The sequence below is a fragment of the Cupriavidus sp. C2SS-8b genome, assembly GCF_057073745.1.
The window spans coordinates 1190922-1247581 of record NZ_CP172717.1 but is presented as its reverse complement, the minus strand read 5'-3'; the positions used below and the strand labels follow the sequence as shown (position 1 = coordinate 1247581).

52 protein-coding genes and 1 pseudogene (2 of these 53 cut by a window edge) are annotated in these 56660 nt (G+C 65.7%); 31 read left to right on the top strand and 22 right to left on the bottom strand.

Going from position 1 to position 56660, the window contains the following annotated elements:
- The 13 genes in view from ACIGJB_RS22675 to ACIGJB_RS22615 are tightly spaced (at most 48 nt apart) and all read left to right on the top strand, a layout consistent with a single transcriptional unit that may run on beyond the window.
- A protein-coding gene (locus ACIGJB_RS22675; protein ID WP_483734521.1) for an acetate--CoA ligase family protein crosses the window boundary here: on the top strand, positions 1-1833 show its 3' portion. Its footprint begins 339 nt before the window's first position; 1833 of the gene's 2172 nt are visible here — the last part of the coding sequence; its start codon lies off the left edge, out of view; its stop codon occupies positions 1831-1833.
- A gap of 32 nt (positions 1834-1865) precedes the next feature.
- Positions 1866-3053 carry an acyl-CoA dehydrogenase family protein gene (locus tag ACIGJB_RS22670; protein ID WP_483734520.1) on the top strand — a complete coding sequence of 396 codons (1188 nt, stop codon included), beginning with the start codon at positions 1866-1868 and terminating at the stop codon, positions 3051-3053.
- A gap of 15 nt (positions 3054-3068) precedes the next feature.
- Positions 3069-4196, top strand: a complete 1128-nt coding sequence (locus ACIGJB_RS22665) for an acyl-CoA dehydrogenase family protein (RefSeq protein ID WP_483734519.1) — start codon at positions 3069-3071, stop codon at positions 4194-4196.
- Positions 4197-4243: 47 nt separating this feature from the next.
- Positions 4244-5230, top strand: coding sequence for a Bug family tripartite tricarboxylate transporter substrate binding protein (locus tag ACIGJB_RS22660; RefSeq protein ID WP_483734518.1), 987 nt, complete (start codon positions 4244-4246; stop codon positions 5228-5230).
- A gap of 48 nt (positions 5231-5278) precedes the next feature.
- Positions 5279-6442, top strand: coding sequence for a thiolase domain-containing protein (locus ACIGJB_RS22655; protein ID WP_483734517.1), 1164 nt, complete (start codon positions 5279-5281; stop codon positions 6440-6442).
- Complete coding sequence (locus ACIGJB_RS22650) at positions 6439-6900, top strand: Zn-ribbon domain-containing OB-fold protein (RefSeq protein ID WP_483734516.1); 462 nt, start codon at positions 6439-6441, stop codon at positions 6898-6900. Before ACIGJB_RS22655 ends, ACIGJB_RS22650 begins: the two co-directional genes overlap by 4 nt.
- A gap of 18 nt (positions 6901-6918) precedes the next feature.
- Positions 6919-8145, top strand: coding sequence for a CaiB/BaiF CoA transferase family protein (locus ACIGJB_RS22645; RefSeq protein WP_483734515.1), 1227 nt, complete (start codon positions 6919-6921; stop codon positions 8143-8145).
- A 25-nt stretch (positions 8146-8170) separates the two neighbouring features.
- The gene (locus ACIGJB_RS22640) at positions 8171-9169 is read left to right on the top strand and encodes a DODA-type extradiol aromatic ring-opening family dioxygenase (RefSeq protein WP_483734514.1); all 999 of its coding nucleotides are present in this window, start codon (positions 8171-8173) and stop codon (positions 9167-9169) included.
- A 29-nt stretch (positions 9170-9198) separates the two neighbouring features.
- Positions 9199-9861: an RraA family protein gene (locus tag ACIGJB_RS22635; RefSeq protein ID WP_483734513.1), complete on the top strand. Its 663-nt coding sequence runs from the start codon at positions 9199-9201 to the stop codon at positions 9859-9861.
- 5 nt (positions 9862-9866) lie between these two features.
- Positions 9867-10529 carry an RraA family protein gene (locus tag ACIGJB_RS22630; protein WP_011300896.1) on the top strand — a complete coding sequence of 221 codons (663 nt, stop codon included), beginning with the start codon at positions 9867-9869 and terminating at the stop codon, positions 10527-10529.
- Positions 10530-10531: 2 nt separating this feature from the next.
- The gene (locus tag ACIGJB_RS22625; RefSeq protein ID WP_483734512.1) at positions 10532-11194 is read left to right on the top strand and encodes a 4-carboxy-4-hydroxy-2-oxoadipate aldolase/oxaloacetate decarboxylase; all 663 of its coding nucleotides are present in this window, start codon (positions 10532-10534) and stop codon (positions 11192-11194) included.
- A 15-nt stretch (positions 11195-11209) separates the two neighbouring features.
- Positions 11210-11980 carry an enoyl-CoA hydratase/isomerase family protein gene (locus tag ACIGJB_RS22620; RefSeq protein WP_483734511.1) on the top strand — a complete coding sequence of 257 codons (771 nt, stop codon included), beginning with the start codon at positions 11210-11212 and terminating at the stop codon, positions 11978-11980.
- A 12-nt stretch (positions 11981-11992) separates the two neighbouring features.
- On the top strand, positions 11993-12415 hold the full coding sequence (locus ACIGJB_RS22615) for a PaaI family thioesterase (RefSeq protein WP_483734510.1): 423 nt from the start codon (positions 11993-11995) through the stop codon (positions 12413-12415).
- A gap of 89 nt (positions 12416-12504) precedes the next feature.
- On the opposite strand, the gene ACIGJB_RS22610 is transcribed toward ACIGJB_RS22615, so the two are convergent.
- On the bottom strand, positions 12505-13302 hold the full coding sequence (locus tag ACIGJB_RS22610) for a DNA-binding transcriptional regulator (protein WP_483734509.1): 798 nt from the start codon (positions 13300-13302) through the stop codon (positions 12505-12507).
- Between the two features lie 267 nt (positions 13303-13569).
- On the opposite strand from ACIGJB_RS22610, the gene ACIGJB_RS22605 reads away from it, so the two are divergent.
- From ACIGJB_RS22605 to ACIGJB_RS22580, 6 genes are all read left to right on the top strand, one after another.
- Positions 13570-15426, top strand: a complete 1857-nt coding sequence (locus ACIGJB_RS22605; protein ID WP_483734508.1) for a bifunctional 3-(3-hydroxy-phenyl)propionate/3-hydroxycinnamic acid hydroxylase — start codon at positions 13570-13572, stop codon at positions 15424-15426.
- A 2-nt stretch (positions 15427-15428) separates the two neighbouring features.
- Positions 15429-16388, top strand: a complete 960-nt coding sequence (locus ACIGJB_RS22600; RefSeq protein WP_483734507.1) for a 3-carboxyethylcatechol 2,3-dioxygenase — start codon at positions 15429-15431, stop codon at positions 16386-16388.
- Between the two features lie 19 nt (positions 16389-16407).
- Positions 16408-17196, top strand: a complete 789-nt coding sequence (mhpD, locus tag ACIGJB_RS22595; RefSeq protein WP_483734506.1) for a 2-keto-4-pentenoate hydratase — start codon at positions 16408-16410, stop codon at positions 17194-17196.
- A gap of 84 nt (positions 17197-17280) precedes the next feature.
- The gene (mhpT, locus tag ACIGJB_RS22590; RefSeq protein ID WP_483734505.1) at positions 17281-18552 is read left to right on the top strand and encodes a 3-(3-hydroxy-phenyl)propionate transporter MhpT; all 1272 of its coding nucleotides are present in this window, start codon (positions 17281-17283) and stop codon (positions 18550-18552) included.
- A 58-nt stretch (positions 18553-18610) separates the two neighbouring features.
- A complete protein-coding gene (locus ACIGJB_RS22585; protein ID WP_483734504.1) occupies positions 18611-19480 on the top strand; it encodes an alpha/beta fold hydrolase in 870 nt (289 codons plus the stop codon).
- 604 nt (positions 19481-20084) lie between these two features.
- Positions 20085-20498 (top strand): transposase, encoded by a 414-nt coding sequence (locus ACIGJB_RS22580; RefSeq protein WP_483734762.1) that lies wholly within the window; start codon positions 20085-20087, stop codon positions 20496-20498.
- A gap of 144 nt (positions 20499-20642) precedes the next feature.
- On the opposite strand, the gene ACIGJB_RS22575 is transcribed toward ACIGJB_RS22580, so the two are convergent.
- The 5 genes from ACIGJB_RS22575 to ACIGJB_RS22555 form a co-directional block, all read right to left on the bottom strand.
- Positions 20643-21437 (bottom strand): type IV pili methyl-accepting chemotaxis transducer N-terminal domain-containing protein, encoded by a 795-nt coding sequence (locus ACIGJB_RS22575; protein WP_483734503.1) that lies wholly within the window; start codon positions 21435-21437, stop codon positions 20643-20645.
- 10 nt (positions 21438-21447) lie between these two features.
- A complete protein-coding gene (locus ACIGJB_RS22570) occupies positions 21448-22131 on the bottom strand; it encodes a type IV pili methyl-accepting chemotaxis transducer N-terminal domain-containing protein (RefSeq protein WP_483734502.1) in 684 nt (227 codons plus the stop codon).
- Between the two features lie 425 nt (positions 22132-22556).
- Positions 22557-25286 (bottom strand): UPF0182 family membrane protein, encoded by a 2730-nt coding sequence (locus tag ACIGJB_RS22565; protein ID WP_483734501.1) that lies wholly within the window; start codon positions 25284-25286, stop codon positions 22557-22559.
- Positions 25287-25775: 489 nt separating this feature from the next.
- On the bottom strand, positions 25776-27017 hold the full coding sequence (locus tag ACIGJB_RS22560) for an NAD(P)/FAD-dependent oxidoreductase (RefSeq protein ID WP_483734500.1): 1242 nt from the start codon (positions 27015-27017) through the stop codon (positions 25776-25778).
- A 196-nt stretch (positions 27018-27213) separates the two neighbouring features.
- Positions 27214-28134 carry a LysR family transcriptional regulator gene (locus tag ACIGJB_RS22555; protein ID WP_483734499.1) on the bottom strand — a complete coding sequence of 307 codons (921 nt, stop codon included), beginning with the start codon at positions 28132-28134 and terminating at the stop codon, positions 27214-27216.
- 178 nt (positions 28135-28312) lie between these two features.
- On the opposite strand from ACIGJB_RS22555, the gene ACIGJB_RS22550 reads away from it, so the two are divergent.
- Both ACIGJB_RS22550 and ACIGJB_RS22545 read left to right on the top strand, forming a co-directional pair.
- Positions 28313-29308: a Bug family tripartite tricarboxylate transporter substrate binding protein gene (locus ACIGJB_RS22550; RefSeq protein WP_483734498.1), complete on the top strand. Its 996-nt coding sequence runs from the start codon at positions 28313-28315 to the stop codon at positions 29306-29308.
- 74 nt (positions 29309-29382) lie between these two features.
- On the top strand, positions 29383-30915 hold the full coding sequence (locus ACIGJB_RS22545) for an amidase (RefSeq protein ID WP_483734497.1): 1533 nt from the start codon (positions 29383-29385) through the stop codon (positions 30913-30915).
- A 91-nt stretch (positions 30916-31006) separates the two neighbouring features.
- Here ACIGJB_RS22545 and ACIGJB_RS22540 read toward each other — a convergent pair whose 3' ends face one another.
- Positions 31007-31516 (bottom strand): Lrp/AsnC family transcriptional regulator, encoded by a 510-nt coding sequence (locus ACIGJB_RS22540; RefSeq protein ID WP_483734496.1) that lies wholly within the window; start codon positions 31514-31516, stop codon positions 31007-31009.
- A 203-nt stretch (positions 31517-31719) separates the two neighbouring features.
- Between ACIGJB_RS22540 and ACIGJB_RS22535 the strand changes: the two genes are divergently transcribed.
- From ACIGJB_RS22535 to ACIGJB_RS22525, 3 genes and pseudogenes are all read left to right on the top strand, one after another.
- Positions 31720-32736: a 1-aminocyclopropane-1-carboxylate deaminase gene (locus tag ACIGJB_RS22535; RefSeq protein WP_483734761.1), complete on the top strand. Its 1017-nt coding sequence runs from the start codon at positions 31720-31722 to the stop codon at positions 32734-32736.
- A gap of 156 nt (positions 32737-32892) precedes the next feature.
- On the top strand, positions 32893-33882 hold the full coding sequence (locus tag ACIGJB_RS22530; protein WP_483734495.1) for a Bug family tripartite tricarboxylate transporter substrate binding protein: 990 nt from the start codon (positions 32893-32895) through the stop codon (positions 33880-33882).
- A 106-nt stretch (positions 33883-33988) separates the two neighbouring features.
- A pseudogene (locus tag ACIGJB_RS22525) lies at positions 33989-34474 on the top strand (pyruvate dehydrogenase (acetyl-transferring), homodimeric type); the annotation flags it as partial.
- A 174-nt stretch (positions 34475-34648) separates the two neighbouring features.
- On the opposite strand, the gene treF reads toward ACIGJB_RS22525, so the two are convergent.
- The 6 genes from treF to ACIGJB_RS22495 all read right to left on the bottom strand — a co-directional run bounded on the left by treF (position 34649) and on the right by ACIGJB_RS22495 (position 40235).
- Complete coding sequence (gene treF / locus ACIGJB_RS22520; RefSeq protein ID WP_483734494.1) at positions 34649-36457, bottom strand: alpha,alpha-trehalase TreF; 1809 nt, start codon at positions 36455-36457, stop codon at positions 34649-34651.
- Positions 36458-36470: 13 nt separating this feature from the next.
- The gene (locus ACIGJB_RS22515) at positions 36471-37238 is read right to left on the bottom strand and encodes an SDR family NAD(P)-dependent oxidoreductase (RefSeq protein ID WP_483734493.1); all 768 of its coding nucleotides are present in this window, start codon (positions 37236-37238) and stop codon (positions 36471-36473) included.
- Positions 37239-37470: 232 nt separating this feature from the next.
- On the bottom strand, positions 37471-38301 hold the full coding sequence (locus ACIGJB_RS22510) for a c-type cytochrome (RefSeq protein ID WP_483734492.1): 831 nt from the start codon (positions 38299-38301) through the stop codon (positions 37471-37473).
- Positions 38255-38887, bottom strand: a complete 633-nt coding sequence (locus ACIGJB_RS22505; RefSeq protein ID WP_483734491.1) for a HepT-like ribonuclease domain-containing protein — start codon at positions 38885-38887, stop codon at positions 38255-38257. The genes ACIGJB_RS22510 and ACIGJB_RS22505 overlap by 47 nt, the downstream gene beginning before the upstream one ends.
- Positions 38884-39174 (bottom strand): nucleotidyltransferase family protein, encoded by a 291-nt coding sequence (locus ACIGJB_RS22500; RefSeq protein ID WP_483734490.1) that lies wholly within the window; start codon positions 39172-39174, stop codon positions 38884-38886. Before ACIGJB_RS22500 ends, ACIGJB_RS22505 begins: the two co-directional genes overlap by 4 nt.
- Before the next feature lie 146 nt (positions 39175-39320).
- Positions 39321-40235 (bottom strand): LysR family transcriptional regulator, encoded by a 915-nt coding sequence (locus tag ACIGJB_RS22495; RefSeq protein WP_483734489.1) that lies wholly within the window; start codon positions 40233-40235, stop codon positions 39321-39323.
- Between the two features lie 150 nt (positions 40236-40385).
- On the opposite strand from ACIGJB_RS22495, the gene ACIGJB_RS22490 reads away from it, so the two are divergent.
- The 5 genes from ACIGJB_RS22490 (at position 40386) to ACIGJB_RS22470 (ending at position 46500) form a co-directional block, all read left to right on the top strand.
- Positions 40386-41834, top strand: a complete 1449-nt coding sequence (locus tag ACIGJB_RS22490) for an N-acyl-D-amino-acid deacylase family protein (protein ID WP_483734760.1) — start codon at positions 40386-40388, stop codon at positions 41832-41834.
- A 48-nt stretch (positions 41835-41882) separates the two neighbouring features.
- The gene (locus tag ACIGJB_RS22485; protein ID WP_483734488.1) at positions 41883-43274 is read left to right on the top strand and encodes an MFS transporter; all 1392 of its coding nucleotides are present in this window, start codon (positions 41883-41885) and stop codon (positions 43272-43274) included.
- Complete coding sequence (locus ACIGJB_RS22480; RefSeq protein WP_483734487.1) at positions 43274-44686, top strand: AtzE family amidohydrolase; 1413 nt, start codon at positions 43274-43276, stop codon at positions 44684-44686. The genes ACIGJB_RS22485 and ACIGJB_RS22480 overlap by 1 nt, the downstream gene beginning before the upstream one ends.
- 229 nt (positions 44687-44915) lie before the next feature.
- Positions 44916-45974 carry a beta-keto acid cleavage family enzyme gene (locus ACIGJB_RS22475; protein WP_483711645.1) on the top strand — a complete coding sequence of 353 codons (1059 nt, stop codon included), beginning with the start codon at positions 44916-44918 and terminating at the stop codon, positions 45972-45974.
- Between the two features lie 97 nt (positions 45975-46071).
- Positions 46072-46500, top strand: coding sequence for a nuclear transport factor 2 family protein (locus ACIGJB_RS22470; RefSeq protein WP_483734486.1), 429 nt, complete (start codon positions 46072-46074; stop codon positions 46498-46500).
- Between the two features lie 75 nt (positions 46501-46575).
- Here ACIGJB_RS22470 and ACIGJB_RS22465 read toward each other — a convergent pair whose 3' ends face one another.
- Both ACIGJB_RS22465 and ACIGJB_RS22460 read right to left on the bottom strand, forming a co-directional pair.
- Positions 46576-47946, bottom strand: coding sequence for an MFS transporter (locus ACIGJB_RS22465; protein ID WP_483734485.1), 1371 nt, complete (start codon positions 47944-47946; stop codon positions 46576-46578).
- Between the two features lie 492 nt (positions 47947-48438).
- Complete coding sequence (locus tag ACIGJB_RS22460) at positions 48439-49638, bottom strand: DUF445 domain-containing protein (RefSeq protein WP_483734484.1); 1200 nt, start codon at positions 49636-49638, stop codon at positions 48439-48441.
- 491 nt (positions 49639-50129) lie between these two features.
- On the opposite strand from ACIGJB_RS22460, the gene ACIGJB_RS22455 reads away from it, so the two are divergent.
- Positions 50130-50438, top strand: a complete 309-nt coding sequence (locus ACIGJB_RS22455) for a hypothetical protein (protein WP_483734483.1) — start codon at positions 50130-50132, stop codon at positions 50436-50438.
- Between the two features lie 306 nt (positions 50439-50744).
- Positions 50745-51050 carry a hypothetical protein gene (locus ACIGJB_RS22450; RefSeq protein ID WP_483734482.1) on the top strand — a complete coding sequence of 102 codons (306 nt, stop codon included), beginning with the start codon at positions 50745-50747 and terminating at the stop codon, positions 51048-51050.
- Here the strand turns inward: ACIGJB_RS22450 and ACIGJB_RS22445 are convergent.
- The 7 genes from ACIGJB_RS22445 to senB all read right to left on the bottom strand — a co-directional run.
- Complete coding sequence (locus ACIGJB_RS22445; RefSeq protein WP_483734481.1) at positions 51008-51436, bottom strand: PRC-barrel domain-containing protein; 429 nt, start codon at positions 51434-51436, stop codon at positions 51008-51010. The two genes, ACIGJB_RS22450 and ACIGJB_RS22445, sit on opposite strands and share 43 nt — an antisense overlap.
- Positions 51437-51517: 81 nt before the next feature.
- Positions 51518-52306, bottom strand: coding sequence for a phosphonate ABC transporter, permease protein PhnE (phnE, locus tag ACIGJB_RS22440; RefSeq protein WP_483734480.1), 789 nt, complete (start codon positions 52304-52306; stop codon positions 51518-51520).
- 3 nt (positions 52307-52309) lie between these two features.
- On the bottom strand, positions 52310-53131 hold the full coding sequence (locus tag ACIGJB_RS22435; RefSeq protein WP_483734479.1) for a PhnE/PtxC family ABC transporter permease: 822 nt from the start codon (positions 53129-53131) through the stop codon (positions 52310-52312).
- Complete coding sequence (locus ACIGJB_RS22430) at positions 53128-53961, bottom strand: phosphonate ABC transporter ATP-binding protein (protein ID WP_483734478.1); 834 nt, start codon at positions 53959-53961, stop codon at positions 53128-53130. Before ACIGJB_RS22430 ends, ACIGJB_RS22435 begins: the two co-directional genes overlap by 4 nt.
- A gap of 10 nt (positions 53962-53971) precedes the next feature.
- A complete protein-coding gene (locus ACIGJB_RS22425; protein WP_483734477.1) occupies positions 53972-54835 on the bottom strand; it encodes a putative selenate ABC transporter substrate-binding protein in 864 nt (287 codons plus the stop codon).
- A complete protein-coding gene (gene selD, locus ACIGJB_RS22420) occupies positions 54807-55862 on the bottom strand; it encodes a selenide, water dikinase SelD (RefSeq protein ID WP_483734476.1) in 1056 nt (351 codons plus the stop codon). Before selD ends, ACIGJB_RS22425 begins: the two co-directional genes overlap by 29 nt.
- Positions 55859-56660, bottom strand: partial view of a selenoneine biosynthesis selenosugar synthase SenB gene (senB, locus tag ACIGJB_RS22415; RefSeq protein ID WP_483734475.1) — the 3' portion only. Its footprint extends 212 nt past the window's final position; the window shows 802 of its 1014 coding nt (coding positions 213-1014); its start codon lies beyond the right edge, outside the window; it ends in the stop codon at positions 55859-55861. Before senB ends, selD begins: the two co-directional genes overlap by 4 nt.

The following is a 56660-nucleotide window of genomic DNA, read 5'->3' as shown; positions in this document are numbered from 1 at the left end:
CGCGCGGCGGTCCTGTTCGCATCCGGCTATGCCGAGACCGGTGAAGCCGGCCGCGATCGGCAGGACCAGCTGGCCGCCGCCGCGCGTGACGCCGGCATGCTCCTGCTCGGGCCGAACTGCATGGGCTTTACGAATTTCGAGGGTGACGTGCCCGTGACCTTCGAGGCCGTCCAGCCCTATCCGTGTGGCGGACGCCCCGGTATCGGCGTGGTGGCGCAAAGCGGGGCGATGGCCGCCAACATGCGCGATGCCTTTGTCGGGCGCGGCCTGCCGCTGACCGCCGTGGTGTCGACCGGGAATGAAGCGTCGCTCGGTGTCGAGGACTTCGTTGCCCATTACATCGACGACCCGCAGACTCGCGTGCTGGCCGTGTACGCCGAACAGGTACGGCGCCCGCGGACGTTCCTGGCACTGGCACGCAAGGCGCGCGAGGCCGGCAAGCCGATCGTGATGCTGATGCCGGGCCGCAGCGAACGGGCCCGCGAAGCGGCCCAGTCCCACACCGGCGCGCTGGCTGGCGATCACGCCACTGCTTGCGTGGCGCTGGCGCGCGAAGCGGTCGTGCTGGTCGATACCCCTGACGAACTTGTCGACGCTGCGGCGATTCTGCTGCGTTTTCCGGTGCCGCCTGCCGGCGGCCCGGCTTTTATGACCGGGTCCGGTGCGATGAAGAACGTCGCGCTGGACTTCTGCGACGGGCTGGGCCTGTCGTTGCCGGCTCTCGGAGACGAGACGACGGCACGCCTTAAGGCCATGCTGCCGGACTACGCGGTGGCCGAGAACCCGCTCGACTACACCACCATCGGCGTGCGCCAGCCCGGCCTGGTCGGCGAAGTGCTGCTGACCATGCTGTCCGACGCGGCAGTGGGCAGCATCGTGCTCAGCATTCCCGCGGGGCCCGAAGTGGCGCAGCGCGACAAGGCCGAGCACATCGTCCTGGCGCTGGCTCGTGCCGGCAAGCCGGCGGTACTGGTCGTCACCGGCGACAGCGGTCCCATCGAGACCTTCTTTGTCGATGCGATCCGCGCCAGCGGCGTGCCGTTCTTCCGCTCGCCCGACCGTGCGCTGCGCGCCCTGGCCCGGGTGTCGGCCTATGGCGAAGCCCTGCAGCGTGCCGGGCGGGCCAGCCAGTCCGTGCCCGCGGCGGTGCCGCTGCCCGGCGCCGTGCCGCCCTCGGGTGTGTTCGCGGAATACCAGGGCAAGTCGTGGCTGGCGGCTGCCGGCCTGCCAGTGCCTGAAGGCGCGCTGGCGACCAGTGTGGACCAGGCGGCGGCGATTGCCGCGCGCATCGGCTACCCGGTGGTGATCAAGGCGCAGGCAAGCGAGCTGCCGCACAAGAGCGATGTGGGCGGCGTGATCGTCAGCCTGGCCGATGAAGCCGCACTGCGTGCCGGGTGGAGCCGCTTGCAGGAGAACATCGTCACGCACCGCCCGGACCTGCGGCTCGACGGTGTGCTGGTCGAGGCGATGGGACCGCGCGGGCTGGAGCTGGTGGTCGGCGCACGACGCGATGAAGGCTGGGGGCCTGTGGTGCTGGTCGGCCTGGGCGGTGTGTGGATCGAAGCGTTGAAGGATGTGCGGCTGATCCCGGCCGATCTTGCCGAAGCCGATGTCGTACAGGAACTGGGCCGGCTCAAGGCGGCGTCCCTGCTGTGTGGTATCCGTGGCGCGGCCGCGGTCGACGTGGCCGCGATTGCACGCGCCGTGACGCTGATCGGCTGCCAGATGCGGGCCAACCCCGCCATCGCCGAGATCGATGTCAACCCGCTGGTGGCGTATCCCGACCGCGTGCTCGCGCTCGATGCGCTGGTCGTCTGCGCTGCGCAAGCCTGAATCCACGCCACACACTCCACCGCACAAACACTATGAAGCTGACTTTTTCCCCCGCCGATGAAGCCTTCCGACAGGAGGTGCGCGCCTTCGTCCAGGCGAAACTGCCCGCGGACATCCGGCGCAAGGTCGAACTCGGCCTGCGGCTCGAACATGCCGACTATGTGACCTGGTTCCGCATCCTCGAAGCGCGCGGCTGGCTCACGCCGGGCTGGCCCGTTGAACACGGCGGTCCGGGCTGGAACCACGTACAGCGCTATATCTTCGATGAGGAAACCATGCTGGGCGGCGCGCCGCGCATCATCGCCAGCGGTATCCAGATGCTGGGCCCCGTGCTGATTGCCTTCGGCACGCCCGAGCAGAAGGCGAAGTACCTGCCTGACATCCGCCAGAGCAACACATGGTGGGCGCAGGGCTTCTCCGAGCCGGGTGCCGGTTCCGACCTGGCTGCGGTGCGGACCACTGCGGTGCTGGAGCCGGACGGCAAGCATTTCGTGGTCAATGGCCACAAGGTGTGGACGTCGTACGCGCACTGGTGCTCGATGATGTTCGCGCTGGTGCGCACCGACCCGGAGGCCGCCAAGCCGCAAGAGGGCATTTCATTCCTGCTGATCGACATGAAAAGCCCCGGCGTGGAAGTCCGGCCCATCCGCATGCTCGAAGGCGGCACCGACCTGAACGAGTGCTACCTCGACAACGTGCGGGTGCCGGTGAGGAACCTTGTGGGCGAGCTGAACAAGGGCTGGTCCTACGGCAAGTATCTGCTTGGGCATGAACGCACCGGCATTGCGGGCATCGGCTCGTGCAAGCAGCAATTGCAACGCGCCCGGGCACTCGCGGCCAGCGAAGGGCTGGGCGACGACGCGGTGCTGCAGTCGCGCCTGGCACAGCTCGAGATCGAGCTGCTGGCGCTGGAATTCACCGCGCTGCGCCTGCTCAGCGCCAACCAGCAGAGCCGGGTGCCGGCGGTCGAAGCGTCGATGCTCAAGGTGCGCGGCACCGAGCTGCGCCAGGCCATTTACGAACTGCTAGTGGAAGTGGCTGGTCCGCACGCCGTGCCGTTCGAAGAGTCTGCGCTGCGCGGCGAACTGGACCAACCCGCCAGCCCGCTCGAACTGTCGGCGCTGGCCGCCAACTACCTCGACGCGCGCAAGCTGTCGATCTACGGCGGTGTCAACGAAGTGCAGCGCAACCTGATCAGCAAGGCCTTTCTCGCGGCCTGACACCTCACCAAGACCATGGATTTCTCCCTCAACGACGAACATATCGCGCTGCGCGATGCGGTGCGCCGCTTCTGCGACGGCGAGTACCCCGCGCATCGCCGTGGCGATGCCGAGACGGACGGCGAAGCCGCCGCGCGCTGGGCCGCCATGGCCGACCTTGGCCTGCTCGGGCTGCCGCTGCGCGCCGACGTGGGCGGCAGCGAGCAGGGCCCGACCGAAACGATGCTGGTGGCACAGGAGCTGGGCCGGGCGCTCGGCGGCGGCGCGTGGCTGTCCAGCGTAGTGCTGGCGGGGCAACTGCTCGACGAGACCGGCACGCCCGCGCAACGGCAGCAATGGCTGCCGGCGCTGGCGGCGGGGCAGGCACGGCTGGCCTTGGCGATCGGCGAAGCCGACGCCCGCTATGACCTGTCGCGCATCGGCACACTGGCGCGCCCCGATGGCGATGGCTGGGTCCTCGACGGGACCAAGACGCTGGTGCTCGACGGCGGACTGGCCGATGCCTTCATCGTGGCGGCGCGTACCGCCGGCGATGCCGCAGACGAGCAGGGTATTTCGCTCTTCCTCATTCCGGCCGATGCGCTCGGACTGGCTGTGCGCGAATTCCGTACGCTCGATGGCCGCAGTGCCGCACATCTCACGCTGCGCGAAGTCGGCGCCGGTGCCGATGCGGTACTGGGCCAGGCCGGCGCAGCGCTGCCGGCGATCGTCGCCGCCGCCGACCGCGCGAATGCCGCGCTGTGCGCGGAAGCCGTCGGCGCGCTGGAAGCCTTGCTGGACCTGACCGCGGAGCAACTGAAGACGCGCAAGCAATTCGGCTCGCTGCTGGCGAAGTTCCAGGTGCTGCAGCACCGTGTCGCGGACATGCTGATCGCGCTCGAACAGTGCAAGTCGATGGCCTGCGTGGCCGCCATGGCGGTCGCCGACGGCGACCCGGCGCAGCGCCGACGGCTGGTGTCCGCGGCCAAGACCGTGATCGGGCAGGCGGGCCGGCAAGTCGGGCAGTGGGCGATCCAGATGCACGGCGCCATGGGCATGACCGACGAATGCCGCGTCGGGCACTACGCCAAGCGCCTGATCGTCATCAACCAGTTGTTCGGCGACGCCGGACACCACCTGGCAAGTTTCGCCAGGCAAAGCTGACCGGCGGGCTGGCCGGTTCGCACCAGAAATACACAGGAGACAAAGACATGGCCCTCATCCGTACCCTAAGGTCAGCGTGTGGCGCGCTGGCGCTCGGTCTGGCATTTGCCTGCGGCGCGCAGGCGCAGGAGAAGCAGCCGATCAAGTTCCTGGTCGGCTTCCCGCCCGGCGGCTCCACCGATACCGTGGCGCGCGTGCTGGCCGAGAAGCTGCATGGCGAGCTCGGCCAGACCGTGATCGTCGACAACCGCCCCGGCGCCGGTGGCCGCGTGGCGACCGGCATGCTGAAGCACAGCGCACCGGACGGGCTGACCTACATGGTGGCGCCGAATGCCACCGCTATCTTCCCAACGCTGCTGTATCCGCCCGCCACGCTTAAGTACGACCTGCTGACTGACCTGACACCGGTCGCGGTGGTGATCTCCTATCCGCTGGCGCTGGTGGTGAGCACCCAGACGGGCGTCACCGATATGAAGGGCTTCGTGGAGTGGGTCAAGGCGCATCCCGGCAAAGCCATGTTCGGCACCGCCGGCCTGGGCGGCCAGACGCACTTCACGGGCCTGCAGTTCGGCAAGGCGATCGGCGTGCCGATGAACGTCGTGCCGTACAAGGGCAACGGGCCGCTCGTCACCGACCTGCTCGGCGGACAGCTCGCCTCGGCCGTGATGACCGCTGGCGATATCCTGCCGCAAGCCAAGAGCGGCAAGGTCCGCATCATCGCCGTATTCGGCGCCGCGCGCTCGCCGCTGCTGCCGGGTGTTCCCACGGCGACGGAGCAGGGCGTGGCGGTCGACAGCGGTGAAGCCTGGGCCGGCATCTGGGCTCCGGCTCACACGCCCAAGGCAGAACTGGACCGCATGCAGGCGGCACTTGGCAAGGTCCTTGCCATGCCCGACGTGCGCGCCACGCTGCAGACGCGGGCCACGCTGAACCCCGACTTCCGGCCGGCCGCCGAACTGGACCGCCTCGAGCGCAAGGAACTGGCCTACTGGGGGCCGGTGATCAAGGCCAGCGGCTTTACCCCTGACCAGTGACGCCCGCGGCGACACCCGACCTCTCTTTCCAAGCTCCTGCCATTCATCATGACCCTGAACGGATCCGCCTACATCGTGGGAGCCTACGAGCATCCCACACGCAAAGCCGATGACCTGTCGGTGGCGCGCCTGCATGCCGATGTGGCGCGCGGCGCGCTGGCCGATGCCGGCCTCACCGCCGCCGATGTCGACGGCTACTTCTGCGCCGGCGATGCACCGGGCCTGGGCAGCACCACGATCGTGGAATACCTCGGCCTGAAGCCGCGCCACGTGGATTCGACCGAGTGCGGCGGCTCCGCGCCGATCCTACACGTGGCACACGCCGCCGCGGCCATTGCCGCGGGGCGCTGCAACGTCGCGCTGATCACGCTGGCGGGTCGCCCCCGCGCAGCCGGCGCCGCACTGGCGCTGCGCGCACCGGACCCGGATGCGCCCGACGTGGCTTTCGAGCTGCCGTTCGGCCCGGCCACGCAGAACCTCTACGGCATGGTGGCGAAGCGCCATATGTACGAGTTCGGCACCACCAGCGAGCAGCTCGCGTGGATCAAGGTGGCCGCGTCCCATCACGCCCAGCACAACCCGCACGCCATGCTGCGCAACGTGGTGACCGTGGAAGACGTGGTCAATTCCCCGATGGTCGCCGACCCGTTGCACCGCCTGGACTGCTGCGTGATGAGCGACGGCGGCGGGGCGCTGATCGTGGCGCGCCCCGAGATCGCCCGCCAGCTCAAGCGTCCGCTGGTAAAGGTGCGCGGCACCGGCGAAGCGCCCAAGCACGCCATGGGCGGCAACATCGACCTGACCTGGTCGGCTGCCGCATGGTCGGGCCCGGCCGCATTCGCCGAAGCCGGCGTCACGCCGGCCGACATCAAGTACGCGTCGCTGTACGACAGCTTCACCATCACCGTGCTGATGCAGCTTGAAGACCTGGGGTTCTGCAAGAAGGGCGAGGGCGGCAAGTTCGTCGCCGACGGCGGCCTGATCTCCGGCGTGGGACGCCTGCCGTTCAATACCGATGGCGGCGGCCTGTGCAACAACCATCCGGCCAACCGCGGCGGCGTCACCAAGGTGATCGAGGCGGTGCGCCAGCTGCGCGGCGAGGCGCATCCCGCGGTGCAGGTCCGCAACTGCGACCTGGCCCTGGCCAGTGGCATCGGCGGTGCGCTGGCTTCGCGCCATACCGCTGCCACGCTGATTCTTGAAAGGGAATGAACACCATGAGCACACCCGCCACTCCGGCTACTCCCGCCAATGCTGCCAATGCGGCCGCCAAGGCGCCGCCCGCCGGTCCGCGCAAGATTCCCGCGCCGCGCACGCTGCCGGAAAGCCAGTCGTTCTGGGAAGCCGCGGACGCCGGCCACCTCCTGATCAAGGCCTGCCTGGACTGCCATGCTGCTCACTACTACCCGCGCGACATCTGCCCGCACTGCCAGTCCGACCGCACCGAATGGCGCGATGCCAGCGGCTTCGGCACGGTCTACTCGTTCAGCACCATGGGCAAGGGCGAGGCCGCGTGGACGCTCGCCTACGTCCGGCTGGACGAAGGCGTGACGATGATGACCAACCTGGTGGACTGCGATCCGCGCGAGATCGAGATCGGCCAGCGCGTGAAGGTCGTGTTCAAGCCAAGCGACGGCGGCCACGCCGTGCCGATGTTCACCCCGGCATAAAGACCTGAGGCAATGACCATGGCTGATACCCGACACAACGAACACGGCACGGGCGAGCGCAAGGGCCCGCTGTCCCGCTTCACCATCCTCGACGCATCGCGCGTGCGCGCCGGTCCCACCGCGGTGCGGCTGTTCGCCGACATGGGTGCGCGCGTGATCAAGCTGGAAATCCCGCCGGGCGCGCCGGGCGGCGACGACATGATTGGCGGACGCGACCACAACCGCGCGGACTACGAGAACCTGCACCGCAACAAGGAAAGCCTCACGCTCAACATGAAGACGCCCGAGGGCGTGCGGATCCTGCATGAGCTGGTCAGCCGCGCCGACGTCTTCATCGAGAACTACCGCCCCGACGTGAAGCACCGCCTCGGCATCGGCCCCGACGCGCTGCGCGCGATCAACCCACGACTGATCTACGCGAGCATTTCCGGCTTCGGCCAGGATGGCCCCTACGCGGGCTGGCCCGGCTTTGATTCCATCGCGCAGGGCATGGGCGGGCTGATGAGCGTGACCGGCAAGCCGGGCGAAGGCCCGATGCGCGTCGGCATTCCGCTAGCGGACCTGTGCGCGGGCCACTTCTGCGCGATGGGCATCCTCACGGCGCTGCTGGAGCGCGAGGCCTCGGGCGAAGGGCAGTGGGTGCAGACCTCGCTGCTCGAAGCGCAGATCGCCATGCTGGACTTCCAGGCCGCGCAGTGGCTGGTCGACCGCAAGATTCCCGAACAGACCGGCAACGAACATCCGCTGACCGTGCCCACGGGCGTGTTCGCCACGAGCGACGGCTACCTGAATATCGCCGCGATCGGCCAGACCATGTGGAAGCGCCTGTGCGAGGCAATGGAAGTGCCGCACCTCGTCGACGAGCCCGGCCTGGGTTCCGATCCGGAGCGCGTGCGCAACCGCGACAAGGTCAATGCCGCGATCGAGGCGGCGCTGCGCACGCGCACCACCGCCGAATGGACCCAGCGGCTGCTGAAGGCCGGCGTGCCGTGCGGCCCGATCCATCGCGTGGACCAGGTGTTTGCCGATCCGCAGGTGAAGCACCTCGGTGTGGCCTGGCCGATGCAGCACGCCGAGCTTGGCGATGTGGCGCTGGTGGGTCAGCCGATGCGCCTGTCGCGCTATCCGCGCGACTTGCCGCCGCAGCCCGCGCCGGAGCAGGGCGCCAATACCGACGACATCCTGCGCGAGCTTGGCTACAGCGCGGCACAGGTCGGCGAGCTGCGCGCCGCCTATATCGTTTGACCGCTCTGAACGTAAGGACACTGACATGGCAAGACTCGTCGCCGCTTTCGGCTCCTCCCACAGCATCATGCTGGTGTGCCAGCGTGAAGACTGGCAGCACGGCTTCCGCCAGGTCGACCCGAAGAACCCGCACTATTTCGACCGGGCCGGCAACCCCACCACCTATGAGGCGCTGCTCGCGATCGCCCCGGACGATGCCGAGTCCATGGTGACGCCCGAACGCATGGGCGAGCGCTATGACCAGGCAGAAGCCGCCATGGACGAACTGCGCGAGCGCATCCGCGCGGCCCGCCTCGACGTGCTGCTGGTGGTCGGGGACGACCAGACCGAGCTGTTCCGCACCACCAACAACCCGGCCTTCGCGATCTATTACGGCGACACCATCCGCAACGCGAAGCGCGATGAGAGCCAGTCCGACAGTTGGTACAAGAAGGCCCGCATGGCACGCCAGGAGCCCGACGCCGACCGCGACTACCCGGTCAACGCCGACATGGGTCGCTGGATGATCCGCGCGCTGTGCGACCGCGACTTCGACATCACCGCCATGGACGGGCTCGAGCGCGGCCAGTTCGAAGGCCATGCGTTCTCGTTCATCCACCGGCGCTACCTGCAGGGGCTGGACTTGCCGGTGGTGCCCGTCATCGTCAACACCTTCGACCCGCCCAACCAGCCCACGCCGCGCCGCTGCATCCAGCTTGGCGGCGCGCTGCGCGAGCTGATCGCCGCCTATCCCGAAGACCTGCGCGTGGGCGTGCTGGCCTCGGGCGGCCTGAGCCACTTCGTGGTGGATGCCGAGCTCGACAACGCGATCATCGACGCCATCCACCGCAAGGACACCGGCTTCCTGGCATCGCTGGACCCGCGCCAGCTGCAGGCGGGCAGCTCCGAGATCCGCAACTGGCTGATCGCCGTCGAGGCCGTGCGCGACCTCGACCTGGAATGGGTTTCCTATGTCCCGGGCTACCGCACGCCTGCGCTGACCGGCACCGGCCTGTGCTTCGCGGCCTGGCGCACGCTGGATTGAATAACCGAACAAATGCCATACCAACGACCATGAGTGAATCCGAATCCAACGTACAACGCCTGCGTCGGCTTGACTGCTGTGCGGTATCCGACGCGCTCGACAAGCTGCAACTGCCGGGCACCGTGACGGGCCTCCCGCAGCGCTCCGGCGCCGGGCGCATTGCCGGCCGCGCCATCACCGTCAAGCTTGGCACCGGCGCGCCGCCGCCCGGACCCGCGCGCCATCTCGGCTGCACGGCGATCGAACAGGCCGGCCCGGACAACATCATCGTCGTCGAGCAGCGCACCGGCGTGGAGGCGGGAAGCTGGGGCGGGCTGCTGTCGCTCGGGGCCAAGGTGCGCGGCGTCGCCGGCGTGGTGGCGGACGGCCCGGTGCGCGATATCGATGAAGCGCTTGATTTCGATTTCCCCGTTTTCAGCCGCGCGCTGACCGCGTTCACCGCGCGCAGCCGCGTAGTGGAGCAGGGCACCAATGTCCCGGTGCAGATCGGCAACGTGACAGTGGAAGAGGGCGACTACGTGGTGGCGGACCGCAGCGCGGTGATCTTTATCGCTGCGCGCGACATCGCGCGCGTGCTGGAGACGGCAGAAGCCATCGTGCGCAAGGAGGCCGTGATGGCGAAGGCCATCCTGGGCGGCACGCCGATCGGCGACGTCATGGGCGGCAATTACGAACACATGCTGAAGGGTTGAGAGACATGAGCGAACAACAAGATATCAACGTCGCGCGCGCCGCGAAGCTGGACACCGCCACGCTGAGCGACGCGCTGGACAAGCACGGCATAGCAGGCCAGTGCTACCGCATCAAGGCGCGCGGAGAAGGCTTTGCCACGGCAGGCCGCGCCTTTACGCTGCTGTACGGGCCGGCGTCGAATCCGCCGGGTACAGTCGGCGACTACATCGATGACGTGCCGCCGGGCAGCATCCTCGTGCTCGACAACGGCGGCCGCGAGAACGCGACGGTGTGGGGCGACATTCTGACCGAGATCGCGCATCGCCGCGGCATCGCCGGGACGGTCATCGACGGCGTGTGCCGCGATGTCGCGCTGTGCCGCAAGCTCGGTTACCCGGTGTTCAGCAAAGACCACTGGATGCGCACGGGCAAGGACCGCGTCCAGGTCGAAGCCACCAACGTGGTGGTCAATATCGGCGATGCGCGTGTGCAACCCGGCGACATCCTGCGCGGCGACGCCGACGGCGTGGTGGTCATCCCGCGCGAGCACGAAGCTGCGGTGCTCGACACTGCCGAGCAGATCGAGCACGCCGAGAACGCCATCCGCGAAGCCGTGCGTGGCGGCATGCGTCTGGACGAGGCGCGCCGCCAGTTCCGTTACCACCAGCTGCAGACCAAGGGAGCCTGACCATGGCGGAACACGACGCAACCAGCACCACGATCCGCGACTTCGAGCGGGTCAGCGACGACATCGTCAACGGCGCGCGCGCATTGCCCACCGCCACGCTGCATGAAGCGGGCGGCAAGATCGGCGTGGTGTCGCCCGCCATCAAGCCCGTCGCAACGGCGTTCCGCCTCTGCGGCCCAGCATTGACGGTCCATTCGCCCGGCGGCGACAACCTGTGGCTGCACCGCGCGCTGGACATCGCGCAACCCGGCGACGTGCTGGTGGTGCATGTGAGCGGCGCCTACGAGCACGGCTACTGGGGCGAGATCATGACCACCGCGGCCAAGGTGAAGCACCTCGGCGGGCTGGTGATCGACGGCTGCGTCCGTGATGGCGTGCTGCTCGAGGAGATCGGCTTCCCGGTGTTTGCGCGCGGCCTGTGCATCCGCGGCACCGGCAAGGACTACGGCGCGATTGGCTGGCTCAATGCGCCGGTGCTGATCGGCGGCGCGCGCGTCGAAGCCGGCGACCTGGTCGTCGGCGACCGTGATGGCGTGGTGGTGGTGCCGCGCACCCGCGCGGCCGAAGTCGTGGGCAAGGCACAGGACCGCGAGGCCACTGAAGCCGCCATTCTCAAGCGGGTGGAGGCTGGCGAGACGACCATGCGGATCTACGGCTTTCACTGAACGAGGTCCGATGCCATGAGCGAGACCCCGCAAGGACAGCCGCCGGAACTGGCCGTCGACGGCCATATCGCGGTCATCACGCTGCGCCGCCCCGAGGTGGCGAACCGGCTCGAGCCGGAGGACCTCGACCTGTTGCGCCAGTACCTGCAGACGGTGGACGCGGACAGCCGGATACGCGTACTGCGCATCGAGGGGCAAGGCCGGTATTTCTGCAGCGGGTTCAATATCGGCCGCCTTGGGGGCGATGACGTCGGAGCCCGTTTCGAGACGCTGGCCAATGCGCTCGAACAGGCGCGGCCGGTCACCATTGCCGTGCTGCACGGTGGTGTGTACGGCGGTGCGACCGATCTCGCGCTCGCCTGTGATTTCCGTTTCGGCGCGCCTGAAGCCGACATGCATGTACCGGCGGCGCGCCTCGGCCTGCTGTTCTACCGCGGCGGGCTGGAACGCTACGTCACGCGGCTGGGGCTGGCCGCGGCCAGGCGCGTGATGCTGCTGGCGGAGCGATTTGACGCCGACGCCATGCTGCGCATGGGCTATCTCGATGGCCTCGAAGCAAGCGTCGACATGCTGCGCTCGCGTGTGCGGGAAGTCAGCGACAGGTTGGCCGGCATGGCGCCGCTGGCACTGCTCGGCATGAAGAAGCACCTGAACCGCATTGTCCGCGCCGAACTTGATGCCGACGGGCTCGCACAAGACATCGCCGCGGCCGATGCTTCCGACGATCTGCGCGAAGGCGCGCTCGCATGGCGGGAAAAGCGGGCGCCGCGCTTTACCGGCAGCTGATAGGTACCAACGATGAACAACGACAACTATTTCACGCGCATGCAGCGCGGAGAGGTCCCCGCCCCGGCCGTCGCGGGATTACTTGGCGGAGTCGTCCGCTCCGTTGACCTGGAGGCCGGGACGCTGGAATCGGACTACCTTGCCACCGCTGAATTCCTGAATCCGGCCGGCCAGGTTCAGGGCGGTATGCTCGGTGCCATGCTGGACGATGTGACCGCGATGCTGGTAACGGCGACGCTGGCTGATGGCGAATTTTGCTCAACGCTGAACTTGAATCTCTCCTTCCTGAGGCCGGCTCAGGCAGGTCCTTTGCAAGGACGGGCGCGCATCGAGCGGCGTGGCCGTAACGTCTGCAACGTGGTGGGAGAACTTCGCCAGGGCGGCCGGGTGGTGGCAACGACGACCGCGACTTGCATGCTGGTCCCCGGAGCCTGAGTGCGCACTGCGCCTGGGAGAATGCAGAGCCGGCATGTGCAACGGCATCAATGAACTTATGTCTTCCGCCAATCCGGCGAAGAGCCTTTTCAAAGCGATCTCTCGCTACCCCCCAGCGCCTCCACCATCTCCCTCGCCGCCAACTGCAATTCCGGCACAAACCGCCGCGTCGCCTCAGCGGGACTGATCGCTTGCTCGAGATAAACGACGTTCAGGCTGGCGAGCACCCGGCCTTCCGCCTGGATTGCAACCGCCACCGCCCCGATCTTTCGCTGGTCCGCCCAGTCCCCGTGGTTGGACCCGAATCCGTCTTTGCGTGTCTGCCGGATCAGGTTGCGGATATAGGCATCGTCCATTGCCAGCTTGAACTGCTGTTCACCCGCTGCGCCTGAGCGCAGGACTTCGAGAATGTCTTCGCGCTCGGTGTCCGGGCACATCGCGAAGTACACGCGGCCCGCGGCGGTCAGCAGGATCGGCAGGCGCCGGCCGACCATCGAACGGTGGAACGACAGCGGGCTGAATCGGTGCGTGGTCTCGCGGATGATCATGGCGTCGCCGTCGGGCGTGGTGAGGTCCGAGGGCCAGACCACGCGCTGCATCAGCCGCCCCATGATCGGCGGTGCAACCGTGGCAATGCGCTCGTCGTCCGTAAAGCCTTCGCTGAGCGCGCGTACGTCCAGCGTCAGCCGGAAGCTGTCGTCCGATGTGCTGCGCCGCACGAATCCTTCTTCAACCAGCGTTTCCAGCAATCGCCGCACGGTGGTGCGGTGCAGGCCTGTCGCCTCGCTCAGTTGCTGGCTGGTGGCGCGGCCGTTCTCCATGGCATTGAGTGCCCGTAGCACCTGCAAGCCACGTGAAAGTCCGCGCACGTTCGCATATTTGGTCACGAAAATCCTTATGAATCAACGCTGTGCATCCTTTGCACATTTTATAGAAATGTTTGAGCGCGCGGCGCCCGATGCCTAGACTGCTCTCAGAATCGCAAATCCAACGGAGACGCCCCCATGTCCTGCCCGATCCATCGACAACGCCACCGCCGCGGCGCCTGACCTGCAGCCGGCCGCGCCGGCAGCCTGTTTTCCCTTCATCGCAGCACAGCCCGTACGCGCGGAAACAGCGCGGGGGCGCGCTCGCGCCTTGCCAGTAGGAGACTTATGAACACCACGGCCACGCGGTCGTCGCAAGCCGACCGTCTTCCTCATGTCGACACCGACATCGCCATCATCGGCGCCGGCCCGGTCGGCCTGATGATCGCCAATATTCTCGGCCTTCAAGGCGTGCGCGTCACGGTCGTCGAAAAGCTGGACCAGCTCATCGACTATCCGCGCGCCATCGGCCTCGACGACGAAGCGCTGCGCGTGTTCCAGGCCGTCGGTCTTGCCGAGACACTGCTGCCACACACCACGCCCGACCACTGGATGCGCTTTGTCACCAAAGACGGCCATTGCTTCGCCTCCATTGAACCGCGCACCGACGAGTTCGGCTGGTCGCGCCGCAATGCGTTTATCCAGCCGCTGGCCGACCGGGTGTTGTATGAAGGCCTGCGGCGCTTCGAGCATGTGCAGGTGCTGTTCGGACACGACGTCGAATCGTTCACGCAGGACAGCACCGGTGTGAGCGTCGAGGTGGCCACTAGCGGCGGCCAGCGCCGCACCATCCGCGCTGCTTACATGGTCGGCGCCGACGGCGGCAACAGCCTGGTGCGCCGTGCGCTGGACGTGCCATTCGAGGGCCGCACCAAGCCGAATCAGTGGATCGTGGTCGATGTACGCAACGACCCGGTTGGCTCGCCGCACATCTACATGCATTGCGATCACGAGCGCCCTTATGTCTCGGCCGCGTTGCCGCACGGCATCCGCCGCTTCGAGTTCATGGTGATGCCCGGCGAGACGGAAGAAGAACTGTCGAAGCCGGAGAACATGGCCGCATTGATCCGCAAGGTGGTTGCGGATCCCGACAAGGTCGACTACATCCGCAAGCGCGTGTACACGCACAACGCGCGGCTCGCGTCGACATTCCGTGCGGACCGCGTGCTGCTGGCCGGCGATGCGGCGCACATCATGCCGGTTTGGCAGGGGCAGGGCTACAACAGCGGCATTCGCGATGCCAACAACCTTGGCTGGAAACTCGCCATGGTCGCGAAGGGCTTGGCCGATGGCCGCTTGCTCGATAGCTATACCGCGGAGCGCCGCGCCCATGCGCGTTCGATGATCCACCTGTCCGAAGTGGCGGGCGACATTTTCGCGCCGAACACGCGCTTTGGTGTGCGTTTCCGCGACGCCTTCGTGCGCAGCTTCAATGTGCTGCCGTCGGTGAAGCGCTACTTCATTGAAATGCGCTTCAAGCCGATGCCGCGCTATGAGGAAGGCGTGGTGCTGCTGCCGCCGCCGCAGCCACGCGGCGGCTGGCTTGCGCGCATGCTGGAGCGCTCCGGCAACTCGGCACCGGGCCGCCTGCTTGGCCTGATGAGCGAGAAGCGCGATTCCTTTCTCGGGCGTCTCGTCTATGGCGACGATCCCCTCGCCGGTTCGCCGGTGGGCCGCTTGTTTATCCAGCCGCGCGTGCGTACCGGCGATGGCCGCCTGACGCTGCTCGATGACGTGATCGGCAACGCCTTTGCGGTGATCGGCTGGGGCACTGATCCGACCTTTGGCCTGACGCCACAGGCGCGCGCCTTCGCCGAGAAGGCCGGCATGCGCTTCGTGCTGGCCAAGCCCGACGTGCAGCTGCGCCACGCTGATGACGTGCCCGAGGGTGTGATCGCGATCGGCGATGCCGGCGGCCGCCTGAAGGAGTGGTTCAGCCGCCTGCCGCATTCCGTCGTGCTGCTCCGGCCCGATCGCTTCGTCGCCGGCGTGTGTTCGCCGCAGCAGGTGTCGGAGTCCATCGTCGAACTCGCCGGCAAGCTCGGCATGACGCTGGTGCCGCCGTATGCCGGTGCCTGCATCCCGTCCATGACGCAGCGCCCGGCACAGGACCCGGTCACCGTTATCCAAGCAGCAGGAGCATGAGAATGCCGATTCACCTGGAATGTCTGTCGCATACGCCGTTGCACGGCTATGTCGACCCAGCGCCCGAGGTCGTCGCCGAGGTCGTGCGCGTGCAGGCCGCGGCGCGCGAGCGCGTGCGCGCGTTCGATCCCGAACTGGTCGTGGTGTTTGCGCCGGACCACTTCAACGGGTTCTTCTATGACGTCATGCCGCCGTTCTGCATCGGCGCGGCTGCAACCGCCATCGGCGACTTCAAGAGCCTGGCCGGCAAGCTGCCGGTGCCTGCGGAACTGGCGCAGTCTCTGGCCGAGAGCGTCATGGCGGCAGATATCGATGTCGCGCTGTCATACCGGATGCAGGTCGACCACGGCTGCGCCGACGCACTTGCGGTGCTGACCGGCGGCCTGGACCGCTACCCGGTCATCCCGGTCTTTATCAATTCGGTGGCGCCGCCGATGGCCACGCTGCGCCGCGCGCGCCTGCTCGGCGATGCGGTCGGCCGCTTCCTGGCCCGCACGGACAAGCGTGTGCTGGTGGTGGGCTCGGGTGGCATCTCGCACGAGCCGCCGGTGCCGGAACTGGCCGGCGCAAGCGAAGAGGTTGCGGAACGCCTGATCGCCGGGCGCAACCCGTCGGCAGAATCGCGCGCGGCGCGCCAGGCGCGCACCATTGCCGCCGCAAAGGCTTTCGTGGCCGGCGACATCCGCCTGCATCCGCTGAATCCGGAGTGGGACAGCGCCTTCCTGTCGCTGCTCGCGTCCGGTGAACTCACGGCTGTCGACGGCATGACCAACGACGCGATCACGCGCGATGGCGGCAAGTCGGCGCACGAGATCCGCACGTGGGCGGCGGCGTTCGGCGCGCTGGCTGCGTACGGGCCGTACCGGGCCTCGCTCGACTTCTACCGCGCCATTCCCGAGTGGATCGCGGGCTTCGCCACCATGCACGCCGAGCCGCGCGCCGCGCTGTCCGCTGCGGCCTGACCTCGTCAAGGACAACCCAATGACCGACCGTACCCTCATCAACGACATCGCCGCGCGACTGCGCGACGCCGAGGCCTCGCGCCAGACCATCGTCCCGATTCGCGGCGAGATCGCGATCGACGATATTGCCACGGCCTACGCTGTGCAGCAGGTCAACGTCGACGCGCGCGTCGCCAATGGCGAGCGCATCGTCGGCCGCAAGATCGGCCTGACCTCGCTGGCCGTCCAGAAGCAGCTCGGCGTGGACCAGCCGGACTTCGGCTCGCTGTTCGCGAGCATGGCCTATGGCGACAGCCAGCCGATGCCGCTGTCGCGCCTGATCCAGCCCAAGGTCGAGGCGGAGATCGCGCTGGTGCTGGAGCATGACCTGACGCACGATCGCCACACCTTTGCCGACATCCTGCGCGCCAGCGCCTACGCGCTCGCGGCGATCGAGGTGGTCGACAGCCGCATCCAGAGCTGGGACATCCGCTTCGTCGATACCGTAGCCGACAACGCGTCGAGCGCGCTGTTCGTGCTCGGCAGCCAGCCGGTGCCGCTGTCCGCGGTCGATCTCACGGCCTGCGCGATGACGCTCTCGCGCAATGGTGAGGTGCTGTCGCGTGGCAACGGCGCAGCCTGTCTCGGCAACCCGCTCAACGCGGCGGCTTGGCTCGCGGACCGCATGGTGCAGCTCGGCACACCGCTGCGCGCCGGCGACGTGGTGCTCACCGGCGCGCTCGGCCCCATGGTCGCCGTGAGCGAGCCCGGCACCTATGCCGCGGACATCGAAGGACTCGGTAGCGTGCGCGCGACCTTTGACGCATAGAAAGGTCGTCATCGCCGCCCGTCCGAACGCACACAACCCGGAACTGCCAGCAAGAGCTGAACACAGATACAGCGGAGACAAGCAATGCAGACACTGAACACCCGCGGTGCCGACGCACACCGCACGAAGGGCAGCATCGCCACGATTGGCCTGTGCCTGGCGATCGCCTTGCTGGAAGGACTCGATTTGCAGTCTGCCGGCGTTGCGGCGCCCCGTATCGCGAAGGAATTCTCGCTGTCCGTGGCGCAAATGGGCTGGGCCTTCAGCGCCGGTGCCATTGGCCTGCTGCCGGGCGCGGCACTCGGCGGGCGCCTTGCCGATCGCTTGGGCCGCAAGCGCGTGCTGATGCTGTCGGTGGCGCTGTTCGGCGGTTTTTCGCTGGCGACGACGCTGGTGTGGAGTTTTGAAAGCCTGTTGGCCACACGCCTGCTGACGGGCCTGGGCCTGGGCGCCGCCATGCCTAACCTGATCGCACTGTGCTCGGAAGCCGCGTCGCCTGCGCAGCGCAACACGGCCGTGGGCGCGATGTACTGCGGCATGCCCTTCGGGGCCGCGCTTGCCGCTGCGATCGGCATCGTGAGTCCCGGCGACGAGGGCTGGCGGCACATCTTCTATGTGGGCGGATTCGGGCCGCTGCTGATGGTGCCGCTGCTCGCACTGTGGCTGCCCGAGTCGGCCCAGTTCGTCGAATCGAAGTGCCAATCGACGAAGGCTGCCGAAGCGTCGCCCGGCTTTGCCGAAGCGCTGTGTGGAGACCGCCGGACACGTACAACGATCGCACTGTGGATCGGCTATCTGGGCACGCTCATCGTGCTGTATTTCCTGATGAACTGGCTGCCTTCGATGGTGCTGTCCAACGGCCTGACGCGTGTGCAGGCCGGCGTCGCCATGATGATGTTCAACATCGGCGGTGGCATCGGCGCGGTCGGTATCGCCAACCTGATGGACCGCTTCAGTCCGCGCCTGACGGTAGTGGGCATGTATGTGGGCATTGCCGCCGCGCTGGCGGGACTCGCGGGGGCGGGAGGCAGCGTTTCGATGGCATGGGGAGCGTTCTTCTGCGGCCTGTTCCTGGTGGGCGGGCAGTCGGTGTTGTATGCACTGGCCGGGCAGGCCTATCCCACGCAAGTGCGCGGCACCGGCGTGGGCGCAGCGGTCGCGATTGGCCGGCTTGGCTCGATCCTGGGGCCGCTCGTTGCCGGTCAGTTGTTCGCGCTGGGCCAGAGTGCATCGATGCTGGTGGCGGCCAGCATTCCACTGATCGTGATCGCGGCGATTGCCGCGCTGGCTGTGGTGGGTTCCTTCTCGCCGCGGCTCGAAGCCGCGGCGGCTTTGTCGGACCGGGGCGGCGCTTGAGCCGCGCGTTGGCACACCTTTCATTCAGTACAAATTCAGTCGAGCAAGGAAGATCATCATGCAAACCACTGCACAAGCCATTACCGAAGCGAGCACGAGCCGATTCGTCACAGTGAAGGATGGCGACACCGTGTTCCGCGTCCACTGTAACGATACCGGCGCCGGTGCCGAGACCGTCGTCATGCTGCACGGCTCGGGACCGGGCGCTACCGGCTGGGCCAACTTCAATCGCAACGTCGAGCCGCTGGTGGAGGCGGGCTACCGCGTGCTGCTGGTCGACTGTCCGGGCTGGGGCAAGAGCGATCCGGTTGTCAATACGGGTTCGCGCTCGGAACTCAATGGCCGCGTGCTCAAGGGCGTGCTCGATGCGCTGGACATCGAACGGGTGCATATCCTTGGCAATTCGATGGGCGGCCACAGCGCGGTGGCGTTCGCGCTGGCCTATCCGCAGCGCGTCGGCAAGCTCGTGTTGATGGGCGGAGGCACCGGCGGGCCGAGCCTGTTCACGCCGATGCCGACAGAAGGCATCAAGCTGCTCAACGGGCTGTACCGGGAGCCGTCCATCGAGAACCTGAAGCGCATGATGAACGTGTTCGTCTATGACGCGAGTTCACTGACCGATGATCTGATGCAAGCACGTCTGGACAATATGCTGGCGCGGCGCGACCACCTGGAGAACTTCGTCAAAAGCCTGATGGCCAACCCGAAGCAGTTCACGGACTACGGTCCGCGGCTCGGCGAGATCGCGTCGCCGACGCTGGTGATCTGGGGGCGTGATGACCGGTTCGTGCCGATGGACGTCGGGCTGAGGCTGATCGCGGGGATTCCGGATGCGCAAATGCATATCTTCAATCGCTGCGGCCACTGGGCGCAGTGGGAGCATGCGGAGACGTTCAATCGCCTTGTGCGCGATTTTTTGGCGCGCTGAGGGGGAAGGGGGCTGACGTTCGTCCGGATTGCCGGGGATGGCGCAAGCGCAGAAGGCTACGACGGCGTGCATTTCATCGTCGTGGTCGGACGCAGGCATTCAAGTCCAAGCAAAGGGGGAAGTTGGCGAACATCGGTCAACCGGTTGACGCCATAGTTGTCGGAGGCGGGCTCGTGACCCCAATCGATAAACGCCCTGGCCATGAATCCCAGAACGGACGCCGTCATGAGGTCATAACGGAAGCTCGACGAGACCGACAGTTTCCGCGACTGGCCGAACCTGTTCCCGGGCTTACGGCAACGCTAACTCGATCTGTTAAGCCTGAATTTCTCCGACTATTCCATCGTGATCCAGACCAGCAATGCTGGGCCAAGGGCATCGCGCCGGGCTGGCTCAATGTGCCGAGGGCGCGGGGTCCGACGTCATTGGATCCCTATCTCGGTTATATAGAGGAACGGATCGCCCGGGGCTGTCGCTTTCCTGAACTGATCTAGCAAGAACTCAAACGGCGAAGCTATACGGGCAGTTGCGCTACTGTGCGGAATTGCGCGATTCGCCTTCTCTTTCCGCAGGGTAAGGAGCCGCTTGTCCAAGCGTGCGCACGATGCCATGCCCATCGGCCAGGCGCGGGTTCGGATGGCTTGTCGGATGGAGGAGGCTCGCGGTCGAGGAGCCCAGGAGCCCTCATGAGCGCTTCGTGCAGGCGCTGTGCAAAATTGAACCCGTGGTCGGCGAGGTCCGCAGGCTCGCGCGTGAGTTTCTCGGTCTCATGCACCGACGAAGTCCGCGTCAGTTCGATCGATTGTTGAAGCGTCTGGCGCGCTGTGACGCAGCGGAAATGCGCAGGTTTGCGCAAAGCTTGCGCGCCGACTTACCGGCGGTGCGGGCGGCATTCAGGCTGCCATGGAGCAATGGCCAGACCGAGGGTCACATCAACCGGCTCAAGTTCCTCAAGCGCCAGATGTATGGCCGCGCGAATGTCGAACTTCTGCGGCTGCGGAAGTTGACGCCGAACTAAATGATCGGCCTGCTTGTACTGTTGGTCCGGCTAGCCGGGTAGCCATCGCAGGCGGGTGAACTCGTACGGCAAGGACGAGCTGGCGGGCTCGCTCAAGCCGTCTAAGCGCTGCGGTAACTGGTGGACCTGTGACACTTGGGTCAGTTATCTGGCGTTTCCCTCGTACATGCCGGTGACGTCATCCATGACCTGAAGAATCCGCTCGCTGGTCGTGGCGATGTTTCTCAACTGCTCCGCGCGGCTGACTCCGGTCTGTTTGAGTGCCTCTTCAAAAAAGAGCCACTGGGAGCCGGCAAGCTGCAGCTCACTCCGGATGGCCGGCGTGTTCTGCGGCGCGGCGGCGAGAAATGCCTGCGCGGCCGCGAACTCCCTGGCAGTACCGTCCAGCTCCTGTGCCATCTGCGGGGAGGTGATACCCCAGGCGCGGAGCATGCTGGCCTTGGCGATTCTCTGCGAAAGCATGCGCTGTCGGCCGGCAACGTTGATCAGTTTGCCCGCGGCGGTGCCGGAATGTTTTTCGAGTTGTACGGTTCCTTGCTGCGCAAGCTTCAGTACGTCCTCGCTGGCCATTGCTATCTTCTTCGCGTTCTCGGGATTCGGCTCGCTGCCGGTTAGCAATTGCTTGTAGACGATCCACGTCTGCCCAAGCTTGTCATAGGTGCCCTTGATTTCCTGCGTGGGCGCAAACGCCTTCAGTTCCGCGAGCTGCCTGTCGAACAGCGCCACAGATTCGGCGAGAAGCCTCCGCGAACGTTCCACCTCGACGCCAAGTCCGGCCTGGCAGTATGCCTTGGCCATGCGCTGAGACAGCATGCGCTGGCGGCCCGCCTTGTTGATCGCCGAGTGGATGGTCAGCGCTTCGGCGAACGCGGTCCCGCCGGATGCCAGCCCCAGGACACAGCAGAGCATCAAGCAGCAGGAGCATAGGTAACGTTTCAAGGTGGTCTCCCTATCCATGTCTGGGTTTGCCCTGGGACGCGTTGCTTGAGCCGACGAGGTGGCGGACTAGTTGATCCATCTCCTTGATGATGTCCGCCAGCACCTGCGTGATCACGGAGAACTCCCGGCCATACTCTCCTGCCCGCGCGGCGGAGACGCGGGCATTCATGGCGACGATGTTCGCCTGCATCGAAATCCTGCTGAGGTGATCCACGAGGTCGGCCTGACGTTGGCGCACGGCCCTCTCGCAACCCTGCATTTCCTCCTGGTAGGCCTGTGTGACGGCCTGCAGCAGTTCCAGGATTGGCGTGGCCTGCGTCACGAGCGCATCGAGGGAAGAGGCTCGCCCGGCGATGTCGGCCGGCGGCGCGTCGATGGCGGTCCGGGCCTGGGCGATGAATTCGCGGATCCGTGCATCGGCACGCGGCTTGCCAAAGTAGAGTTGTTGCAAGGCCGCGGAGAAGGTGCCTGGCAAGCGAGCATTGCCAGTCACGAGATCCGAATGCGCCGATTCAAACGTTGACAGGCACGTGCGAGCATTTTCGCGGGCAGTGGGATCGCCTCGCGAGGCGAGCACCAATTGGAGCACGATCCGTTGCGACAACATGCGCTGTCGTCCGGAAAGATTGATCAAGGCACCGATGGTCTCAGCGGACACTTCGGCCTGGGGTGACTGAGTCGAGCAGGCATTCATAGGTTGTCTTGCAGGTGGGGAGCGAAACACACGCGCATCCGTGTTGACCGGCAATCAAAAAGCGCCCGGAAGCCAGAGGGCCGCAAACCGTGTTCCCGGTTCACCGTTACCTGGCTTCAGAGCGCCATTGCCCCAGCCGCCTTATTCGGAGCGCATCATCGCGACTTGTCTGTCTGGTTAAGGCCGCCATTGGCCTGTGCATGTCCTCTCGCAATATGTGTGCCATACCTCACGTAGGTCGCGGCGAGCCGCCGGGCAGGGTAATGACAGGGCGAGACGGAGTCGCCGCACTCCTTTCGTGCCAAATGCGTCACCACGGCGATGCCGTCGCCAATGGTCCCTCCCCAAACCCTCGAGATCCGAGGTTCTCGACACTCCCCGCGGCCAGTGCCATGTTCGCTTCCTTCGGTGTACCGGAGGGCCAATTACTTCCGCTCCTCGGGCTCTCCCGACCCGAGCGCCTCAAGCAGCGGCCGCAAGGCATCGAGCTCCGCACCGAAGCCGCTCCAATCTCCCGCCTTCAAACGCTCGATGGCACCGTTATAGTGCCCGAGTGCCTCACGGCCGCGGGCGTTCACTGCACCCTGCGGCGCAATGCCGCCCGGAGCGGATTCCTTGAAGAGGGCCGCAAGGGCTGCGGCCAGGTTGTCCTCCATGACCACGCGATCGCCATAGGCGGCGATCACCCGCTTGAGTTCGGGCAGTTGGCCGGACTCCGCGCGCAGGTAGAGCGGGGAGACGTAGAGGATGGAGTTCTCGATGGGCACGACCTGGAGATGGCCGCGGATGACGCGTGAGCCCATCTGGTTCCACAAGGAAATCTGTTGCGAGATCTCGGTATTCTGCTGAATGCGCGCCTCGATCTGGAACGGCCCGTAGACCAGTTTTTCCTTGGGGAAAGTGTAGGCGACAAGCCTGCCGTAGTTGGGGGGATCGGAGCGCGCCGCCAGCCACGCGATCATATTCTCGCGCTGGCTGGGCACCATCGGCAGCATGAGCACGAACTCGGCGCGCGGCTCCGCCGGCAGCCGCAGGATCATGTAGTAGGGCATCATTCGCGCGTCGTGCTTGTCCGCTTCGCCCATGCCCGACACCTGGCGCGGAAACTCCCAGAGATCTTCGCGGTTATAGAAGACTTCCGCCGCTTCCATGTGGTAAGCGCGGTAGATCTGCGTCTGGATCAGGAAAAGGTCTTCAGGGTAGCGGATATGCCGCTGCAGGTCCTGCGGCATGGCTGCCAGCGGCCTGAACATGCCCGGGAAGATGTGCTGGTAGACCCTCAGGACCGGATCGACCGGGTCGCTGATATAGAAACCGACCGTACCGTCGTATGCATCGATCACCACCTTGACTGCGTTGCGGATGTAGTTGTAGCCGTCTCCGGTGCCGGGCTGAGAATAAGGGAACCAGCGGCTGGTGGTGTACGCGTCCTGGATCCAGTACAGGCGCCCGTCACTCGCGACCACATAGGGATCACGGTCGAGCTTGAGGAACGGGGCAATCGTGCGCACGCGATCCTGGATGTTGCGATGGAGCAGGATGCGGCTTTCCCGCGTGATATAGCCGCTCAGCAGGATATTGGGATCGTCGAGCTGCCAGGCGAACAGGGTCCGGCGCGCGATGCTGCCGATTTCGATGCCGTCGCGCCCGCTGTAGGTCGTATAAACATTGTCCTTGCCCTTGGGGTAGTCGAACTCGGGCACGCTGCCTTTGACGATGACATAGCCCTTGCCATCTTCACCGAAGTAGAGGCGAGGCTCCTGGATGATCGGGCCGCCATTGGAGAGCGGGGGAATGTCACGCAGATAGAGTGAGGGCAGGCCTTCGGAGGACTTCTCGGTGACCGGTGACATCACGACACCGTTGCCATGGGTAAACAGGAGATGCAGGTTCACCCAGGTCTGGGCGTTGGGCGGAATCAGCGCCGGCTCCAGCTCGCGCGCCGACAGCATGACCTGCTTGTAACCGGCGTCGAGCTGGTACCGGTCAATGTCCGTCGCGAGAAACTTGTAATAGGTCCTGATCTCCTGCAGTTGCGCATAGGTATCGCGCAGCGGCTGCAGGTCCCACAGGCGGATATTGTCGAGGGTCGCGTGATTGGCCTGGAGCGAGGCGAGATCCAGGCCCTGTTCGGCTGGAAACGGCTTGGTCTCGATCTGCGTCACGCCATAGGCCTCTCTCGTCAGCGCAATATTGTGTTCCAGATATGGCGTTTCCAGTTGAAGCTCGTTTGGCTTGACATAGAAGCGCTGGAACAGCGCCGGATAGATCGTGCCGAACAGAACTGCGCAGCCGATCACCAGGAGTGCGGCGGCCGCAGGCATCCGATAGTCCCGCCAGCGAATATTGGCCCATGACGCGACGGCGGCAGCGGCGCTCAGGCCGAGTTGCACCCACAGGACCGGCAGCCCCACATGGACATCGGTATAGCTTGCGCCGATCACGACGCCGTTGTCGCCGTAGAGCAGAAAGAACCGGTCCAGCCAGTAGGACCACGCCTGCAGCGCGAAGAACAAGCCAAGCAATGCCAGACCATGGGTGGCGGCGGCCGGCGAAAGTCCGCGCGGAGACTGGATCAGTACAATGTCGCCGCGCAAGCCGTAGACCACTGTGGCAATTACTGCGCTGCAGCAAAGCAACAGCAGCAGCCAGTTCCTGAGTGCAAGATAAGCCGGCAGCGAGAAAAAGTAGAAACCGATGTCCTTGCCAAAGATCGGATCGGCCTTGCCGAAAGGTACCTGGTTGACATAGCTGAGCGCGATGTCCCAACTCGACAGTTCTCCGGCGGCCATGAGCAGCCCCACGAACCCAGCGGCGGCGGCGATGGCCGGTCGCCACGGGAGGCGCGTTGCAATCTCGCCGACCCCTTCGCCCAGGACCTCCGGGTTCCGGGCCGGTACCCGCTGCGCGCAGCGATGCGCCAGCGAGCCGGAAACCCATAGCGCTCCAGCCGAAACGGCGAATACGGCAAGGAACAGAAGCACCTGGGTGGAGACTATCGTGCGGAAAACCCCGATGTAGCCAACCGAGGTAAACCACAGCCAGTCAGCCATGAAGCCGGTGGCACCCCCGACTGCGATCAGCGCGACGATGACGGCCACGACGCCGGTTGCAAGGCGTCTCAGGCCCGTAGCATCCCTCGCTGGCAAGCGCATCGATCATGCTCCTTTGCCGCAACATCGTCCCTGACACGGCCATGGTGCATCGCTGTCAGAGTCGTTTCCCCGGAGCAAATCGCTTCTCCAGCTGCTTTCGGCTCCGATTCAAAGCAATACTGCCCAAGAGCGCCAATACCGCCATTCTGGCAATGGACCGCAATAGCCGCCGCAATTTGCAGAAAGGGTCTTGTCTATTCTAGCCCTACACACGTCGCTGGCCTTGCCGCTGAGCGAAATCCCGAAAACTCCCCCATTCAAGAGGGCAACCCGCATTTGCGCGACACTATGCGCTCCCGCCATCCCGGGCTTCTTCCGGGAAAAAGCTACGCTTTCATCAATGATGAGCGCGGCTCGCACGAACCACTTTCTTCAACACGAATTGACGACATTCCTTCGGTAATGGTGACACTCTTCCCTTGTTCTACGAGACACCGCATGCTTGCGCGCGAGGCTTGGCGCAATCTCCAATTGGTGTTGTGCTGCCTCTCAAGCTGCAAACCGCATTGGATCGTAGGGCAGGGGATCGAGGTAGGGCTGCTCGCCGTCGATCAGTTCAGCGAGCAGGCGTGCCGTGACCGGCCCGAGCGTGAACCCCTGATGGCCGTGCCCAAAGTGGAACCAGAGGCCGTGATGGCGAGGCGCCCTGCCCACGATGGGCTTCATGTCGGCCACACAGGGGCGTGCGCCGAGCCACGGCTGTGCTTCGGCTGGCGGCCCCAGCCGCACCAGTTCGCGCGCATAGCTTTCGGCACGCCCCAACTGGACAGGCGTTGGCGGCGCATCGTGGAGGGCAAACTCCGCGCCCGTGGTCAGGCGCAGGCCGCGCTGCATCGGCGCCAGCATGACGCCCTTCTCGACGTCGAGCACCGGCAGTCGGGGCATTGGCTCGGCCGCATAGTGGCGGTGATAGCCACGCTTGACGAATAGCGGAAAGCGATAGCCGAGTGTCTCGATCAGGACCGAGGCCCATGGACCGAGTGCGATCACCACGTGTGCTGCGCTCAGCGGGCCATCTTCGGTGCTCACGGTCCAGCCGGCGCCGGCTGGCTTCAGCGTGGTGGCGTCGCCGCGGCGGAAGGTGCCACCCTCGCGCTTGAACAGCGCGGCATAACGTGTGACAAGTTCTCCGGGGTCGGCGACCGTCCAGGGAGCGCGCCAGTGGATCGCGCCGGCGAGCCGCCCGTACAGGGCCGGCTCCGTGGCAGCCGTGCCAGCCTGGTCGAGAACCTGGCAATCCAGACCATGCACGTGCGCGACTGTGCTTGCCTCGCGCGCTGCCCGGTCGAATGTCTGCGCCGTGCGGTAGGCCTGCAGCCATCCCGACTTGCGCACAAGATCTTGTGCGCCGGCGAGCGTGATCAGTTGCTCGTGCTCGCTCAGACAATGGCGGATTAGCGCGCTGTAGGCGGTCACGATCGCGGCATAGCGATCGGGCGCCGACTCGCGCCAGTAACGCACCAGCGCCGGTGTCAGGTGTGCCAGCGCGCCAGGATGGTAGTGCACATCGTTGCCCTGGCGCAGGGCCACGCGCAGGATGGCTTGCCACTCGCGGGGAAAGGCATAGGGCTGCACCGCTTCACGCTGAATAATGCCGGCGTTGCCGTAGGAAGTTTCCCTACCCGGTGCCTGCCGGTCGACCAGCACCACCGCATGGCCGCGCTGTCGCAGCGCCAACGCCGTGCATACGCCCACCATGCCGGCGCCGAGTACCACAATGTCCTTTGTCATACCGTCTGTGCTGTCGTCCAAGGGGGCAGACGCTGGCAACGCGGCTCCCGGGCACGAGCAGTCTCGCGATAGGGTTCACGGCGGACCAGCAGCGATCTTGATCATATAGACCAAGGTCAGATTCTCGCTGTCGCGCGATCCGAAGGGAATATGCATGCGCAGCATTTAACAGAATGATCGATTGCAGTTTCGGCAATCAGCCACTGCCGACATTGGTGATCGTCTGCACCAATTGCTGGACGAAGGCGCGCGCAGCAGGAGGCAGGTTGCGCTTGGCCAGGGTCTGGATCTCGATGAAGCGCTCGTTCATTTCACGGTCTCGCAGCGGGACGGCGGCAATGGCGCCAGCCTTGAGCCGCTCCCGCACGGACAGTTCGCCATAGAAGCTGATGACGCCGCCGCCGGCCACCACGAAGCTCACAAGGGAGTCGAGATGGTTGCTGGAGAACACCGTCTGGTACTGCAGGTCTTGCCGGCTGCAACTCGTGTCAAGCAACTGCCGCAGCGAGCTGTCCCTGGGCGGCAGCGCCAGCGGATAGGCAATGACTTGCGACAGCGAGACCTGGCGCTGCCCGGCGAGGGGGTGGTCCGGCGCCATGATGGCGAGCACAGGCGCCGGGTGGCGAAGTTCCACCTCGATCTCCCGTTCGGGCAGCCCGCTCAGCGTGACCCCGATGTCGGCCTCGCCATCCCGGATTCGCCGCGCGACATCGCCCTGCGGACAGACATCCAATTCGAAACGAATCCCGGTGTGCTGTTCCCTGAACCCGGCGGCAAGGGTGGGCAGGAACTCATGAGCGATGCCCTCGACACTGGCCAGGCGTACCCGTCCCGCGCGCAGGCCGCGCAGCGCCTGGATGTCGCCTGTGACGCGCTCGATCTCCTGCTGGGATCGCTTGGCGAACGCAGCCAGCAACTCTCCGGCGGCATTGGGGGCGAGGCCCCGAGCGCGTCGGTCGAACAGCAGGGTATCCAGTTCATTCTCAAGCTTGGCGATCTGCCTGCTGACCGCTGACGGGGCCACGTTCAGCTTCAGTGCTGCGTCTTTGACCGAACCGGTGCGTACCACCTCGAGGAAGTAGCGGACGGCGGTTTCCTGAAGGATGCGATAGGACATGGGGTGTCTGAGCATTGCTACGGGAGAGTAACGCACAGCCAAATCAATGAATTGCCGTTTTGGCAATTAGTTGTTCTAAACATTGCTACGAATTTGGCCTGCCGAAATCGTAGGATAGTCTCACACGGCGCCTTGTTGCCTGCCACATGTCAGTTTCTATCTCTGCCGGAGCATCCTGATGCGATTCCTTGTCCCCCACGCTCTTTCAGCACTGACGGCCTGCGGGCTCGCCATTGCAGCCGGCCTCGCGCCTACGCTTGCAAGCGCACAGGGAAACTACCCATCGAAGCCGATCCAGCTGGTACTGCCGTTTCCGCCGGGGGGCGCCACCGATGTGGTCGGTCGTCTTATCGGTCAGAAGCTGGGTGAGCGACTGGGTCAGACCGTGGTGGTCGACAATCGCCCTGGCGGCGGCACGATTGTCGGTGCGAGCTATGTCGCGAAGTCCGCCCCGGACGGCTATACCCTGCTGGCGACTTCTGGCACGACCTTCACGGTCAACCCGGCCGTCTATCCCCGGCTGCCCTACGACCCGCAAAAGAACTTCGAGGCGATTGGCCTGATTGGGTCCACCGGCCTGGTCTTACTGGCCAACCGCGACGTGCCTGTCAATAACCTGAAGGAGTTCGTCGCCGCCGCCAAAGCCCAGCCCGGCAAGTATTCCTATGGCTCCTTCGGTGCCGGGACCACCGCGCATTTTGCCGGCGAGGCGCTGCTGAACCTGACTGGTACCAAGTTGCTGCATGTGCCCTACAAGGGCAGCTCGCCAGCCATGACTGACCTGATTGGCGGCCAGATCCCCTTCAGCATCGATACCGTGGCCGCCGCTCTGCCACAAGTCAAGGCGGGCAAGATCAAGGCCATCGCCGTCACGACGGCCAGGCGCTCGGCGCTGCTGCCCAATGTGCCGACCGTGGCCGAGAGCGGCTATCCCGGCATGGACGCGAGCACCTGGATCGCGCTGGTGGCGCCGCGCGGTCTGCCGCCGGAGGTCCACGCCCGGCTGGAGAAAGTGCTGGCTGAAGTCGTGGCCGACCCGGACACGCGCAGGAAGCTGACCGATAACGGCATCGAGCCGCACTACGCGACGGGCAAGCAGGTCAGCGACATGATCGAGAAAGAGATTCCGCAGATGCGTGCGGTTGCCCAGCGCGCCAATATCAAGCTTGATTGAGCCTGCACGAATGCCTTCCCCTCAACCCGGGCCGCTGGCGTAAGCGCTCGGCCACTCAAGGAAATCAATCTTCCATGTCTTCGCAGGACCAACTGACTTCGGCGTCCGCCGTCGAGCTGCGCCGGCTGATCGGCGCCCGGGAAATCTCACCGCTCGAGCTGCTTGAGGCGTGCATTGCGCGCATCGAGACCTACAACCCCGCAATCAATGCCGTGACCGCGACCTGCTACGAGCGTGCGCGCCAAGAGGCGAAAGCGGCCGAGCAGGCAGTCATGCGCGGCGAGCCGCTGGGCCTTCTGCACGGGCTGCCGCTGGGCGTCAAGGACCTGGAGGCAACCGCAGACCTGCTCACCACCTATGGCTCGCCGCTATACCGAAACAACGTGCCCAGTCAGGACAATGTCCTGGTGGCGCGCCTGCGGTCGGCTGGCGCCATCGTCGTTGGCAAAACCAATATCCCGGAAATGGGTGCCGGTGCGAACTCTCGCAATGCGGTGTGGGGCGCCACTGGCAACCCGTTCAACCCGAACCTCAATGCTGGCGGCTCCTCGGGTGGCTCCGCCGCTGCGCTGGCCGCCAATTTTCTGCCAGTTTGCACCGGCTCGGACACGGGAGGATCGCTGCGCATCCCGGCTGCCAAGTGCGGCGTGGTCGGCTTCAGGCCCTCGCCGGGCATCGTACCGAACTCGCGCAAGCTGCTCGGCTGGACCCCCATTTCGGTAGTCGGACCGATGGGCCGCACAGTCGCCGATACCTGCCTGCAGCTGGCAGCGTCGGCGGGTGTGTCAGTCACTGATCCCCTGAGCTACGAACTCGAACCTGCTGCCTTTCTTTCGCCACCGCACGTCGACCTGTCCACCTTGCGCGTAGGCTGGACGGAGGATTTCGACAGCTGCAGCGTCGATGACAGCATCCGGCGCGTCTTTCGCGCAAAGATCGCCGAGATGCGGCATCTTTTCCAAAGCTGCGATGAGGTCAGGTTCGAGCTGGGCGATGTGCATCGCTGCTTTGACGTGCTGCGCGCAGAGAGCTTCGTCGCCAGCCTGAATGAAGCTTACCAGCGCGATCCCGACAGCCTCGGGCCCAATACCCGCGCCAACTACGAGATGGGTGCCCGAATGTCCCTGGCTGACAGCTCCTGGGCTCAGGCCGAGCAGACCCGAATCCTGCAACGCTTCCAGCAGGCCTTCCAGGACTATGACGTCATCCTGTCGCCGACCACGCCACTCTCTCCATTTCCGTGGACGCAGCTGTACGCAGACACCATCAATGGCGAGAAGCAGGAGAACTATTACCGCTGGCTTGCGCTGACTTATGTCGTCACCCTGACCACGCATCCGGCCATTTCACTGCCATGCGGCGTTGACGAGCAAGGCATGCCATTCGGCCTGCAGGTGACCGGCCGGTTCCGCGGCGACGCGGTGACGCTCGGCGTGGCGCAGGCGATGGAGACCGCGTTTGCCGCCTCGGCAGCATTGCGCCGCCCCATTCCGGACCTTGATGCCATCGTGCCGGCCGTGCCCGCGCTTCGCTCCATCGTGACGGCGCCGCCCACCTTGGGCGAGACAACACTGGCAGGTGGCATATCGGCCGTGTCAGCGGTCTGACTCTGCGCCTGGCAGAAATAATCGCGCCGCAGCCACCGGAACCAGCTGGTCCGCCGGCGCGACATCAACGGGGCATGCCGCACCTTGCGGCTCAGATCGGAATCCGAGTGGTCGACAGCACCTGCTTGAGTACCATGAAGGAGCGGATCTGGCGCACGCCCGGCAGGTACAGCAGTTGTTCGGCATGCAGCCGGTTGAAGCTCTCGCTGTCCTTCGTGCGCACCATCATGAAGTAGTCGAACTCGCCCGTTACCACGTGACATTCCATGCAGCCCGACACTTTCTGCGCGGCCTGCTCGAACTGGGCGAAGGACTCGGGCGTGGAGCGGTCCAGCACCACGCCGATCAGCACCAGCATTCCGGCCTCCAGCGGTGCGGGGTTCAGTAGCGCCACGATTCCCCGAATCAGTCCCATTTCCTTGAGACGCTCGACGCGACGCAGACACGCCGGTGGGCTCAGGTTCACCTTGGCCGCGAGTGCCACGTTGGAAATCGACGCGTCCTGTTGCAACGCCCGCAGGATCCCCTTGTCGGTGCGATCGAGTGCGTCCAGATGGGAACCAGTCGGCTCGGATTTGGTGCGAAATATTGTTTCGCTCATTGCGTATCTCTCAAAATTTGAATGCCGATATCTGGTACTCAATTTTATTATCGTGCGCACAAATTTAAATATTTGCAAGCACGTTTCGCGCATTTTTCCCTAGGATGAAGCCGTTCCAGCATCAAGCAATGGAGCCTGACATGCCAATGTTCTTCGCCAGCCTCGATGCCTGGATACCCGTTTTCAACCCAGGAGTTGCCAGCATGAATCTCAAGCGCTTTCCCCGTTACCCGCTGACCTTCGGTCCCACTCCCATCCAGCCCCTCAGGCGTCTGAGCGAGCATCTTGGCGGCAAGGTCGAGCTGTATGCCAAGCGCGAGGACTGCAACAGCGGTCTGGCCTTTGGTGGCAACAAGACCCGCAAGCTGGAATACCTGATCCCCGATGCGCTGGAGCAGGGCTGCGACACGCTGGTATCGATCGGTGGCATCCAGTCCAACCAGACCCGCCAGGTGGCTGCGGTAGCCGCCCACCTGGGCATGAAGTGCGTGCTGGTGCAGGAGAACTGGGTCAACTATTCCGATGCCGTCTATGACCGCGTCGGAAATATCCAGATGTCGCGCATGATGGGCGCCGACGTGCGGCTGGTCAGCGACGGCTTTGACATTGGTATCCGCAAGAGCTGGGAAGACGCGATGGAAAGCGTGCGCCAGGCTGGCGGAAAACCTTATCCGATTCCCGCTGGCTGTTCCGAGCATCCACTGGGAGGCCTGGGATTTGTCGGCTTTGCCGAGGAGGTGAGGGCGCAGGAGGCGGAACTGGGCTTCAGGTTCGATTACATCGTGGTGTGCTCCGTGACGGGTAGTACCCAGGCCGGCATGGTGGTGGGTTTTGCCGCCGACGGCCGTGCCGATCGCGTCATCGGCATCGACGCATCGGCCAAACCTGAACAGACCCGCGCGCAGATCCTGCGCATCGCGCGCCATACCGCCGAGCTGGTCGACCTCGGTCGCGACATTACAGACGCCGACGTGGTGCTCGACACGCGCTATGGCGGGCCTGAATACGGCCTGCCGTCCGAGGGCACGCTGGAGGCCATCCGCCTCTGTGCAAAGTACGAAGGTGTGATGACCGACCCGGTCTACGAGGGCAAGTCGATGCAGGGCATGATCGACCTTGTTCGCCGCGGCGAATTCCCCGAAGGCTCCAGGGTGCTGTACGCCCACCTTGGCGGCGCCCCCGCGCTGAATGCCTACAGCTTCCTGTTCCGCAACGGCTGACCGACTCCTGCTGCGCAGCGCCGCCGCCTGCAGCCGGCGCCGCGCACCCGCCATCCTGACACACGATAAGAGGCAGGCTTCAACAGCGAGGGGGCAGCGCACCGGGCCGCACCATGAGTTGGCCCGGATCACATCAAGTGATCGGAGGTACAGCAAATGAAGGGAATTCCACGCTTTGCGGCCGGAGGACTACAGGCGCTCGCGTTGTTGGGACTGGCCGCGGCCGGCACACATGCCCGGGCAGAGAGCTATCCTGCCAGGCCGCTGGTGCTGGTGGTGCCGTTCCCGGCGGGAGGCGCCGTCGACATCATCGGCCGCGTGGTCGGCAAGGCGCTGGGGGAGCGGCTCGGCCAGCCTGTGGTGATCGAGAACCGGGCCGGCGCCGGCACTATCGTGGGTGCCAGCTACGTGGCCAAGGCCGCGCCCAACGGCTACACGCTGTTCATCAGCTCGGGCTCGACGTTCACGGTCAATCCCGCCATCAACGCCAGCTTGCCCTATGACCCGGTCAAGAGCTTCGAGCCGGTCGGTCTGGTGGCGCGCGTGCCGTTGGTCATACTGGCCAATTGCAACGTGCCGGCAAACAGTCTGAAGGAGATGGTGTCGTTGGTGAAGGCCGCGCCGGACAAGTATTCCTATGGTTCATTCGGCTCCGGCACCACGGGGCATTTCGCGGGCGAGATGTTGCTCGAAGCCACCGGCATCAAGCTGCAGCACATCCCTTACAAGGGGAGCACGCCGGCCGTCGCCGACCTGATTGGCGGCCAGATCCCGTTTTCCGTTGACACCATTGCCGCCTCGCTGCCGCATATCCGCAGCGGCAAGATCAAGCCGATTGCCGTGACCGGCGCCACGCGCGCAACGTCATTGCCCGACGTGCCAACCGTCGCCGAGTCTGGCTTTCCCGGCTTCGATGCCGATGCCTGGGTCGCCGTCGCGGCGCCAAGAGGGCTGCCCACGGAGGTGCGCGCCAGGCTGGACAAGGCAATTGCCGGGATTGCCAGGGATCCGGAGATCCAGAAGAAACTGCTCGCCAACGGGCTGGAGCCGGCCTATGCCACACCTGAACGGGTCAGCGCCATGATCGACGCTGAGCTGCCGCGCATGCGAGCGATCGCGCAGCGTGCCGGTATCCAGGCCAACTGAAGCCAAGGTCTCCCTCAGCCGCGGGCGGCAGAGGGAATCGTCACTGCCCATTCCGGCCTGGCCTGCAGCATCGAGCCACCGGTAGCATCAGACAGGAGCGGAACACATGGAAAGGTATCGGGGCAACACCGCGCTGGGCGCGGCGCGCCAGGACGATGGCATCGCAAAGGCCGACCCGGAGGAGTTGCAGGAATGGTGCGATGCGCTCGACGGCATTCTGGCGGCAGGGGGCCGGAAGCCGGCCGCGCGCGCCTGTGCCATCCTGGATGCACTGCTGGCGCATGCTGGGCGCCGCCGGCTGCCGTGGCGGCCGTCGCAGCTCACGCCTTACGTGAACACGGTACCGACCGAGGCCCAGCCCGCCTATCCCGGCGACTTGGCCATGGAGCAGCGCCTGTCCGCCATCGTGCGCTGGAACGCGCTGGCCATGGTGGTGCGCGCCAACCGGGCCAATGGCGAGTTAGGCGGCCATATTGCCAGCTATGCCTCCGCCGCGGACCTGTTCGAGGTTGGCTTCCAGCACTTCTTCCGCGGTCGCGGTGCGCCGCCGCAGGGCGCCGATTTGGTCTTCTTCCGGCTGCACTCGGCGCCTTCTCCGAAAAGACGAACTTAGTCTAGCTTAGGCTGCCGCAATCGACAAGGTTGAGGCTCAGCATGAGCTGTGACGTTATCAGCGCTAATTTAATAGACATAAGCGTATTTATGTCTAAAATCTTGTGCTTGTAGCAAGGAAAATAACGTATTACGTAGAAATATTTAAGGTTGGTCAGAGACGGGAACCGCGGAACTCGCCGTCGTTTCCGCACTTGACCACGCACATCCCCGCTGCGGGATGACCTGCATAGTCCCGCAGCAGCGCGCCAACCACGCCGTTCGTCCAACCGAATCCATCCTGCAGGGGATACTCGCCGCCGCCGCCGCCCACCACGCGCGGGCCCAACCTGTTCAGACGGTATTTCTCCACGAGCTTGCATTCGCGCGAGTACAGGTCCCCTACGGTGTGGAGCCAGCGGGAGGCGATATCGTCGGCCAGTTCCGTGTGGCCGTAGCGGCGCAGACCTTGCACAGCGATCCACTGGAGCGGCGCCCAGCCGTTGGGACGATCCCATTGCTGGCCGGACGCGTGTTCGGTGGTCGCGATGCCGCCCGGCGCGAGCAGCCGGGAAGCGATGGTGTCGGCCACGCGGGCCGCACGGTCCGGGTCGGGCAGGCCGAGGTAGAGCGGCATGGCAGTCGCGGCGGTGAGACGGCTGGAGCGAGCGTTGCGCTGCCAGTCGTAGTCGAACCAGGCGCCGGCGGCGTCATCCCACATGGTGGCATCGATGGCGGCTCGACGAGCCTCAGCCAAGGACTGGTAGCGATGGGCGGCGTCAGTGTCACCGCTCGCCTCGCTCAGCCTGGCGATGCGGCGCTCGGCGTACCAGAGCAGCGCATTGAGATCGACTGGCAGCAGTGCCGTGGTGCGGATGGTGGCGAGGTCAGCCGGGTCGACGAGCCAGCGAGAACTGAAGTCCCATCCCGACTCGGCCGCCGCGCGCAGATCGCGGTACACCTGGTGGCAGGGGCGTGTGGTTCGGGCGGCGGTGGCGATGTCCTCGGCGTAGGCCTCCTCTCGCGGATGGGCGTGATCATCCCAGTAGCGGTTGAGCGGGGCGCCGGCAACGGTGCGCACCGCGCGACGGTGTGCGCATCCGGGCGAGAGGCTGTCGGCGCCATCCATCCAGAAGGCGTGCTCGCGGCGAAGCTGGGGGAGGTAAAGGGGCGCCGGGCGGACGGCGTGAGTGTCGAACAGGTCGGTCATCAGCGCAAATACCGGCGGCTGGGAGCGGCTCAGGTAATACGAGCGAGTGCCGTTGGGCACGTGGCCATAGCTGTCGATGAGGTAGGCGAAATTGTCCGCCATCGCTCGCAGGAGCGCGTGCCGGCCGCTGGCGGCGAGCCCCAGCATCGTGAAATACGAATCCCAGTAATACAGTTCGGCGAAGCGGCCGCCCGGTACGACGTAGGACTTCGGTAGCGGCAGCAGCGAGCTGAACGCCGGGTGGTCGGTCGGCTGGCGCGTCAGCACGGGCCAAAGCCCGTGGATGTGGTCGAGCAGGGTGCTGGCGGGGTCGGAGACGTAGTGACTGGCATGGACTGTCTCGATCGTGAAGTTTTCGCCCACGAAATCCGCCAGTGAAAACCCCGCGTCGTCGAGCCGTGCGCGGTAGTCGGCCAGGATCTCATCAGGCGGGCGGCGCGGCACGCAATCGGGAAAGGTCTTGCTGTCGGCAAACACGTCGCTGCGCTGCACGGCGACAAAGAATTCGGCGTAGCGCTCGGCAGGCGATAGCGGGTCGGCCTGCGCACATCCGGCGAGGGCATGTGGCCTTGGTGTCGACAGCCGCGTGACCAGCGGCGCGTGCGCGTGGTGGCCGTGCGCGTCCCTGGCTGGCCGCGCGCCGTTGCCATCGGGAGCGGGATGGCCGGCGCCGGGCGTGGCGGAGACCGTGCGCTCGGCACCTGCCGTGGCGGCGTGGGCGACCGGCGCGACATGCGGGGCAGGATCCTGATCCCGCTGCGGCGCGGCGTTCACGTTCGATTCTCCGTCACTGTTCTGCATAGTTCCGGAGCAGGCCGCCGTCGACATATACGGTGGTGCCTGTCATGTAGTCGGCATCGTCGCTCGCGAGAAAGGCTGCCACGGCGGCCACGTCGGCCGGCTGGCCCAGGCGCCCGAGCGGGACGTTGGCAATGAGCGCGGACAACTTGCGCTGGTCTTGCGACAGGGTCCGGTTGATCGGCGTCTGAATGGCGCCCGGCGCGATATTGTTGACGGTGATCCCAAACGGCGCCAATTCGATCGCCAGATTGCGCATCAGCATGCGCAAGCCGCCTTTGCTGACGCAGTAGCTGGTGAAGTGCGGGAACGGCAGGTCCTCGTGGACCGAGCTGATGTTGATGACCTTGCCGCCGCGTCCCGCTTCGCGCAGATGGCGAACAAAGGCCTGAGTCAGGAAGAATGGTCCCTTCAGGTTGGTGTCGAGGACGCGGTCATAGTCCGACTCGGTAATGTCCGCAAACGGTGCGCGGATTTCGATGCCGGCGTTGTTGACGATGATGTGCAACGATCCGGCCACGGCCAGCGCCCGCTCGACGACGTCGGCGGCTTGGGTGGCGCTGGACAGGTCGCCCGCCACCACCCATGCCCGCCGCCCGGTGGCGCGTACAGCTTGCGCGGCTTCCTCTGCCGCATCGTTGGCCTTGTGAACTGCCGCGACGATGTCGGCCCCCTCGCTCGCCAGCCGCTCCACGATTCCCCGCCCGATACCGCCGGCAGCGCCTGTGACAAGTGCGGTTTTTCCCTGCAATCGCATGGTTGACTCCACCTTGTGGCGGCCATCCGCGGGCGGCCGGACTCCCTATAAGAGACGCTCGTCGGCGGGTGGAAGTTCTATGCTTGCGGTGCGGGTCCCGCTGGCGCGATAAATCCTCCGGAAAACATGCAAAAAATGTTCCTGCACCAAAGTATCGTCCGGCGTGTGGGGTGCTCAACCCCTGCTTCTCGTTCGGCGCGTCCGTTCCACGAATGCGCTTCGGTGTGCTGGCTCACTGCTTGCCCGCAAACGGCTGCGGCTTGAGCGTCCCCAGGTAGGCGACCAGCGCGTCCATGTCGGCATCGTTGATGTTCTTGTACCAGTCGAACGCCATTGGCGGCTTGTAGTGCACGCCATCCTTGCCGGTCCCGCGGATGGCCTGCGCGATCTGCGCCTTCGTCCAGCCCTTGAGCCCGCTTTCATGCGGCGTCAGGTTGCGAGAGACGCTTTCTCCCCAGGGCCCCCTGAATACCTGGCCGCCGGCACCCACGCGCGCGTGCACCAGCATGCCGTTTTCGTCGCGCGGTGTATGACAATCCATGCAGTGACCGATGTCGGCGAGGTATTGCCCGTACTGGATCGTCTCCCTGGGAGAGGGCGCCTGAATACGCTGGACGGCTGGGCCGTAGTTCGGCGGTAACGGGATGTTGTAGCTGGACTTGGCAACGGCGTTCTTCACCGGCGGCTGGGCGCGCAGGTAGGCGATGATTGCCGCGAGGTCCGCATCCGACATGCGCCGGTAGAACTCGATGGGCATGGGCGGCCCGATGACGCTCCCGTCCGGCCGGATGCCTTCGCGGATCGCCTTGGCGAGCTGCGCATCGGTCCATTTGCCGATGCCGGTCTCAGGGTCTGGCGTGATATTGGCCGCGTAGGCTTTGAACGGCGGCTCGTCGAAGACCATGCCCCCGGACAGGCCACGGGCGTCCAGCGGTTCGCCTTTGTCGCCTCGGGCAGCGTGGCAATTGCCGCACGCCACCACGCCCTCCATCAGGTACTTGCCGCGCGCGAAGAGTTTATCGTCCTGGGCGTCGGCCGCGCCGATCTGCACCGCGAGCAGCAAGCCCGCGGCCAACCGCAGATACGTCCCCATGACGCCTCCCTGTTATTGTCAAGTGGGCTATGTGCCCAAGCATGTTTTGTTGGCGGAGTATAGGTAGCTTACGCACGAACACAATCATCCGATCGGTTGATCTGGAAGACCGGGTGTCGGTTGTGGCAAGGCAGGCCGGGAGTTGCCAGTGGACGAACTGGGAGGCTAATCGGCGGGAATGACAGCGGAGGGTTCCACGGATAATGTCTGCGGCTTTGGCGCGTGGAGCCGCATTGTTACGCCCAGAACACCTTTTGACTGTCTTCCAGACCAGCTCCATATCCACCTTGAAATAGCCGTGCGCGATGGCGTTCCGCATCTGATATGCGAAGGCCAGTGGCAATTCTGGACGCTCGGCCGCAAATTCGGGATGATGAACTTCGATGTTATGGCTGGCTTCGCCAATGATCTCGATATTACGGATCACTGCGTCCTGGACGAGTTGATTAGCGAGGAATGCCACTTCCTCCATGCCGTTCGTGTAGTGCGCGATTCGCTCAATTGCCTCCAGAATATGTTCGGGATAATCGCCCAGCCGCTGTTTATCTCGACTCATATTGGCACCGCTTCCGCAAGGACGGTCGCGCGGAATTTCTCAGGCAGCGCCTTTGGTGTTAGCACATCCACGGGCACGCCCAGCAATTGAAGCAGTTCGTGGCGGATAGCGCCAATGTCCAGAAGCGTCGTCTCCGGGGTTGGGTCCACCAGGATATCGAGATCGCTGCCTTCGGCGTCGTCACCGTGAACGACGGAGCCGAAAACACGCGGGTTGCAAGCACGGTGGGCTGCCACCACGCGACGGATGGCGTCACGATGGGATGCGAGCGCAAAGGATGGCTTCATGTGGTGTTCCTGGACGGGCGACTTGAACATAGTATCGGCAAACCTGAGGTGGCGCGCCGAGCGATCGGTGCCGACGACTGTACGAATATACAGTAGCGATCGACCACGAACCACAGCGAGTCCCAGGCGCGTTGCGGCACTCAGCGTCAAGAAGCATTCAATGCCCCCGACTCGCCAGCACAGGCCGCCAACAGCATCTCGCAGAATTCCCCCGACAACGGAGACATCGACATCGTCTTGTGCCGGATGAGCCCGATGCGCCGGCGGATCTCGGGCTCGACGATCGGCACGGCGCGCACATGGGCCCCCGGCAGCGCGGAGAGCGCCAGCGACGGCACGATGGCGCAGCCCAGGCCGGCCTCGACCAGCGCCATCAGGCACGACACGTGCTCCACCTCGTAGAACCAGCGCAGGCTCAGGGCCTCCTGTCCCAGCAGCAGTTCCAGCAACAGGCGATTGCCGGAATCGCGCCCGCCGATAATCAGCCGCGCGTCCTTGAGATCGCGCAGCGACAGGCGTTCGGCACGGGCCAGCGGATGGTCCTGATGCACGGCGACCACGAACTGGTCCGCCAGCAGCGGCGTGAAGGCGAGGTCGTCGTCCTCGCCCGGGTCCATGCTGATGCCGAACTCCGCAATGCCGGCGCGCACCTGCCCGACCACGAAGTCGTGGTTGCCGTCGAACATCTGCACGCCGATGTGCGGATAGCGTTCGGCATAACGTCGAAGCACCGGTGGCAGCACGCGCGTGAGCACCGTCGGGATGCTGGCCAGGCGGATCTTGCCGAAGCGCTTCTCGGCGATCTCCTGGATCGACGACAGCATCAGCCCGAGCTGCGCCATCTGCTGGCGCGCCATTGGCAGGAAATGGCGCCCGACCCCGGTCAGCTCGATGCTGCGCGTGGTGCGGTGGAACAACTCGACGCCGAGCGTCTGTTCGAGCTTCTGGATGCGGCGCGACAGGCCGGGCTGTGTCAGGTGCAGCTTGTCGGCGGCACGCTGGAAGTTGCCCAGTTCAGCCACCAGCACGAAGGCCTCAAGCTCGGCGTTCTCGACTCTCATAGCAAATTCTCATGAATCTCAAACAGACCCGCATTGGACGCGGGAAACGTGGTTGGCGACCATTGTCACCGGAATCGAAGGGCGTGAGAACCAGTGGCTCCGCCCCGGGAATAGAAGGCAGTAGGGGAGACAGCAATGGAATTCGAGGGGATGGCGTTCGATACCATCATCCGTGGCGGTGACGTGATCGACGGCACTGGCGCGTGCCGCTTTCGGGCTGACGTGGGCATTCGAGGCGAGCGCATCGCCGCCATCGGCGACCTCGGCCGCGCCAGCGCCGGGCATGAGGTCGACGCGACCGGACAGATCGTTGCGCCCGGTTTCATCGACAGCCACACCCACGACGATGCCTTCGTGCTGACCGCCCCCGGCGTCGAGCCGAAGATCTGCCAGGGCGTGACCACCGTCATCGCGGGCAACTGCGGCATCAGCCTGGCGCCGCTTCAGGCGACCCGCGAAGTTCCGCAGCCGCTGGACCTGCTCGGCGCATGGACGGAATTCCGCTTCGCCTCGTTTGCGGCCTATCTCGACGCGCTCGACGCCGCCCCCGCCGCCGTCAATACGGCCGCGCTGGTCGGCCATTCGACCCTGCGTGTGCGGCACATGGATGACCTGGCGCGCGAAGCCACGCCAGCGGAAATCGAACGCATGGCCGCCGACGTCGCCGAGGGCATGGCCGCAGGCGCGTTCGGCGTGTCTTCGGGCACTTTCTATCCGCCCGCGGCCGCCGCGAGCCAGCAGGAGCTGATCGACGTGTGCGCGCCGATGCGCACGACCGGCGGCGTGTTTGCCACGCACCTGCGCGACGAAACCGTGGACATCCTGCCCTCGCTCGAAGAGGCGTTCGCGATCGGGCGCGCGCTGGCCGTGCCGGTGGTGCTTTCGCATCACAAGGTTGCGGGCAAGGAAAACCACGGGCGCTCGGTCGAGACGCTCGCGCGCATCGACGCGCAGCGCAAGCTGCAGCCGCTTTGCCTGGACTGCCATCCTTACCCGGCGACCTCGACGATGCTGCGCGCGGATCGCATCCGCCAGTCCTCGCGCGTCATGCTCGCCTGGTCAAAGGCGCGCCCCGATCTCGCAGGGCGCGACTTCGCCGAGATCCTGCCGATGTTCGGCGATTCGGTGGACGCCGCCATCGAGGCCTTGCGCCCGGCCGGAGCGATCTATTTCGTGATGGACGAGCGCGATGTCGAGCGCATTTTCCAGCATGAGCAGACGATGGTCGGGTCGGACGGCCTGCCCAACGACGCGCGTCCGCACCCGCGCCTGTGGGGCACGTTCCCGCGCGTGCTGGGGCATTTCTCGCGCGAGCGCAAGCTGTTCCCGCTGGAGACCGCCGTGCGCAAGATGACCGGCCTCACGGCCGAACAGTTCGGCCTCGACGGGCGCGGCTTCGTGGCCAGCGGCCATTTCGCCGATCTCGTCGTGTTCGATCCGGCGCGCGTGATCGATCGCGCCACGTTCGCCGAACCGACGTTGCGCCCGGAGGGCATCGCGCACGTCTGGGTGAATGGCGTGCAGGTGCTCGACAACGCGTGCCCGACGGGCGCGCGTCCCGGTCGCGCGCTGCGTCGCGCACCCGCCAGCCGCTCGTAACGCTTCTTCCCGACCACGGGCAAAATCAAACCTATTACGGAGACACCCATGGCAATCTCGAACGGCGCACAGGGTGCGCCCGGCGTCCAGGCGGCCTCGCGTGCCACGCTCGGCACCGACCGCCCGCACAGCACGCACAGCACGCACAGCACGCACAGCACGCACAGCACGCACGAGGCCGACGCACTCTACCGCAAGGTCAGCCGGCGCATCATCCCGCTGATCCTGGTCTGCTACTTTTTTGGCTATCTCGACCGCGTCAACGTCGGCTTCGCCAAGCTGCAGATGGTGGGCGACCTCGGCCTCAGCGAAGCCGCCTACGGCGTGGGCGCGGGCCTGTTCTTCCTCGGCTACCTGCTGCTGCAGGTGCCGGCCGGCTATCTCGTGAACCGCATCGGCGTGAAGAAATGCCTGGCCGGTTCGATGCTGGCGTGGGGTGTCGTTTCAGTTGCCACGCTGGCGACCGTCGACCAGACTTCGTTCTACGCGCTGCGCTTCCTGCTCGGTATCACCGAGGCCAGCTTCTTCCCGGCAGTCATTGCCTACTTCAGCGTGTGGTTCCCGTCGCGGCGCCTGTCGAAAGTCATGGCCATGCTGTTCCTGGCGATGCCGCTTGGCGTGATCGTGGGCGGGCCGCTGTCGGGTTGGATCATGGACGCCACGCACGGCGGCCTGGGCCTGAAAGGCTGGCAGTGGATGTTCCTGGTCGAAGGCCTGCCGGCGGTGCTGCTCGGCCTGTACCTGCACGCGAGCGTGACCGAGCGCGTCGAGGAGGCCAACTGGCTCAGCGATGCCGAGAAGCGCATCGTGCAGCAGGAGATGGCGCAGGAGTCGGCCGGCAAGCGCACGAGCCTGGGCCCTGCGCTGCGCGAGCCGACCCTGTGGCTGCTATTCGTGACATCGTTTCTCTACAACGTGGGCAACTACGGCCTGGTGTTCTGGATGCCGACGATGATCAAGGCGCTCGGCAACCTGTCCAACTTCGAGATCGGCGTGATCAGCGCGATCCCGTACCTGGTCGCCTCGGTGGCGATGGTGCTCAACGCGCAGCACTCTGTCAGGACCGGTGAACGCCGCTGGCACACCGCCGTGCCGATGTTCGTCGGCGGCGTGGCGCTGCTTGCGAGCGTGGGCGTGCATGCGCAGCCGGTGCTGGCCGTGATGTGCCTGACGGTCGGCGTTGCCGGCATCATGAGCACGCTGGCGATGTTCTGGAGCCTGCCCTCGCGCATCCTCGCGGGGACGGCGGCGGCCGGCGGCGCGGGCCTGGTCAATATCGGCGCTGCCGTGGCCGGCTTCGTCGGCCCGTCGATCATGGGCTATCTCAAGGGTCTGACCGGCAGCACGGAAGTCGGGGTGGCGCTGCTCGCGGTCACGCTGTTCTTGGCGGGCGCGCTGATCCTGTCGATTCCGCGCCGCTTCATGCTGCGCGGCGCGTAATGGCGCGCAACAACTCGGAGGCCGGCATGGCGGCGAGCCCGGATTCTCTCAATGCGCGCAGCCTGGCAGAGCAGGTGCGTGCCGGGCAACTGAAGGCGCAAGACGTTGCCAGCGCGGCGCTGCGCGCGATTGAGGCTTGCAACGGCGCACTCAACGCCTGCGCCGAGACCTATGGCGCCGAGGCGCTCGCCGCGGCGCGCCGCGTGGACGAGCGCGTGGCGGCAGACATGGAGGTGGGGCCGCTTGCAGGCGTGCCGTTCCTGGTCAAGAGCAATTTCGACGTGGCTGGCCATGTCACGGTGGCCGGCTCGCCGGCACGCCTGGCCCGCGCCGCCGCCACTGATGATGCCTTCGCCGTGGCGCAACTGCGCCGCGCGGGCGCGATACTGATCGGCACCACGCACATGGACGAGTTGGCGTGTGGCGCGACGGGCGAGAATCCGCACTTCGGCGCGGTGTGCAACCCGCACGACACGGCCCGCATGACGGGAGGCTCGTCGAGCGGCTCGGCCGCCGCCGTGGCCGCCGAGTTTGTGCCGCTTGCGCTTGGCAGCGACACAAACGGTTCGATCCGGGCACCGGCCGCGCTGTGCGGCGTGTGGGGCGTGAAGCCGACCTTCGGCCGGCTTTCGCGCAGCGGCTGCGTGCCTTACGCGGACTCGCTCGATGTCATCGGCGGCTTCGCGCGCGATGTCGACGACCTCGCGCTGCTCTACGACGTGCTGCAAGGGCACGACTCTCGCGATCCCCGGCAGGAGCGCGTGCGCGCGAGCATGGCGGACGCCGGGGAGGGCGATGCCGCCGGTCTGCGCGTGGGCATCCTTGGCGGCTACTTTGCGGCCTATGCCGACGCGGAAGCGCAGCGCACGGTACAACTCGCGGCAGCCGCGTTCCGTGACGTGCGCGACATTTCCTTCGATATCGCCACCGTCGACGCGGTGCGCCAGGCCGCGTTGATCGTTTCCAACTTCGAAGTCGCGGCGGCCCATTCGGCGCTGCTCGATGTGCCCGAGCACCAATGCTCGTCGCGCCTGCGTTCGCGCCTGGCAGCGGGTGCACAGTATTCCGCTGCAACTTATGCCGATGCGCTCGCACGGCAAGCGGGGTGGCGCAGCGAATTCGCGGCGCTGTTCGCGCAATGCGACATCCTGCTGGCTGCCGCCACGCCTTATGCCGCGCCGCGCTTCGACACCCTCTCGATCGACGTGAACGGCCACGTCCTCGAACCGGCGAAGACGCTCGGCATGCTCACGCAGCCGATCTCGTTCGCGGGATTGCCGGTGGTCACGATGCCCGTGGCCGATGCGGCATCGCCGCTGCCGCGCGGCGTGCAGGTGATCGCCGCGCCGTGGCACGAGGACCACTGCTTCGCCGCCGCGCGACGCATCGCCGAACATCTCGCCCCACGCTGATTTACCATTCGCACAGGCCTGTGGCCAGGCAGGATCGTGCGGCCTTGGCGCCTTTGCCATCGGCTTGGGGGAAGCATTTCTCCGCGCTTCTTGGTCCGTGGCCGCCGGGGTGTCCCGGTTTGTTAAATCGATGTCCCTTTATGTCAAATGACATGGCTCGTCCTGGCAAATAATGAGTGCGTGGGAGCCGGGTCGGTCCGGTTCCGTAATCTCCCTTCCCGGACTTGCCATGAACTTCCTTGACGGACACCTGTTCCCCGAAAACCAGCAACCCCTGATCATCACGGCCGCGCCCTATGCCCCGTCGTGGATGCCGTCGGACTTCCCAGGCGAAATCCCCGTCACCATGGAAGAGCAAATCCAGAAGGCGGTGGATTGCTACAACGCTGGCGCCACCGTGCTGCACCTGCACGTGCGCGAACTGGATGGCAAGGGTTCCAAGCGCCTGTCCAAGTTCAATGAGCTCATCGCCGGCGTTCGTGCGCGCGTTCCCGAGATGATCATCCAGGTTGGCGGATCCATCAGCTTCGCTCCGGAAACCGAAGGCGCGGCTGCAAAGTGGCTCTCGGACGATACCCGCCACATGCTGGCCGAACTCGATCCGAAGCCGGACCAGGTGACGGTCACGGTCAATACGTCGCAGATGAACGTCCTTGAGCAGTTCGACCACCGCGACATCGCGGGCAGCTCGATGGAAGATCCCGCCGTCTTCAATGCCTACAAGGAAATGACCGTTCCGGCGCAGCCGGGCTGGGTCGAGGAACACGTCCGCCGCCTGACCGCCGCGGGGATCCAGAGCGCGTTCCAGTGCTACAACGTCAACAGCTTCGAGTCCGTGGAACGGCTGATGCGCCGCGGCATCTACAAGGGCCCGCTGGTCATGAACTGGGTGGCGATTGGCGGCGGCATGGATTCGCCGACGGTCTACAGCCTGGCCAACTTCATGCGCGGCGTGCCGGACGGCGCTGTGGTGACGGTCGAAAGCTCGGTACTCAATGTGCTGCCGGTCAACACCATGGGTATTGCGATGGGGCTGCACGTTCGCTGTGGCACCGAAGACAATCTCTGGAACCAGACGCGTACGCAAAAGATTGGCACGGCGGCACAGGTCGAGCAACTGGTGCGCATCTCGCGTGAACTGAGCCGCCCGATCGCGACCGCCAAGGAAGCGCGCGAAATGTCCAAGATCGGCGTGTTCTATGACACGGTAGAGGAATCGCTGCAGGCCAACGGCTTCGCGCCCAACCGAAACGGTGGCCGTCAGGGCTATCTGCAAAAGGCCGCCTGATCGGGGGCGCATTCCCGCATGCCAGGGCTTGTCCGGGCCGGATCAATTCTCCGGCCAGGCGAGCGTTACCAGCCACACAACCGGGGTAATGGAATCAATGAATAACGCTGAGCGTCTGCACCAGGTCATGGCCGCCGAGCAAACCGTGACGCGCTTGTACTACACCCTCGACCGCAGTGACTATCCTGGTGCCTCGCGTTGCTTCGTGCCCGACGGCATCTGGGAGCGCAGCGGCAGTGCGCTCCATGGGCACGAGCAGATCCTCGCTTCCCTGAACAAGCGGCCCGCGACGCTGCTGACGCGACACTACGTCAGCAATTTCCTGGTCCTTGAACAGAGTGGATCGAGCGCCAAGGTTGCCTTCAACCTGGCTGTCTATCGCTCCGACAAGGGCGAAGCGCCAGCGCTGCCCGTGGCCGGCACGGTACCGGCCATGCTGGCCGAGGTGGAATGCGAGTTGACCTGCAGCGAACAGGGCGACTGGCTGATCCAGCGCCTCGATCCCTTGATCACGTTCACGGCATGACGTAGCGGCGTCGCCGAGGCAGACGCTACGGCTTCCCGTAGCGTTTGTATCGGGCCTGCGCCCCAGCCCCGCCGGTCATGTCACGTGCCGCGTTTTTCCACTGTCGTGCGCGAAGCCCGGATCATCGTACTCGCGCGAGATGTCCTTCCTGGTGTAGTCGCGCAATTGCGAGGCGGCAAACACGCTGAGTGCCGCGCACACCAGCACGTAGACAGCAATCGCATACCCGGTGTGGTAGCGGGCGAACAACGCCGTCGCGATCAGCGGCGCGGGGCCGCCAGCGATCACCGAGGCGAGCTGGTAACCCATCGAGGCACCGCTGTAACGTAAGCGTCCGGTGAAGGTCTCGGCGATCAACGCCGCCTGCGGGCCGTACATCATTGCGTGCGGGACCAGCGAGAGCACGATCGCGGCGAATACCCACATCGGATTGCGGGTGTCGACCATCGCGAAGAACACGAAGCCGAACACGCCCACCGCCAACGCGCCCGCGATATACATGCGGCGCCGTCCCCACACGTCCGACAGGTGCCCGAAGAACGGGATCGTGAAGAACTCGAGTACGGCCGCGGCCAGCACGGCGGTCAACAGCAGGTTGCGCGACATGCCCAGCGTCATGACGCCATAGGTGAACACAAAGGCCGTGAAGATGTAGAAGGGCGCTTGCTCGGCCATGCGGACCAGGGCGGACAGGATGATGTCCTTCGGCTGGCGCCGAATCACCTCCAGCATCGGCGTCCTTTCGATCCGGTGCTCGGCCAGCAGGCGCGCGAAGACCGGTGTCTCGAGCACGGTGAGCCGGATATAGAGTCCGATTGCGACCAGTACGATGCTGAGGAGGAACGGTATGCGCCAGCCCCAGCTCAGGAACTGGTCACCGGCCAGCCAGCTCATCGCCAGCACCGCCAGGTTGGCCAGGAACAATCCCGCCGGCACGCCGAATTGCGGCCAGGAAGCGACCAGGCCGCGATGCGCGTCGGAACGCGCCCATTCCATCGACATCAGGACCGAGCCGCCCCATTCGCCCCCCACGCCTACGCCCTGGATAAAGCGCAACACCGTCAACGCCACCGCGCCCCAGATGCCGATCTGTGCATAGGACGGCACGAACGCGACGGCAAACGTCGCCAGCCCCATCAGCAGCAGCGTGGCCACCAGCGTGGCCTTGCGGCCGATGCGGTCGCCGTAATGGCCGAAGATGGCAGCGCCGATTGGCCGCGCGATAAAGCCGACGGCATAGATCAGGAACGCCTGCAGCGTCCCGACGAGCGGATCGGATTCCGGGAAGTACAGCTTGGCGAACACCAGGCCGGTGACTGTGCTGTACAGGAAGAAGTCATACCACTCGATCGTGGTGCCGACTGTGCTGGCGATCACGGCGCGGCGCAACTGGCGCCGTGCCTCCGATTCAGTGAGGGGCATCGCCCCGGTTTGCGCGGGATCCATTTGCATCCCCCAATAAGCGATATACCGGTATAGACAGCCGACGCCTGAAGGCGTTCCCGCCGGACCTTTCCCGTTGAAAACGCCTTCGGCTTCGTACTCGCGAGCCGGATGCTCTTCATCGGCGGCGTGGAGGGCATCATCTACAAGCCGATGGCGTTCACGATGGGCTTCGCGCTGCTGGCCTCGATCGTCTTTACGATGCAGTCGAGGTGGTGCGCGATGTCCTGACGGGCGCGGTCACCGCGACCGAATCGGTCGGCTCGCACGCACTCGGCGCAGTGGGTACGCTGGCAGGCGGTGTCGTATCGACCGCGCGTGGCCCGCTGTCGGACAGCGTAGGGGGGCATTCGCCGGGTCATGCGCTCCACCAGGGGGGAGCAGCCGCAGGGCACCGAGACGGAACCCCTGCATGCGCGCTCGCCGAACGACGTCACGCGCACGCACCAGTAACCCCGCACGCTGGCGCCAGGAGTTGAAGTGCCGTGCGAGCGCTTAGAGCATTTGCAGTGCCTGCAGCACAAGCCCGACCAGCCCGCCGATGAGCGTGCCGTTGATGCGCACAAACTGCAGGTCGCTGCCGACTTCCATCTCGAGCTTGCGTGTCACGGTGGCCGTGTCCCATCCGTGCACCGTGTCAGCGATCAGGCGCGCGAGCTGAAGCCGATGCGCGGGCATCATCGCAAGGATGGCGTCGCGCCCGCATTGGTCGAGACGTGCGCGCAGCGCGGCGTCCTCCGCGACATGCCGGACGCTTTGCTCGATCAGCAACACCATGCGAGCGCGGACCAGCGATTCCGGCCGTTCGAGATCGGCCGCAACGGCATCGCGTAGTTCCGTCCACAGTGTGACGATATGCTGGTTCAGCATCGGATGCGCGAGCAGCGCTTCCCGCATGGTTTCGAGCTGCGCAAGGAAGGTCGGCGAATCGGCGAGGCCGGCCAGGCGATCATGGCCTAACGCGCCGAAGCGACGTCGCCATGGATGGTCAGGCGTGCTCCGGACATCTTCCAGCGCGGAGTCGAGTACCTTGATGACGGCGTCGGCGACCTTCTCGTCGAGCGAGATGCGCTGCCATATCCAGCCGGTGCCTTCGCGTACGCGCCGCCGGATCAGGTCGCGGTTGTCACGGAACAGCAGGTCGAGTTCTTCCAGCACGGGCGCCAGCAGCGCATCGAAATCCACGCTTCGCGAGACCTGCGCCAGCACCGCCGCTGCCACGGGCTGGAGAGGGACGCTGCGCGCACGATCCGCCAGGGCGCCGCGGATCAGTGCCACGGCCTCGCGCTCGTCCACCATCGTGAGCAGCTTCGGCGCAAGACTGTCCAGATAGCCAGCGATCTGTTCGGCTTGCCCGGGGGCGGAAAGCCATCGCAACAGGGCGCCGGAGAGATCGATCTGCGCAAGCTTGGCCGTCACCATCTCTGGCAGCAGGAAATTCTGCTCGAAGAAGGTGCCAAGGTTCTCGGCAATGCGGTGCTTGTTGGCCGGGATAATCGCGGTATGGGGCAAACGCAGGCCCAGCGGATGGCGAAACAGGGCGGTGACGGCGAACCAGTCGGCGAATCCGCCGGCCATGCCGGCTTCGGCGAACGCTTTTGCGAACCGCAGCCACGGATAGGCCGGCTCAAGCTGGCGGGCAACGAAGAACAGCACCACCATCGCACCCAGCAAGCCGGTCGCGATCCATTTCATGCGCGACAGGGTTCTCGCATTGTTTCTCTGGTCCAGCTCCATGTGCGCTCGCGATGAAAGGTCGCTAGAGATTCGTCTTGGCTGAACTACGCTAGACGCAATGTATCACTTCACCCCTGGCATTCACCGGCGACAGGGCGACGGCGCAAACCGGTGCGGACAAGCTAGACCAGGGCGGCGATGACTGCCACGGCGCAGCGCTTCACCACCGCTTCGAGCGCGGCCTCGGCGAACATGCTGGCCACGCTTTTTTACCGGGAGCGCGCAATGAGCCGCGACAGGACGCGGGTTCGCCACGTCTCATACGCGTACCAGAACAAGGTCATGGCCGGTGGCATGACCTGGCCGCGCAGGCCTTGCAACGCACCCAGGAGTGCCTGTTCGCTGCGGGCAAGCGGCTGCCATGCGCCCCCGCAGATCAACGTCCATCGAGGCCGGCGGCGGCGTGGCACGATCGTTGCGCGGGTTTCAGATCAGCCCTGGAGAACACGATGCCGATACTCACTGCCTGTTTCGACGATCGGACCGTCGCGGCGCATGCCTGCGAGGCGCTGATCGCGCAACTTCCCGGAATTCGCATCTCGGTGCATCTTGCCGCCGCGCACGAAGAGAGCGCAAGCATCGACCATCTGCGAAGTCTTCTGGTCGAGATTGTCGGCATCGGCCATGACCCGAGCCGATCGCCAGAGCAGGATTGCCCGGTCAAACTCGTGATTTCGGCTGGCACCGGGCATGAAGCCGAAGCGGCCAAAGTCCTTCTCCTAAGGCACCATGGGGCGCTTCGCAGCGAAGCCGCATAGGGGGGGACGGGCTTGTCATTTCTGCACCGTGCGCTCACTCACCCTTCAAGACTTGCCTGAAGCCCCTGTGCCCCCGCAGGTTCCCGGCTGGCATGGTTGATGCGGCGCCCTGTTCCGGACGCAACCGAGACATCCCCATGAGACCAGAGCCCCCCGTCGAAAACAAGCCCGGGCCGCCGGAAGGGCGGGTACCAAGGATGATGAGCCGTCCGTTGTTCATTTTCGCGGCCGCGATGATTGTGCTGGCGTTCATCCTTGCGGGCCTCTACGCATGAAGCACGGCCTTTCGTCGATATTGGGGGCGCTATGAAGTCGATGACGTATCGCGGGATGCTGATCACGGCGCATGCGGTCGAGGTCGGTGGCGGCAGCACGGGCTTTCAGTATCGCTATCGCGGCGAGATCGAGCGCGACGCTGCCGAGGCGAGCGAGGCGGCGGAATTCAAGCCCCCGTTGGGCCGGTACTTCGCCAATGCCGGTGCGGCCATCGAGCAGTGCCTGGCCGACGGCAGGCAACTGGTAGACGCGATGGACCCGGTCGACACCATGACGGGGTCAAAAGTCGAGGATCAGGGCGCCGGCTGGACCAACCAGTACGGCTCGCGCTCATAGTAGCGATGCACATCGATGGCCCATTGTTCATCGGCCATGCTGGGCCAGTTGTCCTTGTGAAAGCCCGGTCCATACTTGATTCGGTTCGCGCTAAGACCCACGCGGAAGCATTTGGCGTCCGTGTCCATGACCAGCGCGCTCCACGGAATGGCATGCAGCGTTTCGCCCATGCCCAGGAAGCCGCCGGTTGCCACGATCACGTAGGCGACGCTGCCGTGTGGGACGTCGATCATGATCTCCTTGATATCGCCAACGTATTCGTTGTCGGTCGAGTAGACCCGGGTCGCGTCGAAGCTTGATGCCGCCATGACTTCCGGTCCGGGACCCTTGCCAACGCCGCTGCCCACGATCGCAGCGCCCAGGTCTGAGGTGAGATAGCGATCCATGGCGGGTCTCCGAAACGGTTGCTGGTTCCCTGACGGAGCAACCTGCATGCCTGCTGGCCAATGACTTTGGCCAGCGCCGCGTCATGCGTGCCGGTCCACCCGCATGACCGCGCTGGCGGCGTCGACCACAGCCGCCAGGCCAAGCATGGCGATGATCACCGTGCAAGCCTGGGGCAGGCGGAACAGCGACAGCTCGAAATACAGCATCTGGCCAAGCCCGCCGGCCCCGACAAAGCCAAGGATCGCCGCCATGCGGATATTCGTTTCCCAGCGGTACAGGATGTAGGCCAGGAACTGGGGCCACACGCCGGGCAGCGTCCCATACACGAACACCAGCGCGGCCGGGGTGCCGCCTTCCTTCAGCGCGCGCGCGGGCGCGGGCGGCGCATTCTCGAGCGCCTCGGCGAACAGGCGGCCGAGCACGCCCGCCGTGTGCATGGCGAGGGCGAGGGTGCCGGCAAACGGTCCAAGGCCGACTGCCAGCACCGCCAAGGCGGCCCATACCAGCTCCGGAATCGAGCGCAACAGGTTCAGCAGCAAGCGCGACAACGCGCGCAGCGCATCGCCGTACAGGCCGCAAGCCGGCAGGGCCAGGCCAAAGCCCAGCACTGCCGCGCACAGCGTGCCGACGGCGGACACGGCGAGCGTTTCAAGCATGCTGACCGCGGTCTTTGCCAGGTAGGCGGACGACAGGTCCGGCGGGAAGAACGTCAGGAGGAAGTGCGCCATCTCGGCCGCAGCGTCCGCCGAAAGGAGCTGACCCAGATCGAGCGACAGGTACGCGAAGCTGCCCGACACCGCGGCGGCCACCGCGATCAGGGTGAGCAGGCATCGCATGCAGAATTGGGCGGCGCGGGCCTTGTTCGCCATGATTCAGTCGAGCAGCTTGCGCAGCCGCGCGCTGAGCGCGTCGGCCAGCAGCACCAGCAGCAGGAACACCAGCAGGATGGTCGCGGCTTCGCCGCCGTTAAGCAGCTTCATGGCCTGGTCCATCAACTGCCCCAGCCCCCCGGCGCCCACGAAACCCATGACCACCGAAGCGCGGATGGCACATTCCCAGCGGTAGACCGTATAAGAGACCAGTTCCTGCGCGGCATGGGGAATCAGGCCGTAGAAGAGGGCCGGCAGGCGTCCGCTCCCGCTGGCAAGCAGGGCGTGTACGGCGTGCTTGTCGCTGGATTCCAGGATCTCGGCATAGACCTTTGCCAGCATGCCGCCATAGGTGATGGCCAGGGCGAGGACGCCCGCCGCCGCGCCCAAACCGAGGGCGCGCACGAAGACCAGCGCCCAGACCAGTTCCGGCACGCCGCGCAGCAGCAGCACCAGGGCGCGCACGCCCGCGCGCACCGCCATGCGCGGCTTGTGTCCCGTGCCAGGGCCGATGCGCGACACGGAAAGGCTGCTGGTCAGGGCCACAGCCAGCGGTGCTGACACGAGAAAGGCGAGCGCAATCCCCGCGGTGGCGATCGCCAGTGTTTCGAGCGTGGCCTTGACCACAAGCCCGAGAAATTCGCCCGACACCTCGGGCGGCAGGAAATTGCGCACGAAAGCGCCCACCACCTTGAGATTGCCGGCGTCGAACAAGGTGGAAGGGCTGAACTGGGACAGCCGCAGCAATGGCCACAGCACGAGCAGCGCGAGCACGAGTCCGCTGGCGCGCCGCAGCGCATGGGGATCGCGCGGGTGGGCGGTCATCGGCACGCCGGCCTGGATGGGTTGCCGTCGCCGCGCGCGCCTGTGGCGACGCTGATCAGGGGCTGGCCGCCTTGCACCGGTGGCGTCGTGCTTTCGGAGGCATAGAGTTCGCGCAGCAGGGCATCGGTCACGCGTGTGGCCGGCAGGTCGAAGGCGATCTCGCCCGCCTTCAGGCCGACGATGCGGGGAAACCAGCGCAGCGCCAGGTCCACGGCATGCAGACTGGCCACCAGGGCCACGGCGCGCGTATCCGCTTCCTTGCGCAGTTCGCCCAGGGTGAGGTTGGCCAGCACCGGGTCCATGGCCGAGACCGGTTCGTCCGCCAGGATCAGTTCGGGCCGCTGGTAAAGCACGCGGGCCACCCCCACGCGCTGCAACTGGCCACCCGAGAGCTGGTCGCACCGGTCGAACAGGCGATCGGCCAGCTCAAGGCGGGCGAGCTGTTCGGCGGCGCCATCGATGTCGGCCGGATAGACCAGCGACAACAACGATTTCCAGGCGGGCCACAGGCCCAGGCGGCCGGCCAGGATGGCGGTGATCACGCGCTGGCGCGGCGGCATCGGCGGGGCCTGGTGCACCATGCCGATGCGGCAGCGCAATTGCCGCAGGCGCGCGGCGGACAGCGCCCAGGGGCTTTGCTCGAGCACCTCGACCCGGCCCTCGCCGGGCCGCAGCGACGTGGCCAGCAAGCGCAGCAAGGAGGTCTTGCCGGCGCCGGACGGACCGATGACCGCGATCGGCTCGCCGCGGCTGGCCGCCAGCGTGATCTGGCTCAGCGCACGTTGTCCGTTGGCGTAACGGATGCTGGCGGCATCCAGGCGGAAACTCATCAGGCCCGCATCACTGGATGAGGCCGGCGGCGCGGGCGGCGGTCTCGATCCCGGCGTAGTTTTCCGCGCGGGTGGGGATGTACTTGACTGTCCGCTGCAAGGCCATGATCTCGCGCTGCTCGGGATTGGCGGGGTCAAGCCGCAGGAACGCGTCGGTCAGCTTCTTGCGCAGGGCCGGATCGAGCCCGCCGCGCACCGTCCAGTTGTAGTCGAAGTAGGGCGGCGTCACGGCAAAGACCCGGACCTTGGCGGGATCCACCTTGTGCTGCTCCACCAGCTTGTCCCATACCGAGGCATTGAGCACGCCCGCGTCGGCCTTGCCGGCCTGCACGAACGCCACCGTCGCGTCGTGGGCGCCCGAATAGGCGACGGTCTTGAAGTCCTTGTCCGGATTGATGCCGGCCTCCAGCAGGAAGTGCCGCGGCATCAGGTGGCCTGACGTCGACGACGGCGCGCCGAAGGCGAAGGTGTGCCCCTTTAGGTCGGCCAGCGACTTGATCGCGCTGTTGGCGGTGATGAACTTGCTGGTGAATGCGGCATCTTCCTGGCGCTGGACGATGGGGATGGTGGCCCCCTTTGTCCGGATCTTGCTCTGCACGTAGGTAAAGCCGCCCAGCCAGGCCATGTCGATCTTCCCGGTGGCCAGCGATTCGACCACCGCGGCGTAGTCCGTGACGGGCACGAACTGCACCTTCATGCCGGTTTCCTTCTCCAGGTAGTGGCCGAGCGGCGCGAACTTGCGCTGCAGTTCGGTGGGGGATTCGTCGGGAATCGCCGAGACCCGCAGGACGGACTGGGCACTGGCGAGACCGGCAAAGCCCAGCAGGGCGAGCGCGGCAAGGCGCTTAAGCAACGGCAACACGGGTAGCTCCATCAGTCATGTCTCCGATCACTGCAGCGTCCGCGAAGCCTTCGCGGCGAAAGATTTCCAGGACCTCGTCCACGGCATCCGGTGCGCACGACACCAGCAAGCCGCCGCTGGTCTGGGGATCGGTCAGCAGCGCCTGCTGGCTGGCCGTGACCGACGTGGACAGGTCCACGTCGCCGCCGTAGCTGGCCCAGTTGCGCCCCGAGGCGCCGGTCACCAGCCCCTCGGCGGCCATGCGCTCCACGCGCGGCAGCAAGGGAATGCGCGCCATGTCGAGTCGGGCGCCGATGCCCGCGCCACGGCACAGCTCCAGCAAGTGGCCGAGCAGGCCGAAGCCCGTCACGTCGGTCAGCGCGTGGACGCCCGGGACTTCGGCCAGCAGCCGGCCGGGCGTGTTGAGCCGGGTGGTGCAGGCAATCAGTTCCTGATAGCCGTCAGCATCGAGCTTGTCCTTCTTCACCGCGGCGGACAGCACGCCCACCCCCAGCGGCTTGCCAAGGATCAGCTTGTCGCCCGAGCGGGCGCCGCTGTTCTTCTTGACCCGATCCGGATGCACCAGGCCCAGTACCACCAGCCCGTAGATCGGCTCAAGCGAATCGATGGTGTGGCCCCCCGCGACCGGGATGCCCGCCTGGGCGCAGACCGATTCGCCTCCTTCGAGGATCTTGCCGATGACCTCGGGCGGCAGCTTCTCGATGGGCATGCCGACCAGCGCCAGCGCCATGATCGGGGTCCCGCCCATGGCATAGACGTCGGAGATGGCGTTGGTGGCGGCAATGCGCCCGAAGTCGTACGGATCGTCGACCACCGGCATGAAGAAATCGGTGGTGGCGATCAGGGCCTGGCTGTCATTGAGCTTGTAGACCGCGGCGTCATCGCTGGTTTCCTTGCCGACCAGCAGGGCCGCCGGCGCCGGGAAGCCAACCGAATTCCTGAGGATTTCAGAAAGCACGCCGGGCGCGATCTTGCATCCGCATCCGCCGCCGTGGGAGAAGGCGGTGAGCTTGATCTTGGTGTTGTCTGGCTGGGTCACTGCAGGGCTCCGGGTGATTCTGGTTTCAAGGCGTCGGCGACAAGTTTACTCACTTCCGCGCATTCGCGGGCCGGCGCGAACAGCGGCGCCCGCAGTGCGCACTGCTGGCGCAGGCGGGTCAGGAACCCGGCATCGCGGCTGGCGCGCTCCAGCACCCGCGCCAGTTGCGCGGCGTCACCCACGGGAAAATAGCCTTCATAGTCATGGCCGAGCATGCCGATATTGCCCGGAATACGGCTGGCCACCACCGGCACGCCGCTGGCGACGGCCTCGACGATCACGTTGGCGCCGCCTTCCATGACACTGGAGATCACCAGTACCCGGGCTTGCCGGATGTGCTGGCGGGTCTGGTCATGGGGCAGGTTCCCGAGCCAGACATAGCGCCGCGGGCCGGGCCACGCCTGGGTCTCCAGCGCCAGGGCGGCCTGCTCATACGCCTTGTCCAGCGCGCCACCGATCTGGATCAGGCGCACGGACGAATCGTCGGGGAGCAGCGCCAGGGCGCGCATGGGCGTCAGGGGATCTTTTTCCGCCCGCATATGGCCGACCACCACGACATCGAAGTGATCCTTGCCGGGCGCGGTGGGCGCGCATGCCGGCGCAGATTGGTAGATCACCCGGCACTTGGCGCGCTGCGCGTCCGGTAGCTCGGCCAGCCCTTCTTGCTGCAGCACAACCAGGTGCGTGGCCAGTTCGAGCGAGCGCCGGGCGCAGGCATCGGTGCGGATATCGCGGTACAGATCGGTGCCGGTCAGCACGACGATTCGCGGACGGTCGGGACAAGCCTGGGCAAAGCTG

Bases quoted from the DNA above. Each gene is read 5' to 3' on its own strand.
- ACIGJB_RS22505 (WP_483734491.1), bottom strand. From the start codon at position 38,887: ATGAGTCGAGATAAACAGCGGCTGGGCGATTATCCCGAACATATTCTG.
- ACIGJB_RS22625 (WP_483734512.1), top strand. From the start codon at position 10,532: ATGGCGGAACACGACGCAACCAGCACCACGATCCGCGACTTCGAGCGG.
- ACIGJB_RS22645 (WP_483734515.1), top strand. From the start codon at position 6,919: ATGGCTGATACCCGACACAACGAACACGGCACGGGCGAGCGCAAGGGC.
- ACIGJB_RS22460 (WP_483734484.1), bottom strand. From the start codon at position 49,638: ATGAAATGGATCGCGACCGGCTTGCTGGGTGCGATGGTGGTGCTGTTC.
- phnE (WP_483734480.1), bottom strand. From the start codon at position 52,306: ATGGCGAACAAGGCCCGCGCCGCCCAATTCTGCATGCGATGCCTGCTC.
- ACIGJB_RS22450 (WP_483734482.1), top strand. From the start codon at position 50,745: ATGAAGTCGATGACGTATCGCGGGATGCTGATCACGGCGCATGCGGTC.
- ACIGJB_RS22540 (WP_483734496.1), bottom strand. From the start codon at position 31,516: ATGAGCGAAACAATATTTCGCACCAAATCCGAGCCGACTGGTTCCCAT.
- ACIGJB_RS22475 (WP_483711645.1), top strand. From the start codon at position 44,916: ATGAACTTCCTTGACGGACACCTGTTCCCCGAAAACCAGCAACCCCTG.
- ACIGJB_RS22500 (WP_483734490.1), bottom strand. From the start codon at position 39,174: ATGAAGCCATCCTTTGCGCTCGCATCCCATCGTGACGCCATCCGTCGC.
- ACIGJB_RS22665 (WP_483734519.1), top strand. From the start codon at position 3,069: ATGGATTTCTCCCTCAACGACGAACATATCGCGCTGCGCGATGCGGTG.
- ACIGJB_RS22490 (WP_483734760.1), top strand. From the start codon at position 40,386: ATGGCGTTCGATACCATCATCCGTGGCGGTGACGTGATCGACGGCACT.
- ACIGJB_RS22600 (WP_483734507.1), top strand. From the start codon at position 15,429: ATGCCGATTCACCTGGAATGTCTGTCGCATACGCCGTTGCACGGCTAT.
- ACIGJB_RS22640 (WP_483734514.1), top strand. From the start codon at position 8,171: ATGGCAAGACTCGTCGCCGCTTTCGGCTCCTCCCACAGCATCATGCTG.
- ACIGJB_RS22530 (WP_483734495.1), top strand. From the start codon at position 32,893: ATGAAGGGAATTCCACGCTTTGCGGCCGGAGGACTACAGGCGCTCGCG.
- ACIGJB_RS22585 (WP_483734504.1), top strand. From the start codon at position 18,611: ATGCAAACCACTGCACAAGCCATTACCGAAGCGAGCACGAGCCGATTC.
- ACIGJB_RS22660 (WP_483734518.1), top strand. From the start codon at position 4,244: ATGGCCCTCATCCGTACCCTAAGGTCAGCGTGTGGCGCGCTGGCGCTC.
- ACIGJB_RS22635 (WP_483734513.1), top strand. From the start codon at position 9,199: ATGAGTGAATCCGAATCCAACGTACAACGCCTGCGTCGGCTTGACTGC.
- ACIGJB_RS22430 (WP_483734478.1), bottom strand. From the start codon at position 53,961: ATGAGTTTCCGCCTGGATGCCGCCAGCATCCGTTACGCCAACGGACAA.
- ACIGJB_RS22545 (WP_483734497.1), top strand. From the start codon at position 29,383: ATGTCTTCGCAGGACCAACTGACTTCGGCGTCCGCCGTCGAGCTGCGC.
- ACIGJB_RS22555 (WP_483734499.1), bottom strand. From the start codon at position 28,134: ATGTCCTATCGCATCCTTCAGGAAACCGCCGTCCGCTACTTCCTCGAG.
- ACIGJB_RS22580 (WP_483734762.1), top strand. From the start codon at position 20,085: ATGCCATGCCCATCGGCCAGGCGCGGGTTCGGATGGCTTGTCGGATGG.
- ACIGJB_RS22465 (WP_483734485.1), bottom strand. From the start codon at position 47,946: ATGGATCCCGCGCAAACCGGGGCGATGCCCCTCACTGAATCGGAGGCA.
- ACIGJB_RS22565 (WP_483734501.1), bottom strand. From the start codon at position 25,286: ATGCGCTTGCCAGCGAGGGATGCTACGGGCCTGAGACGCCTTGCAACC.
- ACIGJB_RS22495 (WP_483734489.1), bottom strand. From the start codon at position 40,235: ATGAGAGTCGAGAACGCCGAGCTTGAGGCCTTCGTGCTGGTGGCTGAA.
- ACIGJB_RS22670 (WP_483734520.1), top strand. From the start codon at position 1,866: ATGAAGCTGACTTTTTCCCCCGCCGATGAAGCCTTCCGACAGGAGGTG.
- ACIGJB_RS22605 (WP_483734508.1), top strand. From the start codon at position 13,570: ATGAACACCACGGCCACGCGGTCGTCGCAAGCCGACCGTCTTCCTCAT.
- ACIGJB_RS22630 (WP_011300896.1), top strand. From the start codon at position 9,867: ATGAGCGAACAACAAGATATCAACGTCGCGCGCGCCGCGAAGCTGGAC.
- ACIGJB_RS22535 (WP_483734761.1), top strand. From the start codon at position 31,720: ATGAATCTCAAGCGCTTTCCCCGTTACCCGCTGACCTTCGGTCCCACT.
- mhpD (WP_483734506.1), top strand. From the start codon at position 16,408: ATGACCGACCGTACCCTCATCAACGACATCGCCGCGCGACTGCGCGAC.
- ACIGJB_RS22485 (WP_483734488.1), top strand. From the start codon at position 41,883: ATGGCAATCTCGAACGGCGCACAGGGTGCGCCCGGCGTCCAGGCGGCC.
- ACIGJB_RS22650 (WP_483734516.1), top strand. From the start codon at position 6,439: ATGAACACCATGAGCACACCCGCCACTCCGGCTACTCCCGCCAATGCT.
- ACIGJB_RS22570 (WP_483734502.1), bottom strand. From the start codon at position 22,131: ATGAATGCCTGCTCGACTCAGTCACCCCAGGCCGAAGTGTCCGCTGAG.
- mhpT (WP_483734505.1), top strand. From the start codon at position 17,281: ATGCAGACACTGAACACCCGCGGTGCCGACGCACACCGCACGAAGGGC.
- ACIGJB_RS22560 (WP_483734500.1), bottom strand. From the start codon at position 27,017: ATGACAAAGGACATTGTGGTACTCGGCGCCGGCATGGTGGGCGTATGC.
- ACIGJB_RS22615 (WP_483734510.1), top strand. From the start codon at position 11,993: ATGAACAACGACAACTATTTCACGCGCATGCAGCGCGGAGAGGTCCCC.
- ACIGJB_RS22480 (WP_483734487.1), top strand. From the start codon at position 43,274: ATGGCGCGCAACAACTCGGAGGCCGGCATGGCGGCGAGCCCGGATTCT.
- ACIGJB_RS22435 (WP_483734479.1), bottom strand. From the start codon at position 53,131: ATGACCGCCCACCCGCGCGATCCCCATGCGCTGCGGCGCGCCAGCGGA.
- ACIGJB_RS22550 (WP_483734498.1), top strand. From the start codon at position 28,313: ATGCGATTCCTTGTCCCCCACGCTCTTTCAGCACTGACGGCCTGCGGG.
- ACIGJB_RS22425 (WP_483734477.1), bottom strand. From the start codon at position 54,835: ATGGAGCTACCCGTGTTGCCGTTGCTTAAGCGCCTTGCCGCGCTCGCC.
- ACIGJB_RS22515 (WP_483734493.1), bottom strand. From the start codon at position 37,238: ATGCGATTGCAGGGAAAAACCGCACTTGTCACAGGCGCTGCCGGCGGT.
- ACIGJB_RS22445 (WP_483734481.1), bottom strand. From the start codon at position 51,436: ATGGATCGCTATCTCACCTCAGACCTGGGCGCTGCGATCGTGGGCAGC.
- ACIGJB_RS22470 (WP_483734486.1), top strand. From the start codon at position 46,072: ATGAATAACGCTGAGCGTCTGCACCAGGTCATGGCCGCCGAGCAAACC.
- ACIGJB_RS22655 (WP_483734517.1), top strand. From the start codon at position 5,279: ATGACCCTGAACGGATCCGCCTACATCGTGGGAGCCTACGAGCATCCC.
- ACIGJB_RS22455 (WP_483734483.1), top strand. From the start codon at position 50,130: ATGCCGATACTCACTGCCTGTTTCGACGATCGGACCGTCGCGGCGCAT.
- ACIGJB_RS22620 (WP_483734511.1), top strand. From the start codon at position 11,210: ATGAGCGAGACCCCGCAAGGACAGCCGCCGGAACTGGCCGTCGACGGC.